General features: G+C 67.5%; 52 protein-coding genes and 1 tRNA gene (1 of these 53 running past the window's edge). 22 read left to right on the top strand and 31 right to left on the bottom strand.

What is annotated here, in order from left to right; genetic code table 11:
• The 4 genes from NS1_RS33515 to NS1_RS33500 form a co-directional block, all read left to right on the top strand.
• Window positions 1-247 carry the 3' portion of a rhodanese-like domain-containing protein gene (locus NS1_RS33515; protein ID WP_082843813.1) on the top strand. Its footprint begins 113 nt before the window's first position, so only the last 247 of its 360 coding nucleotides appear in the window; the start codon falls outside the window, past its left edge; it ends in the stop codon at window positions 245-247.
• A gap of 20 nt (window positions 248-267) precedes the next feature.
• Entirely contained in the window at window positions 268-1332 is a 1065-nt protein-coding gene (locus NS1_RS33510) for a DUF4328 domain-containing protein (RefSeq protein ID WP_062991026.1), read from the top strand.
• On the top strand, window positions 1329-2096 hold the full coding sequence (locus tag NS1_RS33505) for a glycerophosphodiester phosphodiesterase (protein WP_062991024.1): 768 nt from the start codon (window positions 1329-1331) through the stop codon (window positions 2094-2096). The genes NS1_RS33510 and NS1_RS33505 overlap by 4 nt, the downstream gene beginning before the upstream one ends.
• Window positions 2097-2172: 76 nt before the next feature.
• Window positions 2173-3093 (top strand): DUF5926 family protein, encoded by a 921-nt coding sequence (locus NS1_RS33500; RefSeq protein ID WP_062991022.1) that lies wholly within the window; start codon window positions 2173-2175, stop codon window positions 3091-3093.
• A 239-nt stretch (window positions 3094-3332) separates the two neighbouring features.
• Here the strand turns inward: NS1_RS33500 and NS1_RS33495 are convergent, their stop codons facing one another.
• The 5 genes from NS1_RS33495 to NS1_RS33475 form a co-directional block, all read right to left on the bottom strand.
• Window positions 3333-3881, bottom strand: coding sequence for a ferritin (locus NS1_RS33495; protein WP_062991020.1), 549 nt, complete (start codon window positions 3879-3881; stop codon window positions 3333-3335).
• An 83-nt stretch (window positions 3882-3964) separates the two neighbouring features.
• Complete coding sequence (locus tag NS1_RS33490) at window positions 3965-4495, bottom strand: ferritin (protein ID WP_056822458.1); 531 nt, start codon at window positions 4493-4495, stop codon at window positions 3965-3967.
• Window positions 4496-4504: 9 nt separating this feature from the next.
• A complete protein-coding gene (locus NS1_RS41235) occupies window positions 4505-5917 on the bottom strand; it encodes an LCP family protein (protein ID WP_174562706.1) in 1413 nt (470 codons plus the stop codon).
• A gap of 146 nt (window positions 5918-6063) precedes the next feature.
• Window positions 6064-6840 (bottom strand): CPBP family intramembrane glutamic endopeptidase, encoded by a 777-nt coding sequence (locus NS1_RS33480; RefSeq protein ID WP_062991018.1) that lies wholly within the window; start codon window positions 6838-6840, stop codon window positions 6064-6066.
• An 85-nt stretch (window positions 6841-6925) separates the two neighbouring features.
• Window positions 6926-7687, bottom strand: coding sequence for a DUF2470 domain-containing protein (locus tag NS1_RS33475; protein ID WP_062991016.1), 762 nt, complete (start codon window positions 7685-7687; stop codon window positions 6926-6928).
• Between the two features lie 101 nt (window positions 7688-7788).
• On the opposite strand from NS1_RS33475, the gene NS1_RS33470 reads away from it, so the two are divergent.
• The 3 genes from NS1_RS33470 to NS1_RS33460 all read left to right on the top strand — a co-directional run bounded on the left by NS1_RS33470 (window position 7789) and on the right by NS1_RS33460 (window position 9880).
• Window positions 7789-8211: a hypothetical protein gene (locus NS1_RS33470; RefSeq protein ID WP_062991014.1), complete on the top strand. Its 423-nt coding sequence runs from the start codon at window positions 7789-7791 to the stop codon at window positions 8209-8211.
• A gap of 89 nt (window positions 8212-8300) precedes the next feature.
• Window positions 8301-9215 carry a prephenate dehydratase gene (gene pheA, locus NS1_RS33465; RefSeq protein WP_062991012.1) on the top strand — a complete coding sequence of 305 codons (915 nt, stop codon included), beginning with the start codon at window positions 8301-8303 and terminating at the stop codon, window positions 9213-9215.
• Complete coding sequence (locus NS1_RS33460; protein WP_062991010.1) at window positions 9212-9880, top strand: histidine phosphatase family protein; 669 nt, start codon at window positions 9212-9214, stop codon at window positions 9878-9880. The genes pheA and NS1_RS33460 overlap by 4 nt, the downstream gene beginning before the upstream one ends.
• Before the next feature lie 79 nt (window positions 9881-9959).
• Here the strand turns inward: NS1_RS33460 and NS1_RS33455 are convergent, their stop codons facing one another.
• The 6 genes from NS1_RS33455 to NS1_RS33430 form a co-directional block, all read right to left on the bottom strand.
• Complete coding sequence (locus NS1_RS33455; protein WP_062991008.1) at window positions 9960-10796, bottom strand: ESX secretion-associated protein EspG; 837 nt, start codon at window positions 10794-10796, stop codon at window positions 9960-9962.
• Complete coding sequence (locus NS1_RS33450; RefSeq protein ID WP_062991006.1) at window positions 10793-11917, bottom strand: PPE domain-containing protein; 1125 nt, start codon at window positions 11915-11917, stop codon at window positions 10793-10795. The genes NS1_RS33455 and NS1_RS33450 overlap by 4 nt, the downstream gene beginning before the upstream one ends.
• A 46-nt stretch (window positions 11918-11963) precedes the next feature.
• Complete coding sequence (locus NS1_RS33445; RefSeq protein ID WP_062991004.1) at window positions 11964-12275, bottom strand: PE family protein; 312 nt, start codon at window positions 12273-12275, stop codon at window positions 11964-11966.
• Between the two features lie 109 nt (window positions 12276-12384).
• Window positions 12385-12723, bottom strand: a complete 339-nt coding sequence (locus tag NS1_RS33440) for a metallopeptidase family protein (protein ID WP_131816868.1) — start codon at window positions 12721-12723, stop codon at window positions 12385-12387.
• 14 nt (window positions 12724-12737) lie between these two features.
• Window positions 12738-13805, bottom strand: coding sequence for a septum formation family protein (locus NS1_RS33435; protein WP_062991002.1), 1068 nt, complete (start codon window positions 13803-13805; stop codon window positions 12738-12740).
• 36 nt (window positions 13806-13841) lie between these two features.
• Window positions 13842-15524, bottom strand: a complete 1683-nt coding sequence (locus NS1_RS33430; protein ID WP_062991000.1) for an aldehyde dehydrogenase family protein — start codon at window positions 15522-15524, stop codon at window positions 13842-13844.
• Window positions 15525-15579: 55 nt separating this feature from the next.
• Here NS1_RS33430 and serS point away from each other — a divergent pair, with 55 nt between their 5' ends.
• From serS to NS1_RS33385, 9 genes are all read left to right on the top strand, one after another.
• Window positions 15580-16836, top strand: coding sequence for a serine--tRNA ligase (serS, locus tag NS1_RS33425; protein ID WP_062990998.1), 1257 nt, complete (start codon window positions 15580-15582; stop codon window positions 16834-16836).
• Between the two features lie 297 nt (window positions 16837-17133).
• A complete protein-coding gene (locus NS1_RS33420) occupies window positions 17134-18744 on the top strand; it encodes a putative bifunctional diguanylate cyclase/phosphodiesterase (RefSeq protein ID WP_255284789.1) in 1611 nt (536 codons plus the stop codon).
• A gap of 88 nt (window positions 18745-18832) precedes the next feature.
• Complete coding sequence (locus NS1_RS33415) at window positions 18833-20212, top strand: MFS transporter (RefSeq protein WP_084504719.1); 1380 nt, start codon at window positions 18833-18835, stop codon at window positions 20210-20212.
• Between the two features lie 43 nt (window positions 20213-20255).
• Window positions 20256-21176, top strand: a complete 921-nt coding sequence (locus NS1_RS33410) for a DMT family transporter (RefSeq protein ID WP_062990996.1) — start codon at window positions 20256-20258, stop codon at window positions 21174-21176.
• Between the two features lie 95 nt (window positions 21177-21271).
• Entirely contained in the window at window positions 21272-23167 is a 1896-nt protein-coding gene (locus NS1_RS33405) for a serine/threonine-protein kinase (protein ID WP_062990994.1), read from the top strand.
• A gap of 84 nt (window positions 23168-23251) precedes the next feature.
• Complete coding sequence (locus NS1_RS33400) at window positions 23252-24412, top strand: DUF7373 family lipoprotein (protein WP_157125526.1); 1161 nt, start codon at window positions 23252-23254, stop codon at window positions 24410-24412.
• Window positions 24413-24429: 17 nt separating this feature from the next.
• The gene (locus NS1_RS33395; protein ID WP_157125525.1) at window positions 24430-26295 is read left to right on the top strand and encodes a serine/threonine-protein kinase; all 1866 of its coding nucleotides are present in this window, start codon (window positions 24430-24432) and stop codon (window positions 26293-26295) included.
• Window positions 26292-28208 carry a protein kinase domain-containing protein gene (locus NS1_RS33390; protein WP_062990988.1) on the top strand — a complete coding sequence of 639 codons (1917 nt, stop codon included), beginning with the start codon at window positions 26292-26294 and terminating at the stop codon, window positions 28206-28208. Before NS1_RS33395 ends, NS1_RS33390 begins: the two co-directional genes overlap by 4 nt.
• Window positions 28209-28265: 57 nt before the next feature.
• Window positions 28266-29315, top strand: coding sequence for a Gfo/Idh/MocA family protein (locus tag NS1_RS33385; protein ID WP_062990986.1), 1050 nt, complete (start codon window positions 28266-28268; stop codon window positions 29313-29315).
• Window positions 29316-29328: 13 nt separating this feature from the next.
• On the opposite strand, the gene NS1_RS33380 is transcribed toward NS1_RS33385, so the two are convergent.
• From NS1_RS33380 to NS1_RS33370, 3 genes are all read right to left on the bottom strand, one after another.
• Entirely contained in the window at window positions 29329-30705 is a 1377-nt protein-coding gene (locus NS1_RS33380; RefSeq protein WP_062990984.1) for an FAD-binding oxidoreductase, read from the bottom strand.
• A 74-nt stretch (window positions 30706-30779) separates the two neighbouring features.
• Window positions 30780-32315: a Rieske 2Fe-2S domain-containing protein gene (locus tag NS1_RS33375; RefSeq protein WP_062990982.1), complete on the bottom strand. Its 1536-nt coding sequence runs from the start codon at window positions 32313-32315 to the stop codon at window positions 30780-30782.
• Between the two features lie 101 nt (window positions 32316-32416).
• A complete protein-coding gene (locus NS1_RS33370; protein WP_062990980.1) occupies window positions 32417-33307 on the bottom strand; it encodes a hypothetical protein in 891 nt (296 codons plus the stop codon).
• A 198-nt stretch (window positions 33308-33505) separates the two neighbouring features.
• Between NS1_RS33370 and NS1_RS33365 the strand changes: the two genes are divergently transcribed.
• A complete protein-coding gene (locus tag NS1_RS33365; protein WP_062991044.1) occupies window positions 33506-34267 on the top strand; it encodes a lysophospholipid acyltransferase family protein in 762 nt (253 codons plus the stop codon).
• 32 nt (window positions 34268-34299) lie between these two features.
• On the top strand, window positions 34300-34821 hold the full coding sequence (locus tag NS1_RS33360; protein ID WP_062990978.1) for an OsmC family protein: 522 nt from the start codon (window positions 34300-34302) through the stop codon (window positions 34819-34821).
• Window positions 34822-34832: 11 nt separating this feature from the next.
• Here the strand turns inward: NS1_RS33360 and NS1_RS33355 are convergent, their stop codons facing one another.
• A complete protein-coding gene (locus NS1_RS33355) occupies window positions 34833-35624 on the bottom strand; it encodes an AraC family transcriptional regulator (RefSeq protein WP_062990976.1) in 792 nt (263 codons plus the stop codon).
• Between the two features lie 85 nt (window positions 35625-35709).
• Between NS1_RS33355 and NS1_RS33350 the strand changes: the two genes are divergently transcribed.
• Window positions 35710-36582, top strand: a complete 873-nt coding sequence (locus NS1_RS33350; RefSeq protein ID WP_062990974.1) for an NAD(P)H-binding protein — start codon at window positions 35710-35712, stop codon at window positions 36580-36582.
• Between the two features lie 18 nt (window positions 36583-36600).
• Here NS1_RS33350 and NS1_RS33345 read toward each other — a convergent pair whose 3' ends face one another.
• On the bottom strand, window positions 36601-37023 hold the full coding sequence (locus NS1_RS33345) for a hypothetical protein (RefSeq protein ID WP_062990972.1): 423 nt from the start codon (window positions 37021-37023) through the stop codon (window positions 36601-36603).
• Between the two features lie 86 nt (window positions 37024-37109).
• Window positions 37110-37487, bottom strand: a complete 378-nt coding sequence (locus NS1_RS33340) for a hypothetical protein (protein WP_131816867.1) — start codon at window positions 37485-37487, stop codon at window positions 37110-37112.
• A 207-nt stretch (window positions 37488-37694) separates the two neighbouring features.
• On the opposite strand from NS1_RS33340, the gene NS1_RS33335 reads away from it, so the two are divergent.
• Window positions 37695-37766: transfer RNA gene (locus NS1_RS33335), tRNA-Gly, on the top strand.
• A 34-nt stretch (window positions 37767-37800) separates the two neighbouring features.
• On the opposite strand, the gene NS1_RS33330 is transcribed toward NS1_RS33335, so the two are convergent.
• Window positions 37801-39231 (bottom strand): lipase maturation factor family protein, encoded by a 1431-nt coding sequence (locus tag NS1_RS33330; RefSeq protein WP_062990968.1) that lies wholly within the window; start codon window positions 39229-39231, stop codon window positions 37801-37803.
• Window positions 39232-39303: 72 nt separating this feature from the next.
• Complete coding sequence (locus NS1_RS33325; RefSeq protein WP_084504717.1) at window positions 39304-39933, bottom strand: histone deacetylase; 630 nt, start codon at window positions 39931-39933, stop codon at window positions 39304-39306.
• A gap of 258 nt (window positions 39934-40191) precedes the next feature.
• On the opposite strand from NS1_RS33325, the gene NS1_RS42295 reads away from it, so the two are divergent.
• Window positions 40192-40314, top strand: coding sequence for a DUF6636 domain-containing protein (locus tag NS1_RS42295; protein ID WP_307620348.1), 123 nt, complete (start codon window positions 40192-40194; stop codon window positions 40312-40314).
• Between the two features lie 60 nt (window positions 40315-40374).
• Here the strand turns inward: NS1_RS42295 and NS1_RS33320 are convergent, their stop codons facing one another.
• From NS1_RS33320 to NS1_RS33270, 11 genes are all read right to left on the bottom strand, one after another.
• Window positions 40375-42630, bottom strand: coding sequence for a heavy metal translocating P-type ATPase (locus NS1_RS33320; protein WP_062990964.1), 2256 nt, complete (start codon window positions 42628-42630; stop codon window positions 40375-40377).
• Window positions 42631-42692: 62 nt separating this feature from the next.
• Window positions 42693-43631, bottom strand: a complete 939-nt coding sequence (locus NS1_RS33315) for a DUF8832 domain-containing protein (protein WP_062990962.1) — start codon at window positions 43629-43631, stop codon at window positions 42693-42695.
• Between the two features lie 68 nt (window positions 43632-43699).
• Window positions 43700-45115 (bottom strand): MFS transporter, encoded by a 1416-nt coding sequence (locus NS1_RS33310; protein WP_062990961.1) that lies wholly within the window; start codon window positions 45113-45115, stop codon window positions 43700-43702.
• Window positions 45116-45253: 138 nt separating this feature from the next.
• Complete coding sequence (locus NS1_RS33305) at window positions 45254-45880, bottom strand: sterol desaturase family protein (RefSeq protein ID WP_056822786.1); 627 nt, start codon at window positions 45878-45880, stop codon at window positions 45254-45256.
• Window positions 45881-46008: 128 nt separating this feature from the next.
• Entirely contained in the window at window positions 46009-46746 is a 738-nt protein-coding gene (locus tag NS1_RS33300) for a FadR/GntR family transcriptional regulator (RefSeq protein ID WP_062990960.1), read from the bottom strand.
• Window positions 46747-46837: 91 nt separating this feature from the next.
• Complete coding sequence (locus NS1_RS33295; RefSeq protein WP_062990958.1) at window positions 46838-47479, bottom strand: hypothetical protein; 642 nt, start codon at window positions 47477-47479, stop codon at window positions 46838-46840.
• The gene (locus tag NS1_RS33290) at window positions 47476-49167 is read right to left on the bottom strand and encodes an ABC transporter family substrate-binding protein (protein ID WP_062990957.1); all 1692 of its coding nucleotides are present in this window, start codon (window positions 49165-49167) and stop codon (window positions 47476-47478) included. Before NS1_RS33290 ends, NS1_RS33295 begins: the two co-directional genes overlap by 4 nt.
• Window positions 49164-50840, bottom strand: coding sequence for an ABC transporter family substrate-binding protein (locus tag NS1_RS33285; protein WP_062990956.1), 1677 nt, complete (start codon window positions 50838-50840; stop codon window positions 49164-49166). Before NS1_RS33285 ends, NS1_RS33290 begins: the two co-directional genes overlap by 4 nt.
• A 34-nt stretch (window positions 50841-50874) precedes the next feature.
• A complete protein-coding gene (locus tag NS1_RS33280; protein WP_062990955.1) occupies window positions 50875-52719 on the bottom strand; it encodes an ABC transporter ATP-binding protein in 1845 nt (614 codons plus the stop codon).
• Window positions 52716-53684 carry an ABC transporter permease subunit gene (locus NS1_RS33275; RefSeq protein ID WP_062990954.1) on the bottom strand — a complete coding sequence of 323 codons (969 nt, stop codon included), beginning with the start codon at window positions 53682-53684 and terminating at the stop codon, window positions 52716-52718. Before NS1_RS33275 ends, NS1_RS33280 begins: the two co-directional genes overlap by 4 nt.
• Entirely contained in the window at window positions 53681-54658 is a 978-nt protein-coding gene (locus NS1_RS33270; RefSeq protein WP_056822359.1) for an ABC transporter permease, read from the bottom strand. Before NS1_RS33270 ends, NS1_RS33275 begins: the two co-directional genes overlap by 4 nt.
• An 86-nt stretch (window positions 54659-54744) precedes the next feature.
• Between NS1_RS33270 and NS1_RS33265 the strand changes: the two genes are divergently transcribed.
• Window positions 54745-55572, top strand: coding sequence for a Cof-type HAD-IIB family hydrolase (locus NS1_RS33265; RefSeq protein WP_056822356.1), 828 nt, complete (start codon window positions 54745-54747; stop codon window positions 55570-55572).
• A gap of 74 nt (window positions 55573-55646) precedes the next feature.
• On the opposite strand, the gene NS1_RS33260 is transcribed toward NS1_RS33265, so the two are convergent.
• A partial coding sequence (locus NS1_RS33260; protein WP_062990953.1) for an N-acetylmuramoyl-L-alanine amidase occupies window positions 55647-57512 on the bottom strand: 1866 nt, incomplete at its 5' end.

Raw genomic sequence — 57512 nt, 5'->3', positions numbered from 1 at the left:
GAACCTCGGCCACGCGCCGGGCGCGGTCCACATCCCGATGGCCGACGTGCCTGCCCGCCTCGACGAGCTCGATATCGACGCCGAGCTCTACGTCGTGTGCAGACAGGGTGGCCGGTCCATCGAGGTCGTCCGGTATCTCGCCCATATCGGGTACGAAGCGGTCAATGTCGCGGGGGGCATGGTGGCCTGGCAGCAGACCAGCCGCCCGGTGGTCGCCGACGGCGACCACGAAGCCAAGATCTACTAGTCCGGAAGCGGGGTGCGCGGGTGAGTTCGGTGGTGCAACCATGTGCACGCTGTGGTGCGCGGTGGGCCGTGCAGGGCGCGCCGATGCACTGGTGCCCGCGCTGCCGAGGGGTGCTGCTCTCGCCCGGCAGGGTCGACGCACCGGCCACCCAGCGCAACTACCGCTGGGTCGCGCGCCGACCCGATCACCGCACCCGCAAGGCGGGCGCGACCACCTCGGCCCCGCTCGGGCCGACCCCGCGCTACACCGAGACCCCGCGCTGGGGCCTGCTCGATCCGCCGCCGTCGGCGGCCCGCCCGTCCGAGCGCCCCCTGCGCGGCCTCGCCGTCCACCGCGATCGGCTGCTGGTCACGACCGCGCTCGCGTTCCTGCTCGCCGGCCTCGCCGAATACGGCCGCTACCTGATCCTGTTGCAGAACCGCGCCCGGCTCATCCCCAGCTGGCTGCTGTCGATCTCCGACGCGACGGTGCTGGTGTTCGGCGTCATCGCGCCCCTCTGCGCGCTGGTGACGGCCGTGTCGCTGGTCGCCTGGCTGATCGAAGCGCGCACGATCGTGTTCACCGCCTACGGCAAGCGTGACCCGCGCAAACGGTGGTCGCTGATCGCGGGATGCCTGGTGCCGGGGGTCAATCTGATCTGGCCTGGCGTGTTTCTCACCGAACTGCTCGGCTCCGACCCCGATCCGCGTTCGTGGCGGGCGGTGCGGATCTGGTGGGCCGCTTGGGCATTCAGCGGGCTGCTGTTGATCGCGGCGACGCTGTGGCGCGACGCGTCGACCCTGCAGGCCGAGGCCGACGGTGTCTCCTTCACCGGTTTCACCGACCTGTGCGCGGCCGGGTTCGCGGTCCTGACGTTGTGGATGGTGCGCACATTGGAGGGCCGTGACCTGCGTGGGGAGGTCAGGTCGGCGCACCGTTGGGTGATGGCGGCCGATCCCGCCGAGGTCGTCATCGCGCCGGTCGAGCCGGGCGCTGTCGCGGCGCGCGATGACGCGGCGCGCGATGACGTCGGGCACGATGAGGCCGAACGCGCGGATTCCGTCCGGACAGGCGAGAATACGCAGGAGGAGGTCGTGGCCAAGTGAGCCAGAGCAATCGCCCACCCTTCGTGGTGGCGCATCGTGGTGCGTCGGCGGCACGACCCGAGCACACCCTCGCCGCGTACGAACTAGCGCTGCAGGAGGGCGCCGACGGTGTCGAATGCGACGTCCGGCTCACCCGCGACGGCCACCTGGTCTGCGTGCACGACCGCACCGTCGACCGCACCGCCGATGCCACCGGCCTGGTCAGTGAACTGACGCTGGACGAGTTGCGCGACATGAACTTCGGCACCGACGAAGAGCCGCAGGGCGTGCTCGCGCTGAGCGATCTGATCGGCCTCGTCCTCGACTGGCGCACCCGTCCGACGAAACTGTTCATCGAGACCAAGCACCCGGTGCGCTACGGCGCCCTGGTGGAGAACAAGGTGCTCGCCGAACTCCAGCGTTTCGGCATCGCCACGCCCGCGTCGGCCGATCACTCCCGCGCGGTGGTGATGTCGTTCGCGGCGACCGCGGTCTGGCGGATCCGCCGTGCCGCACCGCTGTTGCCGACGGTGCTGCTCGGCGAATCGTCGCGGTTCCTCGGCGGGGGCGCGGCCACCACGGTCGGCGCGACCGCGGTCGGCCCTTCGGTGAAGACGCTGCGCGAGCATCCCGAACTCGTCGACAAGGCCGCCGCGGCGGGCCGGGCCACCTACTGCTGGACCGTGGACGAGCCCGAAGACGTGACGTTGTGCGCCGACCTCGGCGTCAGCTGGGTCGCGACCAACCACCCGGGCCGCACGAAGGCGCTACTGGCCGGAGTCTGATCGCCCGCACCGGACACGGCGGGCGTGGGCAGGGGGCGCGGTAAGCGAACTCGCCGCTCGGCCATAAACTCCACGCGTGGGTAAAAGCAAGCGGAACAGTCCGAAGCCCGACAGTAATCGGGCTCAGCGTCTCGCGCAGCGGCGTGCGGCGCAGGAGCAGGCATCCGCGGCCGTGACACGGCCGTTCGAGGGTCTTGCCGCCGAATGTGATCTGGTGGCGCTGCGGGAGTTCGTGCCGTCGGCGACCGCGACCTTGAAGCTCGCGCCCGGTGTGGCCGCGCAGCGTGAGGTCACCCTGGCGACGGTGCTGCCCGGCGCGGTGGCCGCGCTGGTGCGCGCCGGTGACGAGCCGGTCGGCTTCGTCGGCACGCAGATGCAGTTCCGGGGCGAAGACCCGTCGGCCGATATCGCGGCGGCGATCCTGTGGACCCAGTCGGCCGAGCCCGGCGAGTCGCTGAACTCCGCCGACGCCGTCGACGGTGGTCCGCGCCTTGCCGATGTCATCGATCCCGGTGCCGACCTCGAGCTCACCGTGCACCAGGACTTCGACTGGTGGGTGCCCGAGGGCGTCACCCCGGATCCGCAGGTAGCGGCGACTATCGAGCAGGCCAAGCAGGCCATCATGCCGTCGGCGCGCCTCGACCTCGGCCCGGATTCCGTCGGCGCGGCCTGGTGGGTCGACGCGGGCGAGAAGGCGCATGTGCGCTGGGTGCGTCCCGAGGACGAAGACGCGCTGATGCTGGCCCTGGCTCGCGTGCACGCCACCGGTGGCCTGCACCTCGGCGAGGGTTCGCGCTTCGCCGGTTCGTTCCGTACACACGGCCTGCTGGTGCCGGTGTTCGACCTCGATCCCGAGCGGCACCCGGCCGAATGGGAAGCTCCGGCGCGGGGATTCGGTGCTCGCCTGGCCGAAGCGCTGGCGTCCGACGCGCCCATGACCAGCGAAGAACGTCGTTCGCGCGATGGTCTGCGTTCGCGTCAGGTCACCCTGCGCTGAACTTAATGAAACATGCCTCTTTCACAGATTCGGTCCGCTAGGTTCACGACTGAACCGGACAATCGGTGATGAGGAAAGTAAGAGGCATCGTGGAATTTCTCGGATCTATCGCTGGACTCGCGCAGATCTTGATCGGCACCGTGCTGGCCAACACCGGCTCGGGTGGCTCCGGCTCCGGCTGGTAAACGCGCACAAAGGATTCGGCTCGCTGCCCGCGAGCCGAATCCTGTGCGTCAGAGCTAGACGCTGCCGCCCGCGACCGACGGTGCCCCGGCGGTATCCTTCGGGGTGCTCAGCTCACGCCACATGAACTCCTCCAGGTCGAACAGGTTCGACCCGGCGCGATCGGCGATGTTGAGCAGCGTGGTCATGTGCGCCACTTCTTCGACCTGTTCCTTCAGGAACCACTGCATGAACTGCTCGCCGAGGTAGTCGCCCTCTTCACGGGCGGTGCTCGCCAGCTGCACGATCTGATCGGTGACCGTCTTCTCCTGGGTCAACGCCAGTTCGATCGGCTCACGGGCGGACTCGAACTTCGACTTCGCCGCGTCGATGCCCGAGATCTCTACGGAGATGTCGCGGTCCACGAAGTACTGCACGATCATCATCGCGTGATTTCGTTCTTCCACGGACTGGGCGTAGAAGCGCTTGGCCAGCTGCGGCAGGTCGTGGTTGTCGAACCACACAGCGATCGCGATGTACTGGTGCTCGGCATTGAACTCATGCCGGATTTGATCTTGGAGCAGAGTGTGGAACTTGCTTCGCGGGGCTTCCGGATGAATCGACATGGCCGCCACATTAATGCTGGTCATCAGGGGTTGTCATCCAAGTGCAGCCTTATTGAGGGCAGTATTCCCTAACCAAGTATTTCCTAAGTCGCGCCTGCCATTCGGGGTGCGGTGGTATCGATTCGCACCGTCCCGCGCAGTTCACGGCGGATGAATTCCTCGACATCGAACAGGTTGTCCTGCCGGTCGAGCACGGTCAACAGCGTGGTCATCGCGGCGACATCGTCGACCTGCGCGCCCAGGAACCACTGCATGAATTGTTCGCCCAGGAAATCGTTGTTGTCGCGCGCGGCCGCGGCGAGAGCGCTGACCTGCGCGGTGGTGACCCGTTCGCGGTCGAGCAGAAAGGCGATCGTGGCGCGCGGGGAATCGAATTCCGAGCGGACCTCGTCGAGCCCGCCGATCGCGATCGGCACATCGCGGTCGAGCAGGTACTGCACCATGCGCATCGCGTGCCCGTGATTCGACGTCGAACGCGCGTAGGTTTGCCCGGCCAGCTCGGGTAAATCCTGCGCGTCGAAATAGACGGCGGCGGCCAGATACTGGTGCGCCGCGGTCAGACCGGCTCTGACCTGGTCACGGAGGAGTTCGGTGAACGACAGGTTCTCGGGCATACCACGACGTTACCGCGTCAGCAGCTCCTCTGGGATCTGCTGATCGGTGGCGAGCGCCTCGAAGAAATCAGAGGCCTTGGTCTTGTCCCAGAGCAACACGTTGCCCACGTCGGTGTCGTCGAATCCGCCGATCGGAACGCTGGTGGTCACGGTGTCGCCGCGCATCGCCCAGCCGAGTGCAGCCAGGTTCCAGATGTGGTCGCCGTCGTCGACCTTCAGTGAACCGGCGACCCCGGTTGCCATGGGCCACAACGAGAACGGATTCGCGAGAGTGCCCATGCTCGTGGCCTTCTTCAACAGCGCCGCCATGAACATGCGCTGATGGTTCATCCGGTCGACATCGGCGTTCGGGGTGGCCCTGGTGCGAACGAAACCGAGTGCTTGCGGGCCCGACAGTTCCTGGCAGCCCGCGGGCAGGTCGAGCCCGGCCAGCGGGTCGACGATCGGTTCGTCCAGGCACATCTCGAGCCCACCCAACGCGTCGACGACACTGGCGAAACCGCCGAAGCCGATCTGCGCGTAGTGGTCGATCCGCACGCCCGTCGCTTCCTCCACCGTTTGGACCAGCAGCGACGCGCCGCCGATCGCGAACGACGCGTTCAGCTTGTCCTTGCCGTGGCCGGGGATGTTCACGTAGGAGTCGCGCGGGAGGCTGACCATGGTGGTCGGGCCGGAGGACGCGATGTGCACCATCATGATCGTGTCGGTGCGTTCGGGTCCGGTGTCGCCGCCGGTCGCGAGTTCCTGCTCCTGCTCGGTGGAGAGGTCACCACGGCCGTCGGAGCCGACCAGCAGCCAGTTGGTGCCGGGGGTATTGCCCACACGGTCGCTGTAGGAGGGCAGCGCGGTGATGCGGGCAAGTGAGTTGTCCAGGTGCACGACCGCGGCGATCAGGCCGGCGATCAACAGCACGACGATCACCATCAGCCACCGGAACGGATGACGCTTGCGCCTGCGTCTGGGCGGCTGCGGCTGCCTGCCGCCGGTGACCGGCGGGGGAGTACGCCGGGGCGGGAGGGCGTCGTGGTGGGGCACCGGCCGCTGGGTCGGTGCGTGTCTGACCTGCTCACGAGGCGGTCGCGGCGGCGGTGGTGGTGGCTGACGCGGCTTCTCGCGCTCGTAGGGCAGCTGCGAATAGGCCAGCGGCTGGTCACCGGAGTTGCCGCGGTGCATCACCTGGGTGGGTTCGATGTGTGACGCGCCGCGTCGAGGCGCCGGGTTGTAGCGAACCGTCGGACCGTCCTCGGGCTGCGGGCGCCGGTCGTCGCCGGGCGGGCGGGCGTAGCGCGGATCCGGGGGCATCGCGCGACCCTGCGGCGGCAGGGGACGACCTTGTGGGGGCACCGCGGGACCGCCGGGGCGGCCGGACGTCGGCGGCACCCGGCGCCTACGGGGGTCCTCGCGGGGATCGTCGCCGTTCATCACCGTCAAACTCTACTGATCGTGGGGAGCGCGAGTCGGTTTCCGCGCGCTCGGTTACTACTGGGATACCCCGCGCGAGGGCCACTGTTAGCGCGAAACGCGGTGATGTGGTGAAACTCGCCGCGACACGCCGTTCACATCAGTGATCATGGCAGCCAGCCGACCCGCCCGCGCAGCACGTTGTAGCCGAGATAGGCGACAGCGTCGATCGTCGCGTGGGCCAGGATCAAGGGCCACAGGCGGTTGGTCCGCTGCCAGTATCGGCCGAAGATCAGGCCCATCACGATATTGCCCAGCCCGCCGCCGATCCCCTGATACAGGTGATAGCTGCCGCGCAGCAGCGCCGACGCGGCCAGCGACGAGTTCTCCGTCCAGCCGAGCCTGCGCAGCCGGGTGATCAGATAGCCCACCACCACCACTTCCTCGGCGACGGAATTCGCACAGGCCGACAAGATCAGGACCGGTAGCCGCCACCAGTGTTCCGACAGCGAACTCGGCACGATGGTGACGCTCACCCCCATCGTGTGCGCGACCAGATACAGCGCGAGCCCCGGCAGCCCGATCACCGCGGCGAGCACGAGACCTGCCACGATGTCGCCACGCCGGATCCGGGCCAACCCGATCATCCGTGGCCCGATCCCGCTGCGCCACAACAGGTACAGCGCCAACGCCGCCCACGCCATCAGCCGGGTCACCCCGACGAGCTGGAACAGCAGATCGAGGAACGAATTGTTCGACCGCGACGCGTTCAACGCCACGGTCCGCCCACCGACCCCACCCGGCGACAGCGCCGAATCCAGCAGGGAAAGAGCGGCACTGATCCCACTCAACCCGAAGGTCACGAGCAGAACGATCGTGATCTCGACTCGCAGCCCGAACCTGTCCCGCTCGCTCAGCTGGGTATCCGGAGGATCGACGCGCATGCCGCGCAGTGTAAGCAGCGAACGCGGCGGAATCGGCTCGCGGCGGGCGCCGCGACACGAAGTGAGACGCAGCTCGCGGGTGAGTTCAGATGCGGCGCAGGCCGTTCAGGAACGGGCAGCCGGCCAGGACGCGGACCGCGCGGCTCAGCGATTCGATGTCGTCGGCGGGGGTGGGGAAGGGCAGCCGGACGTCGTGGTCGCCGTCGTTGCTCTCGACTCGCAGGGTCAGGCCGTAGCGGTCGATGGCGAGGGGGTGCACGAGGCCGCCACGCAGCCGGGTCGGCAGGTGGCGGGCCAGCTGGGCCACCACGTCGGCGTGATCCTCGGACATGTGTTGCAGCCAGGCGCTTTCCAGCTCGCAGAACGGGTCGGCGGTGGCGGCGCGCAGGTCGGCGTGGTCGACGGATTCCGCGCCCGCGGTGTCGGCCAGTACCGCCGAGTTCACCACGATCCGCAGCAGTGTGACGCCGTGGCCGACGTCGAGCAGGCCCGGATGCGGGAAGTCCTTGGCGATTTCGACGGCGAGCGCGCGCTGCGCCTGCTCTGGCACCTGTCGCACCCAGCCGCGCAACCACACCAGCGCCCTGACCGGCTCACGCAGCGGCAGGGGCGCGTGATCGGTGAGTTCGAGGACCGCGGAGGTCTCGTTGGCCGTGGCGGCCAGCGCGGCCGCGAGTGAGGACCCTGGCACCGCGATCACCGCGTCGCCGCACCGGCGCAGGTGGTGCAGCGTGGTGGGGACCGGGTCGATCCCGGGGAGCGCGAGCACCGCTGTCTCGGCGTGAGCGCACGCACTTCGCACCCGCTCGGCGGTGGTCGGCGCGAGGATCGTGGTGGGGCTCGACATGACAACCTCCGCGAACGTTTGATTAGGTAAACCTAAGCTAAGTTACAAACGCCCGCCACGCAAGAGGACACCCCGATGAATCGAGCCGATACGGTGGACGGATGACGCACGACGACCACGGCGACGACCATTCCGCCCCCGCCGCCCCCGTCCTGCTGAGCCTGTCGGCCCCCGCCCGTCGCAGCCTCGCGGCCGACCTGGTCCGCCCCGACGGCAGTTCCCCCGCCCCGGTCGACGTCGACATCCCCGACCCCGACCTCACCGCCTTCCTGGCCGGCATCGCCCACGCCGACCACGGCTTCACCGCCCGCACCATCAGCGGCCCCCGCGCCCTCGCCGTGGTCGCCGGCACCGTCGCGGCGCTCTGCGGCGAAGACATCCCCACCGCCCTCACCACCCCCGACCTCGCCTTCCTGAAGTCACTGAAGCCCGCCGCGATCGAGGCCACCCGCACCGTCCTGCTGGCCATCGAGACCCCTGACGAACAGGCGATCACCGACGCGCTGCGCGTACTGGACAACTGACCCCGCCGTCCGCCACGCGTTAGCTGCCGCACCATATGCCCGACCTTCGAGTCCGAAAACCAGTCGGCGCCAGCCGCTAAAGTTGCAGTGTGCCGCGTATTGCGTATTTCGGACCGTCCGGGACCTTCACCGAGATGGCTCTGGCGAAGTTCGAGAACTCGGGGGCCTTCGACGGGCCGGTCGAGCGAGTCGCCGCGCCCAGCCAAGGGGCAGCGCTCGACCTGATCCGGGCCGGACAGGTCGACGGCGCGGTGGTGCCGATCGAGAGTTCGGTGGAGGGCTCGATCCCGGCGACCCTTGATTCCCTGGCCATCGGACCGCGTTTGCAGATCATGGCGGAGACCGAGCTCGAGGTGACCTTCACGATCTTGGCGCGCCCCGGAACCGCGCTGGCCGACGTGCGCACCCTGGCCGCCTATCCAGTGGCGGCGGCGCAGGTCAGGGAATGGGTGGCGCGGAACATGCCCGATGCGCGCCCGTTCACCTCGGCATCCAACGCGGCTGCCGCCGAAGACGTGGCGGCCGGAACCGCCGACGCCGCGATTTCGACCGCACTGGCGGGTGAACGACTCGGCCTGGTAACCCTGGCGAGCGGCGTGGCCGATCACGACCAGGCCATCACCCGCTTCGTCCTGGTCACTCACCCGGGCCTCGCACCGGGAGCCACCGGAGCCGACCGGACCTCCGTGGTGCTCGAACTGCCCAACGAGCCCGGTTCGCTGATGCGCGCGTTCGCCGAATTCGCCACGCGTGGAGTAGATCTCACCCGCATCGAATCGCGCCCGACCCGCACCGGCATGGGCACCTACCGGTTCTATCTCGACTGTGTCGGACATATCGATGACCCGGCGGTAGCGGAAACACTGAAAGCCCTGCACCGCACCGCCCAGGTCCGCTTCCTCGGATCTTGGCCTGCGACAGCGGCAGTCGGCACACCGCCGCCGTCGGACGAACCGGCCGCAGAATGGTTGACGCAATTGCGAAAGGGGGTCGCGGACCTATGACTACCCGCGCGAAACTGATTCTGGTGCGCCACGGCGAGACCGAGGGCAATGTCGCGAAGATTCTCGACACCGCCGTTCCTGGCCTGCCGCTGACCGAACGTGGTGTGGCGCAAGCGAAAGCGTTCGGCGCCGGACTCGAGCGAGCGCCCCAGGTGCTGGTGTCGTCGGACGCGTTACGTGCCCGCCAGACCGCAAGCCACATCGAAGAGGCCACCGGCACACCGGCATACGTCCTCGACGGCCTGTACGAGGTGCAGGTGGGCGAGTTGCACGGCCGCTCCGACCGGGAAGCGCACGAAATCTTCCAGCAGATCTATCGCGGCTGGCACCTCGGCGAACTCGACGCCAGAGCCCCCGGTGGCGAATCCGGCCACGAAGTGCTGGCCCGCATCCTGCCCGTCCTCGAGGGCCTGCGCGCGGAGTTCCTGACCGACGACGCCGACGGTGACGTGGTGGTGGTGAACCACGGTGCCGCCATGCGCCTGATCGGTAAGGCGCTGGCCGGGGTGGCGCCGCCGTTCACGACGAACAACCACCTCGACAACACCGAGACCATCGAACTACTCCCCACCGAAGACGGCGGCTGGGAATGCCTGCGGTGGGGTAAGTTCACCCCACCGTTCACCATTCAAGCCGACCCGTCAGCCGACGACCCCATGGGTTGAACGCTCCGGCTGCGCCTACGGTTTACGGCTGAGTTGTGGGGGCGTTTGGTGGGAATGGTGTGGGTGGGGTGGGGTGGGCTTACGCCGGGTTACTGGCTGCCGCGGTAGGGAATTCGGTGCGGACCGGGAGGGACTCGATGAGGTCGGCTACCGCGGTGCGTAGGCGGGCGTTGGTGCCGCTGGCGATGGACGACCACTTCACGCCGTCGTCGGCGACGCTGGCGGTGATGATGAATCTGCCTGCGCGCGTGTTGAAGACGGCGATGTGGTTGTCCTGGATGTCGCGGGTGCCGTCACCGTAGGCCACGCCGACGATCTCGGCGTAGGAGTGGATCTCCACCAGCGCCGAAGCCAGTACCTGGGCATCGGTGGTCGGATTGCCCACCGCGAGCAGGCGCCGCGTGGTGGCGGCCGCGTCTCCGGTGTCGCCGAAGATCGGCGCCAATTGTTCGGTGGGAGCGTTCATTCCGTACAGCTCGAGCGCTTCGACCGGTCCGAGCGCCTGCAGCACCGCGCCGGGCAGATCGAGGCCGGCGTCGTCGATGACGTAGGACTCCGGCCCGCGCAGGGCGACGACCGCACGGTCGTCGCCCTGCGCCAGGCAGAATCGGTTGACCTGGCCCGCCACCACCCACCGCAGCGCGATGATCCACTGCGGCCGGTAGAGCACCCGTAGCCGTTCGGCGAGCTCGGGTGCCACCACCTGGCCGAACAGCAGCTCGCGTTCGGCCAGGGCGGACTGTGCCACGTTCATGGCGGCGTCGTGCGCGGTGACGTTGTCATAGCGGCCCATGGCGTCGAGCACCACGGGCATCTCGTCGAACTCCAGTTTCTCCAGGAGGAACTGCATGTCGTCGAGCGAGAGCACGACGGCGCCGAGCAGCGAACCTCCGCTGCCCGTGCCGAGAACCGTCACTTGGCCGATCCGGTGAGGTCGGCGCCGATCACACCTTCGGCCGCGTAGCGACCATCGGTGAACTCGTCGGAGCGCACGTAGTCGACGCCATCGTGCTCGTCGTCCTCCTCGCCCTTCTGCCGGTTGCCCATCAGCGGGTTGCCGCCGCTGCCGGTGTTGCGCACGGGTGCGCTCTCGACCCGGTTGACGATCGATTCCGACACCGGCGCGCTAGCGGACGCGCTCGCGGCGGGCGCACCCCAGCCCTCCGGCAGCTTCAGCGAGCCCGCGCTGACGCCACCGAGACCGGCCGACGTGGTGGCCATGCCCCCACCGACCGCGGCACCGGCGGCAGCGACACCCGCCATGGCAGGAGCGACGGCGGCGCTCGCGGGCGCGGTGGCCGTGGCCGCCGAGATCGCGGAAGCGCCGATGTTGCCGGCCGTGCTGACGCCGCTGGTGAGCACGCCGCCCGCGGTGTTGGCCGCCTGGGTGGCCGCGCTGACCACACCGGGGTTGGAAACGAAGGCCTGCGCGGCGGCGACCGCGGTCTGCAGCGGATCGCCACCACCGAAGTCGCCCTCACCGGCGGAGCCCGCACCGCTCGCGATGGCGGGCGGCATGGTGAACTCGCTGGGCACGGCGACGGTGGCCGAGGTGGCGGCCTCGTAGGTCTCCATCACCAACGCGGCGCGGATGTCCATGGCGTTGCGCGCGACCTCGGCGACCTCGAAGGCGCCGGAGACGACACCGGGCGGGTTGGCCGAGGCGGCCACCGCGCCGTTGGTGGCGATGATCTCGGGCAGGCTCGGCATCGCGATCGACGCGACGGTGTAGGCGGTGGCGTTGGCCGCGCACTTGGCGCTGATCGCCGCGGCCGCGATGCCCTGCTGGCTGGCCCAGCCCGCGAACGGGGCCAGCCGGGCGAGCACGGCGATACCGTTGACGCCCTGGAGGCCGACACCGACCTCCGCGATCACGCGCGTGATCGTGAAGGCGGCGTCGCCCCACGCGGCGGCCAGCCCGCCCCACGAGGTGGCCGCGGCGCTGATCGGGATCGCGTGTGCGCCCGTATTGAGGGTTGTCGAGTTCACTTCGGCCATACGAGGCAGCCAGAACACCCCGGTGATCCCTGCGGTCATGCTTGTTTCTCCCCTGAGTAAATGATCGTCGACAGGATCGGTGCGACTACACCTGGATGGCGTTGATCGTCGCCGCGCGGACCACGTCTTCCCCGATATGAGTGGTCAGCTGCGAGCGCAAGGTCGCGGCCGCGTGATGCAGCTCGAGGATCGCCTGGGCGACCGAACCGTCGTGCTTGCCCGCCGCGGTGTTGAAGTGGCTCGCCGCGAGCAGCGACACCTCTTCGGCGCCCGAGGGCAGCACGTGCGTGGTCGGGCCGGCGAGCCCGGCCGCGATGGCGAGGCGCTCGGCGAGCAGATCCAACTCCGCGGACGCGGCGAGGACGATTTCAGGTGCAACGAGAACGTGTCCAACCATGACCCGACTCCTTCTGGTGGCGGCTATCGGGAACCACGAGAATTCCCCCTACGAGTACTAGGACGCGAGAGCGGGTCATTCGGTTCCATCGATTCCCCACCCAGTTTCGCTAACCCCATCCCAGCTCATGCAACCGGTCGTCGTCAATCCCGAAATGGTGTGCTATTTCATGGATCACGGTGATCGTGACTTCTTCGACCACCTCGTCGTCGGTGTTGCAGATGTCGAGAATAGCTTCTCGATAGATCGTGATGGTATCCGGCAACGATCCGGCGTAATAGCTGTCGCGCTCGGTGAGGGCGACCCCGTGGTACAGCCCCAGCAGCGACGGTTCCTCGTCGTTTCGGGGCTCCACCAGCACCACAACATTGTCTATGGCACTGGACAGCTCGGCCGGGATCTGGTCGAGGGCATCGCTCACCAACTCCTCGAAACGCCACTCCGGCATCCGCTCGGACAACGTCACCTCGGCTGGGGCTGCGGTGGCAGTGGCGCGGCGCCCGGCAGCGGGGCCGGAGTGGAGCGTCCGGTGTTCGGCGGGGGCACCGGGGCCTGGCCGTCGATCAGGATCTCGCCGCGAGCAGAGCCGACGATGGGCGCGAAACCCTCACGGTCGGCGCCTTTTCCGAGCCAGCAGTCCAGTTTGTGGCTGCCCGCGAGCCAACTGGCAGGCTCCAGATAGTCGAAGAACAGGGTCAGCGTCTTGTTGCGGATGGCGTCGGGGCTGCCGAGGTAGTCGCCGGAGAGCCGATTGCATTCGGCCTCGACGAACTTGTCCTGATCGGCTTCCGACGGCGGTCCGCCGGTGAAGGCGGTGGACAGGTCGACGGTGCCGACGATCTCCACCGAGTGCGGTTGGGCGCAGTCGATCGGGTCGGTCGGCAGGTTCTGATTGATGCCGAGGCAGGTACCGGTGGCATGGATCTTGGACTGATCGCTGTCGGCCAGGCTGCCGGTGGTGGCCGGGCTCGTGGCGGTGGCGGCGACTTGGACGCCACAGCGCAGGGTCCGGTCGCCGTGTTGCCAACCGGCCGGGCTCGGCGACATCACATTCACCATGAACTTGCCGCGCGGATCGAATCGCCCGCCCAGATACTTCTGGACAGCGGTCACGCAGTGCTCGTCCCGCAATTCGGTCATGCGCAGTGAATCGGGGTGACGGGTGCCGTCGGCGAACTCACGCCCGGGATAGGCGCTGAGGTCGATGACGCCCGCCACTTCGAACAGGTGCTTGTCGCCGCAGCCGACCTTCACCAGATCGCTCCGGTCGGGTCTCGACCAGGTCAGACAGTCGCCCTGCGCCGCGTTGCTGAACTCTTTGTCGCGTACGACCGGTTCGGCACCTGGCTGGTGCGCTTCCACCTTGTCGGTGTCGAAGCCTGTCACGGTCATGGTGACCATGGCCGCGATCACCGCCCCGAGGGCGCCTATCAGCAGCCCCCAACGCAGTTTCGTCGCGGACAGGTGCAGGGCGCCGCCGCGACTGGGCGCGGCGGGTCCCTCGGCTGGGTTGCTCTGCTTCTTCGACATCGTCGACGAGTGTATTTGTCGTGGCGGGCCGCCGGGTCAGCCCCGCAGAGCTGACACGAAGATGCCCGGTATGCGGCGCAGTTTGCCGTCGCCGTAGAAATCGGTCAGTTTGCGTCCGGTGGCGGTGCCGGTCTTGTTCGAGACGAACCACGGCGGCTTCGGGGTGAGGGCGAATTCGCCGCGCAGAATCGAGCGCGGAGCGGGGCGGAAGGGGCCGCGGACCACGGTGCGCTCGACGTCGTCGAGGAGGAAGGCGTTGTGTACGACGCCGATGCCGCTCTGGATGTCGTCGAGGGTGTGGCCGGGGTAGGCGCCCCAGCTGGCGCGCGGGGTCAGAAACGCGAGACCGGTCCAGGCGTTGAGGGCGACGGTGCCGTAACGCAGGTTCTCGATCGCGGTGTCGAGTTCCGTGCCGAGCGTGGCGATCGTCGCGGGGTCGGCGATGATGTTGGCGCCCAGGGTGCCCATCAGCTCGTCATTGGCGAAATCGACCGCGTTGCTGAGGAATTCGGCCCCGGTGCCGGGCAGTTCGACCACGCCGAGAACGGGCGAGAAGTACTCGGTGCGCAGCAGGGGAGTGTCGTCGGCGGGCAGGTTCTCGACCAGCAGGCGGCCGTTGGCGCGGGCGGCGTCGGGGTAGGACTCGAGTGCGCCCGCCACGCGGGTGTCGCTGCCCGGGTAGTAGGCGGTGCGCGCGGGAGCGTTGTCGATCGCGGCGCGCAGTTCGGTGAGGAACTGTTCCTTGAGCGGCCAGTCCGCGGCGAGCACCACGGTCTGCGCGGCGACACAGTTGTAGCCGCCGTTGTGCAGGCGCTGGGTGGCCACGTGCTCGGCCTGGAACTTCAGATCGGCGGCGGCCCAGTCGCCGGGAATCACGATGCACGGCGCGACACCGCCGAGTTCGCTGGTGATGGGCTTGTCCAGGATGGGCTCGCCGGTCTTGTCGGCGCCCGGCCCCCACACGATCGCGTCGTGAGTCGGCGCGCCGCCGGTCATGTGCACGTGCGCGACCAGCGGATGGTTCACCAGGTAGCCGCCTTCGGGGGCCCCGCCGGTGAGGATGCGCACCACGCCGAGCTCGATGAACGGTGCGAAGATCGCCTGGAACACCGGCAGCAGCGGATCGGTGATCGGGTTGAGCTTGAGCGCGACGACGCGGTTGTTGGCGTAGAGCTCGTAGAGGGTGTCCAGCGGTGCGATCGACATGATGTTGCCCGCGCCGAGCACCGCGCCGACACCGTTGGTCTTCGCGGGATCGCGCTGGGCAAGGCCCGCCTTGCGACGGGCGGTCGCGGCGTCTACACCGGGCTTCAGCCACACATCGGCGCTGAATCCGCTCAGCAGCAACTTGTCGTAGATGCCGTGGGGCAGTGCGGGCACGGCTACCCGGCCGCCGGGGGCGGTGACGAGTTCGACACCGTCGAGCGGGCTCGTGCCCTTCTCGAGAGCGGCCATCGACTCACTCAGCGCCTGCGCGCCGGCGAGCATCGTCATCGGGCCCGACATCCACTCCTCGCCGAGCAGCGGGCTGTCGGCGTCGAGTTTCTTGATGGTGCGGGCGGCGGCGACCCAGGCCTCGGCGTCGCGGGCGGTGAGCGCGTGCAGTTCGTCGAGCAGTTCGCGGCGGCGGCGCAGGTCCGTCGCGGCCCAGGTCTTTTCCCCTTGGGTGAGATCGGCGAGCGCGGTATCGATGACGGCGGTGTCGAAAGAGGTACTCACACCGCAACTATGCCCCTGTGCTGCCCGATTGGCACTTCAACTAGGCTGTTTCCTCATGATCGACCTCCGATTCCTGCGCGAGAACCCGGAAGCTGTCCGTGCCTCGCAGCGGACCCGCGGTGAGGACCCCGCGCTCGTCGACGCCCTGCTCGAAGCCGACGCCGCGCGTCGGGCCGCCGTGGCCACCGCCGACAACCTGCGCGCCGAGCACAAGGCCATGGGCAAGGTGATCGGCAAGGCGAGCAAAGAGGAGCGCCCCGCGCTGCTCGCCGCCGCCACCGACATGTCCGCCAAGGTCAAAGAGGCCGAACTCGCCGAGGGCGCCGCCGACGCCGAACTCGACGCCGCGCAGCGCGCCATCTCCAATGTCGTCCAGGACGGCGCACCCGCGGGCGGCGAGGACGACTATGTCGTGCTCGAAACCATCGGCACCCCACCGGTTTTCGACTTCGAGCCCAAGGATCACCTCGAGCTCGGCGAGTCGCTGCACATCATCGACATGGAGCGCGGCGCGAAGGTGTCGGGCTCGCGGTTCTATTTCCTCACCGGCTACGGCGCCTTGCTGCAGATGGGCCTGTTGCAGCTGGCCGCGCAGAAGGCCGTCGCCAACGGCTTCACCATGATGATCCCGCCGGTGCTCGTGCGCCCGGAGATCATGGCCGGTACCGGATTCCTCGGCCAGCATTCGGCCGAGGTCTACCACCTCGAAGAAGACGACCTCTACCTCGTCGGTACCTCGGAGGTGCCGCTGGCCGGGTACCACTCGGGGGAGATCCTCGACCTCAGCGCGGGCCCGAAGCGGTACGCGGGTTGGTCGTCGTGCTTCCGCCGCGAGGCCGGTAGCTACGGCAAGGACACCCGCGGCATCATCCGCGTGCACCAGTTCGACAAGGTCGAGATGTTCGTCTACACCACCCCTGAGCAGGCCGATGCCGAGCATCAGCGGCTGCTGGCCTGGGAGCGCGAGATGCTGGCCGCCATCGAGGTGCCCTACCGGGTGATCGACGTGGCAGGTGGCGATCTGGGTAGCTCCGCGGCGCGCAAGTTCGACTGCGAGGCCTGGGTGCCCACTCAGCAGACCTACCGCGAACTCACCTCCACCTCGAACTGCACCACCTTCCAGGCGCGCAGGCTCTCGGTGCGCTACCGCGACGAGAATGGCAAGCCTCAGGTGGCGGCCACGTTGAACGGCACGCTGGCCACCACACGCTGGATCGTGGCGATCCTGGAGAACCACCAGCAGGCCGACGGTTCGGTGCGCGTGCCTGCGGCATTGGTCCCGTTCGTAGGCACCGAGGTGCTGAAGCCGTAAGATGCTCATTGTTTGCTGACGTGCATTTGGCGGATGTGGCAAACACCCTGACCCATCAACATCTAGGCTGGTGCTCGTGCGAGGAATCGGGGCGCGCGGCGATACCCGAACCCGGGTGCGGGCGGCATCGGCGTTGGCGACGGCAAAGGTCATGGCCAGGACAACGGGGGCGTTCTACGTTCTCGGTGGTGTCCTCGGCCTGATGATCACTGCCGTCGCACCGGGCGACGACGGTAATCGCGCTGTTGTCGGTACCGCGGCGGCCATCTCGGTCCTGCTCGGGCTCACGATGCTCGCGTGGGGCCCCGGATGCCGCACGGCCTGCATCACGTCTACCTCGCCACCGCGACCGTGCTCGTCGCGATCGCGGTCTACGACTTCCCCAATCTGGTCGGCGCCATCACCCTGGCTTCGTTCTTCGTGTTCGTGGCCTGCGACGCGGCGCTGTTCTTCGCCTGGACCCAGGCCGCCGCGCACATCGGTTTCGCGATGGTGCTGTGTCTGCTGGTGTTGCCCGCGCGCGGGTTGCCGTGGTGGTCCGGGCTGATCCCCGCCGGTGTCACCTTCGGCGCGGGCGTGGTGGTCGGCATCCTCACCAGGATGGCGTCGGAAGCCGACATCGACGTGCTCACCGGTCTGCTCAACCGGCGCGGCTTCGAGAAGCAGCTCAACCCGGCGATCGATGCGGCCAGCCGCGGCGGTCAGGGCATGGCCCTCGTGCTGGTCGACCTCGACCGATTCCAGAAGATCAACGACCACCTCGGCCATCGCGCGGGCGACGCCGTCCTGCAGCGGGTCGCCGACACCTGGCTCGACCTGCTCGCGCCCGGTCAGGTGCTGGCCCGTTTCGGCGGCGACGTGTTCGCGCTGCTGTTGCCGGGGACCACCGAGCAGGCCGCGATCCTGCTCACCGAACAACTGCGTGCCGCGGTCACCATGGGCTGTTCGGCCGGTGTCACCTCCTGGCAGCCGGGCGAGTCCGGTTCGCTGCTGGTCAGCCGCGCCGATGTCGGCCTGTATCGGGCCAAGCAGGCGGGCCGCAACCGCACGGTGCTCGAATCGTCGCGTCAGCTTCCGCTGGCGGTGGAACTGCGCGAGGCCATCGATCGCGGTGCGCTCGACGTGCACTACCAGCCGATCGTCAGCCTGACCGAGGACGGCGGCCAGGCGGTCGGCGTCGAGGCGCTGCTGCGCTGGTCGTCGAGCGCGCAACCCGAGGTCACCACCGAGGGCCTGATCCGCGTCGCCGAGGAATACGACCTCATCTCCGATCTCGACGAGCTGGTCCTTCGCCGCGCCTGCGCCGACGCCGCCCGCCTCCAGGAGAGCTTCGCCTCGCTGAACCTGACCCTGAACGTGAATGTCTCCGGCCTCGAGCTGGCCGAGACCGAATACGCCGAGCGGGTCGCGACGATCCTGTCCGATACCGGCTGGCCCGCCGACCAGCTCGTCCTCGAGGTCACCGAGAGCGAACTGGCCGCCGAATCCCAGACCGCGATCACCAACCTGCACACCCTGCGCGACCGTGGCGTGCGCATCGCCATCGACGATTTCGGCACCGGGTACTCCTCGCTGAGCCGCCTTGCCACCATCCCGAGCGACATCCTCAAGGTCGACCAGTCCTTCGTCGCCGCCATCCGCTCCGATTCCCCCGCCCCGCCGCTGCTCAGCGTGATCGCCGCCCTGAGTAAATCCCTCGACCTGCAGGTCATCGCCGAGGGTGTGGAAACCGAGTACCAGGCCGCCGTTCTCACCGAACTCGGCTTCGCCCTCGCCCAGGGCTACCACTACAGCGACTCGCATCCGGTCTCCGAACTCATCAACGACCTCAACGACGGCCGCCCCCTGGTCGGCACCACCGACGACGATGATTCCCTCGCCGCCAACGGCTGGATCCCGCTCGGATAATCGCTTGACCCGGCCGGTCGCGACGCGAACGATAGAACCCATGCGGATGCTCTTCTACGGCTGTTGACCTTCCCCGCTCCGGCACGCGGTGGCCTGGTTGAGGCGTGATCCGACCGGTGTCCGCGACCTCACGGTGCGCGCGGTCCTGTTCAAGGGCACGCGTGACCTGCTACCGATCTATGCCCTCTACGGCGTGCTCTTCGCCGATCACGGACTGAGTACCGCACAGATCTCGCTGTTGCTGGCGATCTGGTCGGTGACCGCGTTCCTGCTCGAGGTGCCCTCGGGCGCGTGGGCCGACACGGTGTCGCGCCGCCGATTGCTCGTCCTGAGCTGCGTGTTGCAGGCCGCGTGTTTCGCCCTCTGGATGCTGGCGCCGTCGTTCGTCGGCTTCGCGCTCGGCTTCCTCGTCTGGGGTATCGCGGGCGCACTGGAATCGGGGACCTTCGAGGCATTGGTCTACGACGATCTGGTCGCGCGTGGCGAACCGTCCGCCTACGCCCGAATCATGGGCTGGGCGCGCGGTGCGCAGGAGAGCACCGTGCTCGTGGCGATCCTCGCCGCCGCACCGCTGTTCGCTCTCGGCGGCTATGAGCTGGTCGGCTGGGTCAGCGTCGGCGTCGGTCTGCTGCACACGCTGACCGCGCTGGCGCTGCCCAGCGCGCCCGTCGCCATCTCCGCGACCGCCGTCGATGATCTCGACGACGAGCCAGCACCAGGACCGGTCGGCCCGCACGTCAAACCGGGAGCGGCGTCAGCTGGTGCACCACCGTCGAATTCGCACGGATCCACCTCGTCGCGCTATCTCGCCATGCTCGAAACCGGCCTCTCCGAAGCACTTCACGTTCGCAGGGTCCGCCGAGGTGTGCTGCTCGGCGCACTCCTGTACGGCGTCACCGCCTTCGACGAATACTTCGGCCTACTCGCGGTCTCCGGTGGCGCTTCGACCAGCACCTCGGCATTACTGGTCGGCGTCACCGTCGCGGGTTCGCTGATAGGTTCGTTGTCGGCTGGTCGCACCGAGGTCGTGTCGAATCGAACGTTGGCCATCGCGCTGTTCGTCGCCGGAATCCTGTTCGTCGCGGGCGCGTTGGCGGTCGGAGCGGCGCGGGGCCCCGCGCTGGTCTGGGTGGGATTCGTCGGTATCGGCATCGCCTACGGCATCGACTTCAATGCCGAGGTCATCGCGGGTGCTCGGCTCCAGGATGCGATCGAAGGCCCGGCCAGGGCCACCGTCACCTCGGTCTCCGGGCTGCTCTCCGAGATCGTCGCGCTCGGTGTATTCGCGTTCGTCGCGCTCGCGACCCAGTGGCTCGCGATGTCGACGACTATCGCGCTGCTCGGGTTGGTCATCTTGGTCGCCGCCGCGTTGACGCCTACCTGGCTGCCGCCGCGTCACGTCGCCGCGCGTGATAGGACTGAGAACGCAACCCCGGATCAAGAGGGAGAACGTGAGGCCGACCGCTAGCCGTCATGACCCCGGACGACCCGCCGGAGTCGGGAGTAGGCGGATGAGCCTCGGGCTGATATTCGGGTTCGGTATCGGGGCGGGTGTCGCGGTGCAGGGGCGGATCAACGGGGCGCTGGGCGCGCGGCTGGCCGATGGGATCGCGGCGGCCACCATCAGCTTCGGCACCGGCCTCCTCGCTCTGCTGATCGCTTTCGCGTTCAGCCCGGCGTTGCGGGCGGGTGTCACCAAGGTGCGTACCGCGGTGTCGGAGGGCGGATTGCCGCTGTGGCAGTTGCTCGGCGGATTGTGTGGCGCGTTCTTCGTGGCTGCTCAAGGCCTCACCATCGCCGCGATCGGCGTCACCGCGTTCACCGTCGCGGTGGTCGCGGGTCAACTCCTGAGCAGCCTCGTCGTCGACCGACTCGGCCTCGCCCCGAACGGTCGAACACCGATCACCCCATGGCGTGTATTCGCGGCCGCCCTCGGCATCACCGGGGTCGTGCTCTCGGCCGGCGGCGGTTCCGCCCCGACCACCGTCGTCACCGGTGTCCCCGACCTCCCCGCCCTGCTCATCGTCCTTCCCGCCCTCGCGGGTATCGGCCTGGCCTGGCAACAAGCGGTCAACGGCCGAGTAGGCGCCACCGGCGGCCCTTTCACCGCCGCCCTGATCAACTTCGCAGTCGGCCTGACCGCCCTACTCCTGCTCGACCTCTACATCCTGTCCACCACCGGCCTGCCCACCGAATTCCCCACCGACCTCTGGCTCTACACCGGCGGCCTGATCGGCGTCGCGTTCATCGCGCTGGCCGCGGTCACGGTGGGCATGATCGGAGTCCTGCTGCTCGGTCTCACCTCGGTGGCTGGCCAGCTCGTCGCCGCGATGGTTCTCGACGCGGCTGACGGAAGACTGTCGCCAACCACCGTCGTGAGCTGTGTGATCGTGCTGGGTGCGGTGGTAGTGGCGAGCCGGAGCAGTCGCTGACCCAGACGCCGAAATGCTAGGTTTCAGGCGAAATGCGGCCGGGTGATTCGGCCGGTCTGCCGATGCGGCGGACAGGGAGTTGGGGGAGTACCGAATTGATCGATCCGCTGTCGACGAGTGAATCGCCGATGATCGGGCGCTACCGGGTGCACGGTGTGCTCGGTGCCGGCGGGATGGGTCGGGTGGTGCTGGCGACGGGGCCCGACGGTCGATTCGTCGCCATCAAACAGATTCATTCGCATCTACTCGACGATCGTGAATTCCGGGCCAGGTTCGAACGTGAGGTCGCCATCTCCGCCCGAGTGTCGGGGGCGTTCACCGCCGCGGTGGTCGACTTCGATACGGCAAGCGAAACACCGTGGCTCGCTTCGGTGTTCATCGCAGGTGTGCCTCTGGACAAAGCGGTGCGAGAGCTCGGCCCCCTGCCGGTCCCGGCGCTGCGCACGCTGGCCTCCGGAATGGCCTCCGCACTCCACTCGATCCACAGCGCGGGCCTGGTGCATCGAGATCTCAAGCCCGCCAACGTAATTCAGGCCGCCGACGGACCGCGCGTGATCGACTTCGGCATCGCGCAGGCGGTCGGTACCGGGGCGCAGCTCACCGAAGTGGGTGCCGTGGTCGGCTCGCCCGCGTACATGTCACCGGAACAGGCGAACAGCGAACCGATCACCTCCGCGAGCGATGTCTTCTCGCTCGGCTCGCTGCTGTGCATGGCCGCGACCGGAACGGCACCGTTCGCGGCGTCCTCCGCTCCCTACACCTTGTTCAATATCGTCCACAGCGAGCCGCAACTCGACCAGGTCCCCGCGCCGCTGCGCGACCTGATCGCGGGATGTCTACGCAAGGACCCGAGGGCCAGGCCGACACCCGCTCAGATCCTGGACTACCTGGGGGTCCTGCCCGTTCAATCGCAGCCGTGGCCTGCGCCTGTCCATGCCGAAATCGCGGACCAGACACGGAAACTGGTCGCGCTGACCTCGGACCCCGAGGCGACGCAGATCATTTCGGCACACACGCCGATCGCACCGCCGCCCGTCGAGGTTCCTGCCGAGAAGCGCCGAACCGCACTCCGGCTGGGAATCGTCGCAGCGACCGCAGTCGTGATCGCAGGAGCGATCACAGCGGTTGTCTTGCGCGGCAACGGGACTGCGACAAAACCTCAGGAGACGCCACAGGCGATACCGACCGCGACTCTTCCCGGCCTCGACAAGCTGCGTGGCACCGATGCGTGCACCTGGCTGCCACAGGCTCTCGGAGAGAGACTGCCCACCGAGGTCGCCGAGAAGGCATCGCCGGATGTCTCGGCCTGGCGCTGGCAGGCGACGTCGAGTTGGGGATGTGACGGCAGCTCGGGTGGCGCGCGCATGGCCGTCGAGATCGGTGCCGCGCTGAACGGATTCGAATCCGGCAAGCAGGTGGTCAACGGTTACGCGATTGCCCGCCGCGCCGACGACTGCGTGTTCGCCATCGAGGGCGGCGAGCAAGCCGCGCGTTGGGGAATCATCGTCGACACCTTCTCGCGCGGCGAATGCCGCCTCGCCGACCATGTCCTCGAGCGGCTCACCGCCTCGCTCGGCGAATTGCGTCCCGAATCCGCCGCGCAGAAATCGCTGTCATCGGTAGACCCCTGTGCCCTGGTAGACAATTCGGCCTTCGCCGCCCTCGGCTCCGTCGTGGCGAAGTCCGCGCACTCCTGCGAGTGGTCGGGTGACTCCACCGTGCGGATCACCTTGTCGCAGCCACGGCGACCAGCGACCTCGATGGAGGAGAAGGTGATCGATATCGGTGACGGTGTGCTGGTCGACAATCTCGACAGCGTGATGCTGGGGCCGAACGAATGCCGTCGGGTGTATCAGTTCCGCAAGGTCGGCGAGACCTTTCGCGAGGATGTCGAAGTGTCCGTCAGCAATCCGAACCAGCGCGAAGGGCAACTCTGCGCGATCGCAGATCCGCTCGTGAAGCAGGCGGTCGGCCGGTTGCCCGCGCGGTAGCGGCGCCGAACTCGCGGGTGATAGTTTCACGGCAGAGTTCGGGAGGGGCCTGGCGTTCGACGCTGCGGTCGGAGGGGAATGTTCGTGCGTAATCGGTTGTGTTGGCTGGCGCCGTTGTTATCGCTCACCCTGCTCACCGCGGCATGCGGTGACAACGCCGCACCCGATCACGGTGACTATGCCCTCGAACCGGTGGCGGGCGACTACGACGACGCGCCGAACACGGTGCGCGGAACGCTGGTGGAATCCGTGCGCATCGGCGAGCGGTTACTGCTCGCCGACCGCGTCGACCCGGAATTGACCGAGGGCGACGGTGACGGGCTGATCGTCGGGGTAGGCGGTGTCGACAGAATGCTCTCGGGCGTACAGCGGAGCGCGCTCGGGCCGTTCGACGTGCTGGCCGGCTACGGCGCGATCGCGAGCAACGGCCAGTCGGACAACGAATCGAAGCACAAGCTGCTGTCGATCGCGATCCTGTCCCTACCCGACGAGGCCCAAGCGATGGCGGCCGCGCAGGCGATGGCTGCCGCGGATTTCGCCGCGAACACAGAGAACGCTCCCTTGCCTCTTCCGGAATATCCTGCCGCACTGTCACATTGGCGACCCGGTGTGCCGACGGTCGGGAGCTGGCTGGTGTGGAAGAACCTGGTGATCAGGTTGTACGCCAAGATCATCGAGCCCAGCCCGGAACTGCTGACCGATCTGCTCACGCGGACTTACCGCGCACAGCTGGCCGAGCTCGGCACCTTCGTTCCGACGCCCGCCGCCGACGTGCCGAAGCTGAAACTCGACAGCGACAAGTTGCTCACCCATGTGGTGAAGACCGGCGACTACTGGCCCGACAAGTGGGATTTCATGGTCTACGGGCCTCGTTCCTATGCCCTGTTGCGTGACGATCCGTCGGTCAATCTGCGTGAGTTCGAACAGAGCTCGATCGACGCGATCGCGGTGTCGTACAACAAGTTCCTGTACCGCGCGCGGGACGGCGAAGCCGCGAAGACCTACGCCGACACCGAGGAAAGACATTCGCTGGCAGCTGATTACACACCGATGACGGGTCCGCCGGGACTCTCGGGTGTTTCCTGCTACCGCGCGGCGAGGCCGGACAACAGGTCGGTTGCCGCCCGGCGGTTCTCCTGCCTGGTGCGCCACAACGAGTTCGTGGTCCGCCTCTACAGCAACCAGGAGACCGATATTCGACAGCAGGCGGTCGCGCAGCACGCGCTACTGAGCGGGTCGTGGTGAACACGGGAGGCGCGGCGATGAAACCGCTGAATTCGCAGGATCCCGAACAGCTGGGCCGCTATCGCCTGCTCGCCGTGATCGGCCGGGGTGGCATGGGACAGGTGCTGCTCGGCCAGGGCCAGGACGGCCGGTTGGTCGCGGTGAAGCAGATCCACCGCCAGTTCACCGGCAATCCGGAGTTCCGTGCCAGGTTCCGGCGGGAGGTGTTGGCCTCACAACAGGTCACCGGCGCTTACACCGCGGGCGTGGTCGACCACGACGCGGAGTCCGAAACACCATGGCTGGCTTCGGAATACATCGCGGGTCCCGGCTTGCAGGACATGATCGGCGAGTTCGGCCGCCTCAACCTGAACGGGCTGAAACTCCTGGCCACCGGTTTGGCCATGGCGCTGCTCGAGATCCACCGCACCGGCCTGGTGCATCGCGACCTCAAGCCGAGCAACATCCTGCTCACCAACGACGGTCCACGCGTGATCGACTTCGGCATCGCCAGGGCGCTCGAGGACGACGTCAACCTCACCGCCACCGGCGCGGTGATCGGCTCGCCCGCGTACATGTCACCCGAACAGGCCGAATGCCGGCCGCTCACACCGGCTTCCGATGTTTTCGCCGTCGGTGCGGTCCTCGCGATGGCGGCCACCGGCGCGAGCCCGTTCGACGCGGCCTCCACCCCGCAGGTCCTCTACAACGTGCTCTACAACTCTCCGGATACCACCGGAATTCCGGAGCAGATCCGCGCGCTGGTCGATGCCTGCCTCGCCAAGGACCCGTCGGCGCGACCGACCCCCGACCAGTTGCTCGACGCGGCGAGCCGGATCGACGCCGAACCCGTCTGGCCGGTCAGGATCCGCAGACGCATCGCCGACTGCCAGGCCGAGGCGGGTCGCTGGGCTGACGGAACCGCTGCTGCCGCAGCGTCGATCGCGCCTGAACAGCCGAAGCCGAAGTGGTCGCGACTGGTTCCCGTCGCTGCGGCGGTGTCGGCACTGGTGTTGTCCGCTATCGCATTCTGGGGCGTCGGCGTCGAGGGCAACGCGGTGGCGATGGACGATCCGCCCCTGGCACTGACCGACGACGAATCCCGCCGGCTCGACATCTGCGCGCTGCTGGATCCGTCGGTGCTCGGTGAACTTGGAACGGCGACAAGTGAAGTAGTCCCGAACGCCTTCGGCGGCTGCACTGTCGGGTATCGCGATCAGGCCGGTCGCACGATGTCTTTCGGCCTGGATACCAGCGAGAGTGTCGCCGATGTGCGTGACGACAAACAGCCGATGGGTAGCACCATCAATTGGATGCCGGTGTTCGGACGTCACAAGGAGTCCGCCTCCTGTGACCGGATGGTGGTGACGCAGAGCGGTTTGCCGATGGTGCTGAAGATGAGTGCGAGCACCTTTCCGCCCGCGGGGGACCTCTGCCCGGAGTCCGAACGCGCACTCGCGGCGGTGGTCCGGCGGCTGTCGGTCAATCCGCCGCTGCGGACCCACCCGCAGGGCTCGCTGCTGTCGCTCGACCTGTGCTCGCTGATCGACCTCACGGCAACTCGTTCGTCGCTCGGTGACCTCGTGCGCTCATCGACTCCCCACGGCTGCGCGATGACCGGTGCCAACGGCCTTTTCACAGTCGACGTCACCGAGACCATCCGGCCGGACAATGTCACGAGCCGAAAGGCCCGGCCGACACGCACGATCGGGGAGCACACGGTCTATCTCGACGGCAGCGGTCCCACATACTGCACTTTTGTCCTCATGGTGATGCCGACCAAGGACGATCAGGCCGAGCAACTGCGGGCCTCGTACTACCCGAACACCCCGCAGGCCGACGGTAACTGCGAGACCGTCGCCGATTTGTTCGAACCCGTACTCGAGAAGTTGCCCCCATCATGACGATCCATCCGCCCGGTCCCAGCGATCCACCCACCATCGGCCGCTACCGGGTGCTCGGCACACTCGAGTCCGCGGCCGGATTCCGGTCCGTGCTCGCCACCGGCCCCGATGACTCTTTGGTCGTCGTGCGACAGGCGCTACCGGAACTTCTCGACGAGCCCGAGTTCCGGATCAGGATGCGGCACAGCGCGATTGCCGCGATGCGTGTGTCCGGATCCGCCAACACCACGGTGATCGACGTCGACGCCGATGCTGAGAAGCCTTGGTTGGCATCGGCATTCGTTCCAGGCGTGCGCCTCGACACCGCTGTAGCCGAACACGGGCCACTGCCTGTGCCTGCCGTTCGCGCCCTGGCCGCCGCCCTGGCCTCGGCGTTGCGGACCGTGCATGCCGCAGGCCTCGTGCATCAGCGCATCCGTGCCGACACGGTGCTGCTGGCTCGGGACAGTGGCCGTCTCGGTGAAGTCGGTATCACCCCGGCCGCCGGAACCGCCACCGCGACGGCCATGGGCACGCCGGACTTCCTGTCACCGGAACAATCGCTCGGGTATGAGCTGACGCCGGCTTCGGACGTGTTCTCCCTCGGTTCTGTCCTCGCTTTCGCGGCCTCCGGCGTCGCACCGTTCGCCGCACCATCGGTGCCGTACACGCTGTTCAACATCGCCCAGCGCGAACCCGATCTGAGCCGGGTGCCAGAGCCGCTGTTCGAGATGCTGGCCGCGTGTCTGCGCAAGGATCCGGCAGCCCGCCCCACTCCAGGGCAAATCCTCGCCTACCTCGGCGCCCAGCCGAGCGGTCCGCCACCATGGCCTGCCCCCGTTCTCGATGACATCGGGCGCCAGCAGCACGAGATCTCGGCGCTGCTCGCCGCACTGCCTGCGATTTCCGCACCGGAACCCATACCTGGACGGCCTTTTTCGGTGGTCATGGTCGAATCAGGTCGTGCGAGCGTCGAATACGGCAGGCGTGTACTGGAATCCGGGCGTCTTCGTTGGAGCGCGGCGAGTCCGAGAGCCCGGAGTGGCCTGGCAGGTGGACTGGCAGCACTGCTCGTGGCGCTCGTCGGGATCACCTACATCGCGACACGCGAAGAAAGTGAGCCGGGACCGGTGGCCGGGCTGACCCTGGCGCAGTTGCGGCAGATCGATGCCTGCCCCTGGCTGACCTCGGCCCTCGGCGACTCGGTGCCGGTCGCGCCGACACCACTGGCCGCGGATACCTGGGAGCTGAGTCCGTCCCCGAGCTGGGGGTGTACCGCCAGTTCCAACCGCTACGCCTTCTACCTGCATCTGGGGAAGGAGGACGAATACCTGACACCCAATAAGACGGTGGTAGAGGGGGTTCCGATCATCGATGGCAGCGCGGCATCTTGTACGCGGGCCATCGCGAGCCCAGGCGCCGAGCACGAATCCGGCATTGTCATCGTCCTCAGCAATCCGTCCGGGGTGAAGGAATGCGCGGGTCTCGACTACATCGCGGCCAACCTCGCCCGTTCATTGACGACCGCGCCGCGCGCCGAGGGCAGGGAGTCCTCGCTGGCCCTGCTGGAACCGTGCGCGCTGCTCGACCGCGACGCCGTCGCCGAGAAGATCGGTGTCCTGCCACCCGAGCCCACGATCGCCGACGCGCACACCTGCCAGTGGGACGCGCGCGTGCGAGTCACCCTGGAGCTTGTCAGCACCAGTACGAGCACTACGGGCAAGGATCTGGAGATCGTCACGGTCGACGGGGTCCAGATGCATCTCGGCAAGGGCGGTTCGAAGGCCATCTGCTCCCGCGCGTTCCTGATGCCGGATGCCGGCAAGGAGACCATCGAGGTCTCGGTACACGGAAACGAGGAAATCCGCGACGAGATGTGCGCGATCGCCTCGTCCCTCCTACGACAGGCGGTCGGGAAACTGCCCGAGCGCTGAGTCAGGCCCGGCTACGGTGAATACTGCGATTTCGCAGACCACCACGAAAGGGCAGCCATGGACCAGCTCGGAGTAGCGGTAGTCGGATACGGCTTGGCCGGGTCGGTGTTCCACGCGCCGCTCATCGCCGCCGATCCGCGAATGCGGGTAGCTGCCGTAGTGACCTCCTCGGAGGAGCGGGCCGCACAGGCGCGGGCCGAGCATCCGGGGGTGCGGGTGTGGAAGTCGGCGCAGGAGATGTTCGTCGAGGACGAGGACGTCGATCTCGCGGTGATCGCCACGCCGAATCGCTCGCACGCGCCGCTGGCGTTGCAGGCGCTGGCCGCCGGGTTGCCGGTGGTGGTGGACAAGCCGTTCGCGGTGACCGCGGCCGATGCCGAGGAAGTGGTCGACGCTGCGGCGCGGGCCGATCTGCCGCTGAGTGTTTTCCAGAATCGTCGCTGGGACAACGATTTTCTGACCGTGCGTGCGCTGATGGATGCCGGTGAATTGGGTGAGGTCCGGCGGTTCGAGTCCAGGTTCGAACGGTGGCGGCCGGTTCCCAAGGGTGGTTGGCGCGAAGTCGGCGATGCCGAGGACGGCGCGGGCATCCTGTTCGATCTCGGCAGTCACCTGGTCGACCAGGCGCTGACGCTGTTCGGCCCGGTGGTCGAGGTCTACGCCGAGCTCGATCGCCGCCGCCCTGACGTCAAAGCCGATGACGACGCCTTCATCGCCCTCACCCATGCCAACGGCACCCGGTCGCAATTGTGGATGAGCGCCGTTGCGCCGCAACTGGGCCCGCGACTGCGCGTGCTCGGATCCGCCAACGGCTACACCGTGTCCGGCCTCGACCCCCAGGAAGACGAACTGCGCGCAGGCCGCCGCCCGGGCGACGGAAAGCCCTGGGGCACAGTCGCATCCGAAAAGTGGGGCACCTTCGGCGCGGGCGAGGATCTTCGCCCGATCCCCACTCTCCCCGGCGACTACCCCGCCTTCTACGCGGGAATGGCCGCCGCGCTGCTCGACGGAGCTCCGGTCCCGGTCGACCCCCGCGACGCCGTGGAAACCCTGCGCATCCTCGAATACGCCCGCCACGTAGCGGAACCCGCCGATCTCACTTCGTGAAGGTATCCGGCGACTACTGCGCCGGGGCGATGTTCTGGTTCAGGTGGAACAGATTGGTCGGGTCGTAGGTCTTCTTGACGCCGGCCAGACGATCGAAGTGGGGGCCGTAGTTGGCGCGGACGCGGCCCTGGTCGTCGGAGGCCATGAAGTTGATGTAGCCGCCGTCGGCGGTGTGGGGCTCGAGCGCGGAGTGGTAGTCGCGCACCCACTTGATGTTGGCTTCGTTGTCGGCCGGATCCGGCCACATACCGGCGATCACGGGGGCGAAATTCGCGGTGCGGTACGCGAACGCGGTGTCGTCCACCGCGACATCCTGCACGGCGCCGTCGATCGGGTAGAGGTGCATGGTGGACTGCACGGCGGGCACGCGAGGGCCGAACTCGAGGTGGGCGGCGAGGGCGCCGTCGGTGAGTTCGGGTTGGAACGCCGCCTTCCAGTAGTGCTGCAGGCCAGGGGGCAACAGCCCGTCGAAGGCGCTGTTGAGGGCCGGGTAGGGCATCCGGCCGACGTGCTCGGCCACCGGTGTCGCGACCGCCCGCAAGTCCGCGAGCAGTGCTTCGGCGTCTTCGTCGGCGCCGTTGAAGCAGGACACCAGGAGTACGAACGGCTCGCCGACGCGTTCCGGGGGGATGAACGGCAGCGGCGGCGCGATCTGAAAGCCGGGAAAGGCGCCCATCGCGCGTGGTGCCGCGGCGATCCAGTCGCGGTAGGTCCGCAACAGTTCTTCGGCGACGTCGAGCTCGAAGAACATGGGTCCGCCGTAGATCGTGTCCACCGGATGCAGGTCGAACTCCATTTCGGTGACCACACCGAAGTTACCGCCGCCGCCACGCAGCGCCCAGTTCAGATCGGGGTGCTCGGTCGCGTTCGCGGTCACGAAGGATCCGTCGGCCAGCACCACATCGGCGGACCGGAGGTTGTCGATGGACAGACCGTAGGCACGGGCGAGATAGCCGATGCCGCCGCCGAGGGTCAGGCCGGTGACGCCGGTGGTCGAGATGATGCCGCCGGTGGTGGCAAGCCCGAAGGAGTGCGCGGCATGGTCGAAGTCGCCCCAGTCGCAGCCGCCCTGTACGCGGGCCGTCCGCCGTTCGGGATCGATGCGGATGCCCTTCATGGCGCTCAGATCCAAGACGATGCCGTCGTCGACGGTGCCGAACCCCGGGACACTGTGGGCGCCGGCGCGGATGGCGAGGTCGAGTCCGCTTTCGCGGGCGGCGTCGACGGTGGTCCGCACGTCGGCGACGTCGACCGCGCGGACGATCGCGAGGGGTCGGCGGTCGATCATCGCGTTGTACACCGAGCGCGCCTGGTCGTAGCCGGGTGAGTCCGCGGTGATCACCTCACCGCGGATCGCTTCGAGCAAGGTCGATACTCGTGTGCCGGTCATCGTCGCTCCCTGGTCGGGTAGAGAATGAGCCGAACAAACTCAAACTACCTCGGACGCCGTCCCCGGTTCAAGGTTCAGAGCTTGCGCGAGCGCAGCTCGTGACCCTTCGATGTCTTGCAGCGTCCCGACTCCAGATCCCATTGCCAGCCGTGCAGGTTGCAGGTGAGGTTGTTGCCTTCCACCACACCGAATTTGGAGAGGTCGGCCTTGAGGTGGGGGCAGCGGCGCTGGACTTCCCAGCCGTCGAGTTCGGTGACGGCGGAGTCGTCGTGCGCCTCGGAGAACCAGCCGTCGGCGTAGGCGATCCGCTCGTCGGTGAGGCACTTGAAGAAGGTGTAGAGGAACTCGTTGTAGCCGCCGATGCGCCACGCCTGGAAGCGGGTGGACAGGAAGATCGTGTTCACCCAGTCCGGCTCGTTGTCGCGCAGCACGGTGCGCACCAGTTCCGGGGCGATGCGGAAGCCGTAGCGGTAGCGGCCCTCGCCTTCCAGCGGCGCGCGCACGGTGCGATGCGGGAAGTCCAGAACGATGGTCTCCTCGCCGATCACCAGGCCGACGGGGTAGCCGATGCCGTCGCTGATCAGCGCGCTCTGCTTCATGATCGGTTCGAACAGCTCGCGCAGCGGCTCGAGCAGCGAACCCTCGCCGGTCTCCCACGTCGCCTTCTCCGCGGCCAGCACCGGCGCGAAACGCTGTGCCATCTCCTCGATGTAGGCGGCCTTGTCGCCGTAGATCCGATCCGGGTCGAACGGGTGCGCGAGGTCGAGTTCCTTGCCACGCACATCGGCGACCGAACCGGGGATCATCAGGATCCCGCCGGGGTTGCCGTGGATGCTCATCTGATCGAGGAACACGATCTGATCGGGGAAGATGTTGCCCTCGTCGCCGCGATCGTCGTTGAGATAGCGCAGCTCGGAGTCGAGGAACACCGGCGGACCGGCCGACGGCACCACCCAGGTCGCGCCGACCTGCTCGATGTATGAGCGCGCGCGATCCATCCCGCGCTGACGCTTCTGCTTGCCGAAGTTGGCCTTGGTCCGAGCCGGGATGTCGTACACCGCCGGGTACCAGATCGCACCCGAGTACTGCAGCAGGTGGATGTCGATGTCGCCGAACGCGTCGTGGATGACGTCCATATCCACCGGACGGGCGTCGTTCATGTTGAAACAGGTGGTCTCACCGTCGGAGATGAGAATGCCGGAGTCGCCGATCGGGCCGTCGGCGGGCGCGCGCAACGCCACGATCATGATGTCGACGGAGCCCTTCGGCCCGGTGATCGTGTGCTTGACCGAGTCCTCGGTCTCGAAGAACTTGGTGAATCCCAGCGCCTCGAGCTCACGGCGCAGGTCGAGCACCGGGTAGTCGGGCAGCAGAATCGTCGCGTCCTTGTTCACGTACTTCGCCAGGTGCGCGGCGTCGAAGTGGTCGCGGTGCAGGTGCGAGACGTAGAGATAGTCGACATCGCCGAGGGACTCCCAGTCGAGCTGAGAGTTGTCCGGGAACGGGAACCACGACGCGAAGTACGCGGGGTTGACCCAGGGATCGCACAGGATCGTCCCGGCCTCGGTTCGGATATGGAAGCCGGCATGTCCGACACTGGTGATCTGCACGAGCTGTTTCCTCCTACCAGGATCTGATTCGCCGGATCAATGGCGAGCTACCGCCTCAGGCCCCCTGATTGCTTCGGCGTACCAGCCAACCAGGGTAGTGGCTAAATCGTTACGTCACCGATGCAATAGCCCTCAGCGGTCGCGACAACGGTGAAAGTGCGTGTCCGCGTGCCTCCGGGAGAGGTGGTCACAGGGACGTGAACTGCCAGGTAGTCGCCACGAACCTGGTCGGATCGTAGCTCCTCGCCGGTGAAGGAGGTGACATTGCCTACTTTGCCCGAGTCGCCTGCCAAGGGGGCTGCTGTGGGGTTGCCGGTGCCCTCGGGATCCCAATTGGCGGGAGAGGCCTTGCAGGTCAGTGGATGATCTGCTTCGATGTCGGCCGCGTCGAGTGGTTTGCCGGTGGCGCGAGCGAGGTAACGGCGAACGGTGTGGCGCGCGTCCGCGTCGTCGTAACCGGGCTCGACGCCCGCCGCGGACACCCTGCCGCAGGCATAGCCGGACGCGACGGACTCACGGTCGACGGTGACGGTGGTGGTTCGGTTACGCCAGGTCACGGTGTCGGCGGTCGCGGCGCCCGGCGCGGCGAGCGCGGCCAGCACCGACTGCGGGTCGGCGTACATCTCGGCGACGGTAGCCGGGGGAATGGTCCAGCAGTTGTCCTGGAGCTCCTTCACCGTGCCGTTTTGTAGGTCGGCCGCCCAGCGGCGCACAGCGGTGACGGCATCGGCATGGCCCGCCACGGTGCCGACCTGCGGTGCATCGGCGGGGAGTGGACTGTTCGGCGCCGGTTCGCCGGGTGCGATGGCCTGGGTCGCCGTGGTCGTCGGCGCGGCTGACGTGGTGGACGCCGTAGTGGTCGCCTCGACCGGATCTCCCGGGATACCCGACACCGAGTCGCAGCCGGTGACCAGGGCCGCGACGGCGAGTCCGGCGACCAGCGCGTAGGCGCGGCGAGTCGTAGCGATCGGGGTCGACTGAGCGCGTTCCACTTCGACGTTCCTCAATTCCTAGGCCGTGGCACCCGTGCGATGCGGGCGGTGACTGTCGGGGCGAGCGGACTCGCCGGGTGTAGACCGGTGTGCGCGAAGCGGATTGGCTGCGCGAGCGAACGCCGCGATTCTACGGTGATCGGGCCCACCGAACGCACCCCTGCCGACGGGGAGATCTACGACTACGCTTGGGTAATTGTGGAACCCCTCTACTTCTCGATCATCGGCGTGGCCCGAACACTGTTCTTCCTCGAAGGTCTGAAGTTCACCGTCAAGGGAGCGGAGAACATCCCCGCTACCGGCGGCGCCGTGCTGGCGGTCAACCACACCGGCTACATGGACTTCACCTATGCGGGTCTGCCCGTGCGCACCCCGCGTCGCTACATCAGGTTCATGGCCAAGCAGGAGGTGTTCGACAACAGCATCTCCGGCCCGATCATGCGCACCCTCAAGCACATTCCGGTCGACCGCACCGCGGGCGCCGACTCCTACCAGTCGGCGGTGCAGTACCTGCGCGACGGTGAGCTCGTCGGCGTCTACCCCGAGGCCACGATCAGCCGTAGCTTCGAGATCAAGGAATTCAAGTCCGGCGCGGCCCGGATGGCGATAGAAGCCGAGGTGCCGATCATCCCGATCACCATCTGGGGCGCTCAGCGCGTGTGGACCAAGGGCTTCCCGAAGCGTCTCGGCCGCACCAACACCCCCATCTCGATCGCCGTCGGCGCCCCCATCCAGCCCTACGAACCCGCCGCCGATCTCACCGCGCAGCTCCGCTCCACCATGCAGCAAATGCTCGCCGACCTGCAGGAATCCTACGAACACGAGCCCGGCGCCTACTGGGTCCCGAAACGGCTCGGCGGCAGTGCCCCGACCCTCGAAGAGGCAACCGCGCTCGACGACGCCGAAGCGGCCGAACGTTTCGCCCGCAAGGCCGAGAAAACGCAGGAGAACGAAGGCTGACGTTCGCCCTCACGCGGGCATACGCTCGATAGATGACCACCGCGGCGGAGTTGAGGGCCCTGCAAGCTCCGGTGAAACAGCGCTACCGGGAAGACCCGGCCGCCGCGGTCACCGCGCTGCAGGGTGCGGGCTCGTTCACCGACCCCGGCATCACCTGCACGGTGCGGACCTTCGCGGGCCCGGTCCGCGCGGGCCTGCACCGCGCCACCGGCGGTGACGGTACCGATGCCTGCTCGGGCGACATGCTGCTCGAAGCGGTGGCGGCCTGCGCCGGGGTGACGTGCCGCAGCGTCGCCACCGCGATGGGCCTGCCGCTCACCGGGGCCGATGTCGAGGCGACAGGCTCGTTCGACGCCACCGGCACCCTCGGCATCGATCGCACCGCTGAAGTCGGGGTTTCGCCGATCGCCGTGACGATCACCGTCACCACCTCGGAAGCGGTCGACGACACTGCTCTGGCCAAGCTCGCCGAACTCACCGAGCGCTACTGCGTGGTCGGCCAGAGCCTGCGGCATCCGCCGACGATCCGCGTGGTGTGCACTCCCGCGCCGTGATCGCGAACCACTCAGCGTGGCATCTGGCAGCGGGTCGGTGTGGGGAGCTTGCCGCGCAGGTAGGCGGCGGGCGGGACACCCATCAGGGTGCGGAAGTCGGCGGTGAGGTGGGATTGGTCGTAGTAGCCGGTGTCGATGGCCAGGTGCGACCACGGGGTGTTGCCCGCGAAGGCGAGCACGCGGTGCAGGCGTTGGATGCGGGCGAAATGCTTGGGGGACAGGCCGATTCCCGATGTGAACAGGTTGCGCAGCTGGCGTTCGCTGACGGCCAGCTGGGCGGTGAGTTCGGCAAGTGCGGGGGCATTGTCGGCGGCGAGCGCGGAGATCGCCTCGCGTAGCACGATCCGGTGCGCGCGTTCGGTAGGTGATTCCGAGACATGCTGCGGCAGTCGATCTTCCAGGTAGCTGATCGCCTGCTCGGTCGGCAGCTCGGTCAGTTCCGGCGCGAAACCACCCAGCGGACCGGGCAATTCGTCGAGGCGAAGGACGCGGTCGGTGAGTTCGGTGGCGGCGACGCCGAGGAGCTGACGTGTGACACCCGGTTCCAACCGCAGCCGCACGCAACCGGCCGGCTCATCGGGTCGCGAGTAGGACGCCTTCGTCTGCGCGCCGACGACGAATGCCCTACTGCGGCCGGATTGTTCGGTGCGCAGCACCACTGTGGTCGTCGCCGCGGGAGGATGCGTGAACGGCTGAGCGAGATCGTCGAACACCGGCGTGCTGGTGAGTTCGGTGAGCCAGGGGCGCAACGATTCCGGTGTCGTCACGGGGGTTTCGATGTGCGCCGGGGTCAGATACTCCACCTGATCGACTGTAGGCGTCGCCGGCCGCGATGTCCGTGCGGATTTCTCCTATATTCGCAGGTAGCCCGGCGTCCATGCTCATCCCATGATCCTGATCACCGGTGCGACAGGCACCATCGGAAGCGACATCGTTCGACAGTTGGTAGCCGAGGGCGTCGCCGTCCGGGCGGCGACCCGCGACCCGAAGCGGACCGAGTTCCCCGCCCGGGTCGAGGTGGTTCGGGTCGATTACCGCGACCCGACAACGTTCGGGCCCGCCATGCGGGGCATCGAGGCCGCGTTTCTCGTCGGGATCCCCGGCCCGGACGACACCGGCACCGATGCCGCATTGGTGGCTGCCGCGCGCGAGGCCGGTGTGCGGCGCGTGGTGAAGCTGTCCGCCGTCGGCACCGGCGATCCACGGTTGGGCGTGCCGGGCTCCTGGCATGTGCCGGGGGAGCAGGCCGTGCGCGACTCGGGTCTGGAGTGGACGATCCTGCGCCCCAACACTTTCGCCTCGAATACGTTCAGCTGGATCGAACCGCTCAGCAACGGTCACCCCGTCCCGAACCTCACCGGCGAGGGCAGACAGGCCGTGGTCGACCCGCGCGATGTCTCGGCCGTCGCCGCAGCGGCGCTGCGCTCCAACGACCACCACGGCCGCACCTACACCCTGACCGGCCCCACCCTGCACACCGGCCGCGACCAGGCCGCCGTCCTCGCCCAGATCATCGACCGCCCGATCGCCGTCACCGATATCGCCGAAGCCGACGCCCGCGCCTTCATGGTCGACGCCGGCCTTCCGCCCGCCTTCGTCGACGGCGCACTGACCGGCCAAGCCTTCATCCGCGGCGGCCACAACGAACTGATCACCGACGACGTCGAACGCGTCCTCGGCCGCCCACCCCGCAGCTACGCCACCTGGGCCGCCGACCACCGCACCGCCTTCGTCGACCGCGCCGTGACAACCCCCCGCTGACCAGGCGGACCCGTCGGCTCAGTTCATCGTCAGCACCCACGACCCGTTGCAACCCCTGCGGGCGTTCATATTGCCGTCGTAGACCCAGTTGAACCTGATCGGCGGGTTCGTGCGCACATTCCAATTACCCGACGGCGAGGTCACCAGCTTGCCGTTGCGTGTCAGCACACCGACCTGGTCGTGGTCGAACTGCCACTTTCCCCCGCTGGTCGGGTAGTTCAACCGCACCGTCACCCGCCCACCCGTGTGGTTCTGCACCACCAGACACGACCCCGGTTCGGTCCGGCTGACCGCGTACTCCCCGAAACCATCGTCCTCCACGTTCTCCCCACTGTCGGTGTACTCCACCGGGTCGGTGAAATCGGCCCGCGCGGGCCCGGCTCCCAACACGGCCACCGCCGTCACCGCAACGCCCGCCGCGATCATCCCCAGAGCCTTCATGGTGTTCCTCCCACGATTCCCGCAGCGATTGCTGCCTGTTGAAAAGCCTTTCCCCGCACCGATGTCCTGCGCAGAACGGGCATCGGTCAACTCGCGGTGAAGATCCACGACCCGTTGCAGCTCCCGCCGCGCGTGGCACCGGTGTCGAAGACCCAGGAGGCCTGCACAGGTGGGTACACACGCAGCTGCCAGTGGCCGCTCGGCGAGGTCACCGGGGAGTCGCCCCAGTCGAGCCAAGTGAGCTGTTCGGGGTCGATCTCCCAGTGGCTGTACCCGGTGGGGTAGTCCATCCGGACGGTGAGGGTGTCGCCGATGTGGTTCTGCACGATCAGGCACGACTGCGGGTAGTCGGTTGCCGCGTAGTTGTCGGTGCCGACGAAGTCATCAGCCTGTGCCGAGCCCGCGCCGACGACTGATAGCGCCACAGCCACGAGGGGCGTGGCGAGTAGTGCGGAGACTTTCATGGTGATCCTCCCGTTGTTGTGAAAACCCTCCCGCACAATGTCTTTCGATTGCTTGGCGCGCGCTTAACGAGCCTCGTCGGCACCCGATCTCACAGCTACCCGAGCCGGGTGCGTGAGCCCGGATTTCGTAGTTCGGGAGTTTCGCGCTAGAGTTCCTTTTCGCACGACGAAGTCACCGGCGGTCGCCGGATCGGCTTCGGAAGGCACGCGGATGTGGCGCAGTGGTAGCGCATCACCTTGCCAAGGTGAGGGTCGCGAGTTCGAATCTCGTCATCCGCTCAACGAAAAGCCCGGCCATCGTGCCGGGCTTTTCTTATTGTCGGCGCCGTTCGAGGCGCTCGCGATTCAGTGGCGGCAGGAACTCGCCGATCAGTGTTCGGCGCCACCAGATCCGCTCGCGGAACAGTTCGGCGGGCGTACTGAAGTGGTACTCGTACAGCCGGGCGCGCAGGTAGCGCGGCGGTGCGTCGGGGAAGGGGCAGTGCCGCAGCAGGCGCAGGGTGTCGGGGTCGTTGTCGAGCAGCCGGATGACCAGCGGCAGCGCCCACGAGCGCGCATAGGAGGGGGACAGCGCGGCGAACCACATCAGCCAGTCCAGTCGCAGGTGATACGGCGCCCACTGGCGCGGGCGAGACCGCAGGGCACCCGGTTTGCCCTTGAACTCGTATTCGCGCCACACCGTGTCCGGCTCCAGATGGGTGGCGTCGGTGCCCTCCAGCACGATCTCGTGACGCACCCGGGTGATGCTGCCGAACGCGCCATAGGTGTTGACCAGGTGCAACGGTTCGAAAGAGGCATTCATCGCCTGCCGCGCGGACAACAGGTTGCGCACCGGCCAGAAACTCAGCACGACGACCATCGCGACGAAAGCGAGGACAGCGCCGAGGAACCATCGGGGCGGCTCGGCCACCGCCGGCGCGTCCGGCAGCGCCGGGTACGCGCTGACAGCGGTCGTCGCCAGGAGCAGGGTCACCCAGTTCAGCCAGGCGAAATTGCCCGAGATCACCAGCCACGACTGCGTGACGATGATGATGCCCGCCGCGACGCTCGCCACCGGCTGCGGCGCGAACAGCCCGAAGGGCACGATCAGCTGGGCGACATGATTGGCCGCCACCTCCACCCGGTGCAGCGGCCGGGGCAGATGGTGGAAGAACCAGCTCAGCGGGCCGGGCATCGGCTGGGTCTCGTGGTGGTAGTACAGGCAGGTCAGGTCACGCCAGCACCGATCGCCGCGCATCTTGATCAGTCCGGCCCCGAACTCCACCCGGAACAGCAGCCAGCGCGCGGCCAACAGCACCAGCAGCGGAGGCGCTACGGTGTCGTTACCGAGGAAGATCGCCAGAAAACCCGCCTCGAGCAGCAGCGTTTCCCAGCCGAACGAGTACCAGGCCTGCCCGACATTGACGATCGACAGATACAGCGCCCACAGCGCGAACCACAGTGCCATCGACGCCCACAGCGGCACCAGATCCGCGACTCCTGCCGCGATGGCCACCGCCAGCACCGCTCCCGACCAGGCCAGGACGGCATAGAACCGGTCGGAGTAGTGCAGGTGGAACAGGCTCGGTGACCGGCGGAACGGGGTCCGAGCCAGGTAGCGCGGCACGGGCAGCATCCCCCGCTCGCCGAGCAGCGCGCGGAATTGCAGCGCGGCGCCGAGGAACGCGAGCGCGTAGACCACCGCCAGGCCACGCTGGAAGATCAGCCTGCCCTGCCAGTACTCGGGCGCCGTGAACCACTCCATGCACTAGCTCCCGCACGGTCGGCCTCCCCGGTTCGATTGTCCTCTTGATGCCCGCTCGGCGGAATGCCCTCGTCAGTCGCTGAGCAGGACCCGCACATCGTCATCGCGCCACCGCCCGACGACCCCCGGGCACACCCGCAGATACTCGACGATGCGATCGGTGTCCCAACCGTGTGACTCGCGCAGGCCCGCGCCGATCATGGCGAGGTATCGGGCCGATGGTCGTTGCGGTGCAACAGTTTCCGGATCCCATGGCGCGGTGAAGGTAAGAATGGGCACACCGTCCCTCGTGCCCGCGTGAAGTACGGTCTCGTAGCGACCCGGCCCGAGACGCACCGCGCCGTCGGCGAGCACCCGGGCCAGGTCGAAATCGGCGCCGGGTTCGCGGTACATCTCCTGAGCTTGAAGATCGGCGAACTGATCGACCGTGAGCAGATACCCTCGGGCAGCGGTCGGCCGATCCGCAGTGGGCCGGTCGGCGAAAAAGGCGACGCCCCCGGTCCAGACCGGGCTCTGCCAGGCGAAATACAGGCTGCCGCGCAGCGTGAGGGTGGTGACGGCCGCGGGTGGAGTGGGATCGCGGAACCCCGGATAGGTGTGCGTGGTCTCCGGTGGCGTGCCGCCGCAGCGGTAGAAGTCGAAGCGCGCGGCATGCATATTGGAGCCGTACGCGGCGTACCAGACGTGCTGAGCTGTGGTCACGGGCTCACCTCGGTGGGTCAAGGTTCCATGAGCGAAGGAAACGAATTCGCTCCCGCTCTCGATTCTTCCTTCGATAGGTCACCGAGGACATCGAGGGGGAGATTCATGAGATCAGTCATCGTGGTGGCCGCGCTGGTCAGCGCGACAACTTCTACTTCCAGTCGCCCACCGGAAACATCCTGTGCGGCTTCGTCGAGGAGGGCACGCTCGGCGTCGGTTGCCAGCTGGCCGATACGCGTGTGATCCCACCCGAACTCCCTGAATTACGGCGACACCATCATCGTCCGCGGCGCCGCCTGCACCTCCACCGAACAGGGCGTCCGCTGCGATGTCGGCGGTCACGGCTTCTTCATCTCGGCCGACCGGCAATACCTGTTCTGATCTAGGCGAACAGGCAGCGGCGATCTCTGTTATCCACAGAGATCGCCGCTGGTCTTTGCCCTACTGTGCGGTCGACTTGAACCGGCGCAGACGCAGGCTGTTGCTCACCACGAAGACCGAGCTGAACGCCATGGCGGCGCCGGCCAGCATCGGGTTGAGCAGGCCGGCCATGGCCAGCGGGATAGCGGCCACGTTGTAGGCGAAGGCCCAGAACAGGTTGCCCTTGATCGTGGCGAGGGTGCGCCGCGACAGGCGGATCGCGTCGGCGGCGGCGCGGAGGTCGCCGCGGACGAGGGTGAGGTCGCTGGCCTCGATGGCGACATCGGCGCCGGTGCCCATCGACAGGCCGAGGTCGGCCTGGGCCAGGGCGGCCGCGTCGTTGACGCCGTCACCGACCATGGCGACGACCTTGCCTTCAGCCTGCAGCCGCTTGACGGTGTTCACCTTGTCCTGCGGCAGTACCTCGGCGATGACCTCGTCGATGCCGACTTCGTCGCCGATGGTGCGGGCCGCGCGGGCATTGTCGCCGGTGAGCAGGATCGGCGTCAGACCGAGCTCGCGGAACTGGGCGATGGCCTGCGCCGAGGTCGGTTTCACCGCGTCGGCGACAACGAGCACGCCGCGCGCCTTGCCGTCCCAGCCGATGGCCACCGCGGTCTTGCCCGCCGATTCCGCTTGCGCCAGCGCGGTTTCCAGCTTCTCGTCGAGCGGCTGCGACCAGTCGGCCAGCAGTCGCGCCCGGCCGACGATCACCGCGTGCCCGTCGACCACGCCCTGCACGCCGAGCCCTTCGGCATTGGCGAAGCCCTCCACCGGCAGCAACGTGCCGAACTCTTCCCGCGCACCCTTGGCGATCGCCTGGGCGATCGGGTGCTCCGACGAATCCTCCAGCGCACCAGCGAGTTCGAGTACCTTGCTGCCCAGTTCGCCGTCGGCGGGGATCACGTCGAGCAGGGTCATCTTGCCGGTGGTGACGGTGCCGGTCTTGTCCAGCACGATGGTGTCGACCTTGCGGGTCGATTCCAGCACCTCGGGTCCCTTGATCAGGATGCCGAGCTGCGCGCCGCGTCCGGTGCCCACCATCAGCGCGGTCGGCGTGGCCAGGCCGAGGGCGCAGGGGCAGGCGATGATCAGTACCGCCACGCCCGCGGTGAAGGCGGCGGCGATGGAACCGCCGGTGCCGAGCCAGAATCCGAGGGTGGCGACGGCGAGCGCGATGACGATCGGAACGAAGATGCCGGAGATCTTGTCGGCCAGCCGCTGTGCCTGCGCCTTGCCGGTCTGCGCGTCCTCGACGAGCTGTGCCATCTGGGCGAGCTGGGTGTCGGCGCCGATCCTGGTGGCGCGCACTACGAGTCGGCCGCCGACGTTCACGGTGGCGCCGGTGACGCCATCGTCGACGCCGACCTCCACCGGCACCGACTCACCGGTCAGCATGGACGCGTCGACCGCCGACGTGCCCTCGGTGATCACACCGTCGGTGGCGATCTTCTCGCCCGGACGCACGATGAACTCGTCGCCGACGGCCAGCTGCTCCACCGGAATTCGCGTCTCGACTCCGCCGCGAAGAACCGCGACGTCCTTCGCTCCGAGCTCTAGCAAGGCCCGCAGCGCCGCGCCCGCCCGTCGCTTCGACCGCGCCTCGAAATACCGCCCGGCCAGGATGAACGTGGTCACGCCCGCCGCTGCTTCGAGGTAGATACTGCCGGTGCCGTCCATCCGCGCGATGGTGAGTTCGAACGGGTGCTTCATCCCCGGCGTGCCCGCCGTGCCCCAGAACAGCGCGTACAGCGACCAGCCGAACGCGGCGAGTGTGCCCATCGACACCAGCGTGTCCATGGTGGCGGTGCCGTGCTTCAGGTTGGTCCACGCGGCCTTGTGGAAGGGGAGCGCGCCCCAGATCACGACCGGCGCGGCCAGCGTCAGCGACAGCCACTGCCAGTTGGTGAACTGCAACGCCGGGATCATCGCCATCGCGATCACCGGGACGGTGAGCAGCGCCGACACGATCAGCCGGGTGCGCAGGGAGGCCGTCGGGTCCGCTTCGGCAACGGGCGTCGCGTCGGTCTCGGGCTTCTTCGGCGCGGGGAGCGCCGCGGTGTAGCCGGCCTGCTCGACGGTGGCGATCAGCTCCTCGGGGGAAACGTCACCGGTGAAGTCGACGCGCGCCTTCTCGGTCGCGTAGTTGACCGTGGCGGTGACCCCGTCGAGCTTGTTGAGCTTCTTCTCGATCCGGTTCGCGCAGGAAGCGCAGGTCATGCCACCGATCACCAGTTCTACCTGGCCGGTGCCCGGTGGGTGCGTCACGGTGGTCATGGGGTGCTCCTTCGTTCCTGATAGCAATTCTCGCTGAGAGGTCGCGGGTGAAACAGGTGGGGTCAGTGGCCGTGGCCGGGTGTGGCGTGGTCGGCGGGTGCGCTGGTCGGGGCGGGGTTGCTCGCACCGGCGGCGTTCGGCGTGGCGACCCGCACCGTGAACTCGGCGGTGCGCACCACGCCCTGGTGCTGGAAGTCGAGGAACAGGCGGTAATCGCCCGCGCTCGGCGCGTTCACCACGAAGTCGATGCCCGGCCCGGCGGGGGTGACTCCGTCGCCGGGTGCGCCTTCGGGGTGAACGTGCAGGTAGGCGAGGTCGGCGGCCCGGAGCGCCACCAGGTGGCCGTAGGCGCCGAGATAGGGCTGGAGGTCGGTGACCGGGGTGCCGTTGCGGCTGACCGAGAGCGTCACCTCCGACGCCGTACCCGGCGTGACCGCACCGTTCAGCGCGACCGTGTACTCGCCGACCTGCGCGGTGGCGGCCGGGGCGGGGAGTGCCTGCACGTCGTAATTGCCTGCCACGCGCAGATCGGCGCCGAGCGTCAGGTTCGACCCGCCCTCTGGGGTGAAATCGGCGTAGACCCGGTAGTCACCGCCCCGACTGAGGTTCAGCGGAACAGTCCAGGTCCCGGCCGGATCGAGGACGGGGTGTACGTGCTGGAAGCCCGCCATGTCGCGCCGGACCACGATCAGGTGCAGGTCCTTGTCGTGGCTGTTCACGTACTTCGTGACCGGTACGCCGTTCGCGTCGAGGATGCGAAAACTTGTCGGCGACTGCGGTGCGGTGGTGGTGTCGGGCTTGTCCAAGGCGAGCGTGTAGCCCTGATCGGTGGCGAGCAGTCCGCCCGGCAGATCGGCAGACGGCGCCGCCGCGGTCGCGTGCTCGCCGTGCCCGGCCGGTTCGGAAGGTTCCGGACCGACCAGGGCGCCGACGGCCAGAGCGATCCCGAAGACCGCCGCGAGGCCGAGGGCGAATCCGGCGAACTTGCCTGTTGCGTTCATCGGGATGCTCCGTATCCGTTCAGTCTGCGAGTCGGTTGACTTTTACCATACCCCCCTAGGGTATTTTGTCAAACGGTCGCGTCGGCCTTGTCCGCGGCCGGGGTCCGCATGGTCGCCGCGGTGACGCCCGCGCCTGCCAGGGCGAGCACGCCCGCCCCGAGGAAGGCCGCGGAATAGCCGTCGGTCAGCGCCGACGTGTCGCCGAGCTCGCTCGCGCCGAACGCCGCGGCCACCGCCGTCATGGCGGCCAGGCCGAGCGCCGAACCCACCTGGTAGCTGACGTTGACGATGCCCGAGGCCAGTCCGCCTTCCTCGGGACGCGCCGCCGAGATGGCGGTGCCGAGCGAGGGAATGAAGGCCAGCGACATACCCCCCGCGGCTATCAGCGAGGCGGGCAGCACGTCGACCCAGAAATTGCCGGTCGGCCGCACCAGCGACATCACCGCGAGGCCGAGGCCGAGCACGATCAGGCCGGTGACGATCATCGGCTTCGCGCCGAAACGCTGCATCGCCTTCGGCGCGAGAACCACCATGCCGAGCATGATCAGCGTGGTCATCGGCAGCAGTGCCGCACCCGACGGGAACGCGCTGTAACCGAGTACCTGCTGTAGGTACAGGTTGAGGAAGAACCACATCGGTACCCACGCGGCGGCCAGCGCGAACTGGGCGAAGTTGGCGGCGGCCAGGTTCGGTGCGCGGAAGATGCTCAGCCGCATGAGCGGTTCACCGCGCCGGGACTGGATCACGACGAAGCCGGCCAGCAGCGCGGCGGCCAGCGCCAGCACGCCCCATGTCTCACCCGAAGCCCAACCGACCTCCGGTGCTTGCACGATCGCATATACGGCGGCAGCCAAACCGGCTGTCACAGTGACGGATCCAGCGATATCGAGAGATCCCTTACGCGCCGGGGCAGCGGGCATCAGCAGCGGCACAGCGATCAGCGCGATCACCGCGATCGGAATATTGATGTAGAAAACCCAAGGCCAGCTGATGTATTCGGTGATCACGCCACCGAGAAACACCCCCGCGGTACCACCGGCGGGCGCGGCCGCGCCATACACCGCGAGGGCCTTGGTGAGCTCCTGCGGCGAGCCGCCGAACAGCATCATCAGCAGCGTGAGCGCCGACGGTGCGATCAGCGCCGCGCCACCGCCTTGAATCGCCCGACCCGCCAACTCGACGCCGACATTGCCCGCGGCACCGGCGACGACGGAGCCGACGCCGAGCACCACCCAGCCCGCGGCGAACACCCGGCGAGCGCCGAGCAGGTCGGAGAGCCTGCCGCCGAGCAGCAGTAGACCGCCGAACGCGACCACGTAGGCGTTGAACACCCAGGTCAGATTGCCCGGCGTGAACCCGAGTTCGGCCTGCATCTTGGGCAGTGCGATCCCGATGATCGAGGTGTCCATGATGACCATGAACTGCGCGGCGGCGATCACCGCCAGCGCCCACCACTTCCGGGTGGATTGCGATTGCGTAGTCACGACTTTCGTCCTTTCGAGCGGAATGCTTCTCGTGCTCGGTACCATACCCCCCTAGGGTATTAACCTGTCAAGCAAAAACCCGGCTCGCGTAGTGATGCGAGCCGGGTCTGAGTGCTGTCCCGAGGTGGTGCCTCGGACCTAGTCGGCGTGGAGGTTGCGCGCCGTGGGGGAGGTCGGTGTCGTGGCCGGGTCGGGGGCCGTGCCGAGGAGGCGGTCGGCGGTGCCGGAGGTGGTCACGGTGAACCAGTAGTGCTCGTTCTTGTAGTGGTGGTGGCGGTGGTTGCGCCATATTGCACGGTACAGAGCATGTTTCGGCTTGTAGTCGGTGTGGATCAGGTAGTGCGTCCACTCGTAGAGCAGGCCGAGGGTGGTGATGGTGAGCAGGAAGGTGAGGCCGAGGCCGGTGCGGGGGAAGGCGAGGAGGGCGATCGCGACCAAGGCGACGATCGTGATCAGCAGCGACTTCGGCGGGATGAAGATCAGCGGGATGTCGCGCGGGTCGACGTGGTGCTCGCGGTGTTTGCGGGCCAGTTCGCTGTCGATGGTCAGCGGGCCGAGATGTCTTGGGCGCCAGTGCAACACGGTGACATGGATGACCCATTCGATCACCGGGAACGCGGCCAGGATCAGCACGGGGACAAGAGCGTCGGTGAGCTGCCAGTCGCCGATGGCGACGCGGGTGGTCACCGCGACCACGAAGACCGCGGCGATCATCCAGGGTGACGGATGCCGGAGGAATTCGCGGGCAGCCTCGCTCAGGGGCATGCTGCGCCGGATCGCACGCGGCGAGCCGCGGTCGGGAGTTCGGCGGCGTTCGGTCGCACGGGTTTCGTCGGCGATGTCGTGCGACGTCGTTGTCGGACGGTGCTCGGTCATATCATTCCTCGGGTAATTCACGCCACGTCGAGGGCATGGATCAGGGCGGTGGTCGCCGGCTCGAGCAGTGCTCGGGCGGAATCGGCGGCCCGTTCCGGCTCGCCCGCGGCGATCGCGGCGGCCAGGTCTCGATAGGCGTCGGCATTGCCCACCTCGGCGGACATGATCGGCGCCAGCGCGGCCAAGGCGGGTTCGTAGGCGGCGCGCAGCATGGAATACATCAGCCGGAAGGCGATCGAATCGGCCAGATCGAGGATGTGGTCCCAGAATTCGAGGGCGATCAGCTGCTGGGTGAGGGGATCGGATTCGGCGACAAGGGAATCGACGGATTCGCGCAGCACCGCCAATTCGCCCCCGACCCGCGGATCGGTCGCACCTCGCGATCGAACCCGCGCGGCGGCGAGCTCGGCGATCTTCGGCCCGTTGTGCAGCCGCGCCTCGAGAATGCTGCGCGCGACCGCGGGATCGATGGAATTCCCGCGAAGCAGCAGTCGCGGCAGCACCTCCAGCCCAGCGCTGCGCCGATAGTCGAGCACAGTCGTCGCCTCGCCTTGCCGAACGGCAACCAGCCCGGCCGCGGCCAGCCGCTGCAACGCCTCCCGCACCGCGGGCCGCGAAACCCCCAACGCCTCGGCCAACTGCCGCTCGCTCGGCAATGTGCTCCCCGCCGCCAACTCCCCACCCAGCACTTCGGCGGCGATCTGCTCGAACACATCACCGGAAACCGAGCGCTTCACCACGGGAGTCCATGCCATACCCCGATAATGCGCCTTCGATGGTAAGAGGTCAAGTGGTCAGACCAGTTGCAGCCACTGAGGTGAGTATCGGCCGAGTAGAACCCCCAGGTCAGCTGGGGTCGGAGCCTCGGATGGCGGAGAGCCAGGTGAAGGCAGCGGCGGCGATCGTGGTGGTGGCGACGAAAGCGCCGAGCCCGCCGCTCATGACGTAGACCCAGAGCAGGCCGACCAGGGGAGCGCCGATCGCGGGCTGGAGATCGAGGATCAAACGGCGGGCGACCCCGAAAGCGGGTGGATCGGTGGGGCGAGTGGGGTTGTCGACGAGCTTGCCCGTCGGCTCGGTGGTGCGAACGCGGCCCGACGGGTAGAAGCGAGTGTTCCCCTGGCGGATGGATCGGCCGAGCAGTTCTAGTTCGGTCGGAGTGAGCACCGACAATGCCGGCTCATAGAAGACCGGCTGCCACACCAGACGATCACCACTGCCGATCTCCAGCCACGACCGGCTGACCAGTCGATATTGCTGCCGAACCCGTTTACCACGCACCGTTCCCATCGCAACCGACCCCGTGGGAAACACACCGAAGGCAAGCCCCAATTGATAAGCGGTGTAGGCGAGTACGGCGAGAGCGACCACGGCGAGCGCACTCAGCTGATCGATATCCGCGAACGGCACCCACGCGGCGATGACCGCGAGGGTGCCGCTCGTGACGAGCAGCGGATAGGTGAGTGCGCGCGCCGGGCCGGAACTCACTTCAGGAAGCCGACCTTGGTGTAATCGGCCGAAGCGAGGCCGAACGCGCCGAAGTTCGCCAGATTCTCGCGGGTCGCCACGGCTCCGGCGGACTGCACGAGCGGCAGCGAGAACCCTTCTTCGAAGATCATTCGATCGGCCTTGTTGGCCAATTCGATCGCCTTCTGTGGATCGAGTTCCGCGATGGTCTCCTTGATGAGCGCGTTGAGCTCAGGGGAACCGATGCTGCCGTAATTGCTCAGCTTGTTCGCCGGATCGTAGTAGTAGATCTGGGGGAGCGCACCGAGTGGGAAAATGCTCTTCATCCACGCGAATTGGGCGATATCGAAGTTGCCGGGATCGATGATGTCAGTGAAAAAGGCTGTACCCGGATAGGTTTCGATGAGCAGCTTCACCCCGATCTCCGCCAGGTTCTGCTGTGTGATCGTGGCGACCTGGACCTGTACATCGTTCTGGGCCATCACATCGCGGATCACCAGCTGACGGCCGTCCTTTTCGCGGACGTCACCGTTGAGCTTCCAGCCCAGTTCGTCGAGCATGCGGGCGGCCGCGGCCGGGTCGAAGGACACCGACTCGGCGTTGTCCTGGAAACCGGTCTGGCCGACCAGGTACAGGTGGTTGTTCAGCGGCTTCGGGTCGGTGACCAGACCGTTCTGAATGGCGGTGGCGATCGCCTGCCGATTGATGCCCTTGGAGATCGCGATGCGCAGTTTCGGATCCGCGAGCAGGGCACCGGGTGCGCCGTTGAAGGTCGTGTGCATGAACCGATTGGCCGGGGCTCGGCGAACCTGGATGCCGGGTGTATTCGTCGCGGTCTTGATCTCGTCGATGGTGCTCAACGGATCGACGGCGTCGAGTTCGTTGTTCTGCAGCGCGCTGAGTTGGGCGGCGCTGTCGAGGATGCTGTAGGTGACATTGGTGAGTTTGGGAGTGTCACCCCACCATTTCGGGTTGCGGCTGAGCACGATCCGCTGCTGGGCGCGGTCGATGGAGGTGATCATGAACGGACCCGCCGACAGCGGCATATCGTTGCGATAGAAGTCGTCGAAGGCTTGCGGTGTGGCAGTGGCCTGCTGGGGAAGCAGGGGGTTGAACAGCCCCTTCCACTCCGCGTAGTGCTCGGCGAAGGTCACGATCGCCTGCCTGTCGTCGACGCCGCGCTCGACCTTCTCGACGCTGCTGTATGCCTGGGTCGCCGACACCTTGAAAGCCGGGTCACGACCGCTCAGTGCGCCGACTTGGGAACGCAGGTCGTTCCAGGTGATCGGGGAGCCGTCGGACCACACTGCTTTCGGGTTGATCGTGTATTCGATCGTTTGCGGGTTGGTGTCGATGAGCTCGACGGAGGTGAAGTAGTTGGTATCGGTGGTGAGATTTCCGGCGGCGTCGGCGGTGATAGTTCCCGGAGTGGTCCAGCCGGTCACCTCGCTCACATAGCCATCTGAATCGACATGGCTGCTGTTGAACGTCGCCGGGAAGCCGGGAATGGCCAGCCGAAGATTGCCGCCGTCCTGCACGGCATCGCGTTCCTGCGGATTGATGTCATTGACCGAGCCGATTGTGCTCGAACCCGATTGCACGTCCGTACCGGACCCACAACCGCCGAGTACCAACGTCAAGGCGAAAACAGGTACGGCGATGCGGAGACCGGCCCGGCGTAAACGCCTGGCATGAGTAGCAGTGGTCATTTCGTGAATCCGATCTTCGTGTAGTCGTAGGTTGCCAATCCAGGGGAGCCGATGTTGGCGAGGGTGGTGCGGGCGCCGAAGCTGCCGTCGGACTGCATCAGGGGCAGGGAGTGGCCTTCTTCGAATACCTTGCGGTCGACCTGGTTCGCGAGGTCGATGGACTTCTGTGGGTCCAGTTCGGTGAGGGTTTGTTCGATGAGAGCGTTGAGTTCGGGGGAGCCGATGCGGCCGTAGTTGGCTTGAAGGTCGGTGGGGTCGTAGTAGTAGATCTGGCGGATGCTGCTCAGCGGGAAGGGGTCGCCCTCGTAGACGTACTGGGCGGCGTCGAAGTCGCCGGGCTGGATGACATCGGTGAACAGACCGGCGGCGGGCTTGGTGTCGATGTTCAGCTGCACGCCGATGGCGGCCAGGTTCTGCTGGATGATCTGGGCGATCTGGACCCAGGTGGGGTCGTTGTACATGACGTCGCGGATGACCAGTTTGCGGCCGTCCTTCTCGCGTACCTCGCCGTTGAGTTTCCAGCCGAGGTCGTCGAGTTGCTTTGCCGCGGCGGCGGGGTCGAAGCCGAGACTGTTGTCCTGGTACCCCTTTTGGCCCTGGAGGAAGACATGGTTGTTCAACGGCTTCGGGTTCTCGACCAGCCCGTTCTGCATCGCGTTGACGATCCCCTGACGGTCGATGGCCTTCGAGATGGCCACGCGGACGCCTTCTTCGGCCAGGATCGAGCCGGGTGCGCCGTTGAACGTGATGTGGCGCCAGCGATTACCGGGAGCACGACGTACCACCAGTCCCTCGGTGCCACGCACCGTCTTCACATCGTCGAGGGTGGTCAGGCGAATGAGGTCGAGTTCGTTGTTCTGCAACGCCTGGACCCACGATGTGGCGTCGAGCACGCTGTAGGTGATGGTGTCGAGCACGGGCTTGTCGCCCCACCACTTCGGGTTGCGACCCAGGGTGATTCGACCCTGAGCGCGGTCGGTGGCGCTGACGACGAACGGCCCGGCGGTGAGCGTGATCGCATCGGTGAGGCTGGTGTTGAAGGCCTCCGGCGTGCCGGTCACCGACTTCGGGTAGAGGGCGGAGTTGCCGGAGAACTGACCGCGCCAGTCGGCGTAGGGCTTGCTGAAGGTGAGGACGGCCTGTTGGTCGTCGACACCTCGCTCCACCTTGTCGACGAATTCGAAACCGTTGGTGATCGCGATCAGATAGCTCTTGTCCCGGCCGCTCAGCGCGTGCGCTTGCGAGGCGAGGTCTTCCCAGGTGATCGGCGAACCGTCCGACCAGACGGCTTTCGGATTGATCGAATACGTCACCTGCATCGGATCGGAGCCGGTCAGCTGGATATCGGTGAAGAAGTCGGTGTCGATGCTGAGCTGGCCCGCCGCGTCGATCTCGTAGGACCGCGGCAGCATCGCGCGCACGATGTAGCCGATCTCGCCGTTGTTGCCGTCATTGGAGAGGATGTTCCAGTTGGCGGGGTAGCCGGTGGTGGCCAGGCGCAGGTTGCCGCCCTCGCGGAGTTGGTCGCGTGGGGTGGGGTTCACGTCGCTGGTGGTGCCGATCGCATCGCTGAGACCGGTGGCCGATTCATCGGCGCCGCCACACCCCGCCACGATCATCCCGGCCGCCACTACCACTGCGGCACAGCGCAATCGGGCTCCACGTGCGTGCATGCGTCGGGTTCTCATGGCACCTCCTGCTCGGGTCCTACCCGCTGACGACGGGTTCCGGTACGGCCGCGATGAGCGAGCGCGTGTATTCGTGCTGAGGATCGGCGAAAATCTGCTCGGCCGGGCCGGATTCGACGATCTTGCCCTGCAACATCACCGCGATGTCGTGGGCGAGATTGCGCACCACCGAGAGGTCGTGGGAGACGAACAGGTAGGACAGGCCGTGCTCGGCCTGCAGGTCGCGCAGCAGGTTGAGCACGCCCGCCTGGATCGAGACGTCCAGAGACGAGACGGGTTCGTCGAGTATCAGCAACTGGGTGTCCAGGGCCAGCGCGCGGGCGATGCTGACGCGCTGTTTCTGGCCGCCGGAGAAGTCCGATGGGTAGCGATCGGCGTGTTCGGGACGTAATCCCACCTGCCGCAACAACTCCGGCACCCGGCGATTGACCTCTTCGCGCGACCGGCCATCGATGCGCAGCGGTTCGGCGAGGACGTCGAAGATCGGCAGGCGGGGGTCGAGGGAGGAGCTGGGGTCCTGGAAGACGATCTGCATCTTGCGGCGGATCTCGCGGGTGCGCGCCTTGGTGAGGGTGGCGACGTCGTTGCCGAGCACCTCGATGCTGCCCGACTGCGGTCGCGCGAGGTCCATGATCTGCGACAGGGTCGTCGACTTGCCCGAACCGGATTCGCCGACCAGCGCGAGGGTGCGGCCCGCGCGGACCGAGAAGCTGATGCCGTCCACCGCGCGGACCTCGCCGGTGCGGCGGCGCAGCAGCACGCCGGAGGTGAGGGGGAAGGTCTTCACCAGGTCGGTGACGCGCAGGACCACCTCGTCGTCGGTGCGGTCGGGGTGGGCCGGGGTCGGGATCTCCTCGCGGTAGGCCTCGAAGAGCTGGTGGCTGCCGACCTCGGCCGTGCGGATGCAGGCCACCGAGTGGCCGGGGCTCACCTTCTCCAGCGGGGGCTCGGCGGCGACGCAGTCGCTGATCGCGACCGGGCAGCGCGGCGCGAACGAGCAGCCGGGCGGCAGGGCGTGCATGGCGGGCGGAGCGCCGAGGATGGGGATCAGCGGGGTGCGCGGCGGGCCGTCCATGCGCGGGATGGAGCCGAGCAGGCCGACGGTGTACGGCATGCGCGGCGCCGCGAAAAGCTCTGCGACCGGCGCGGTTTCGACGACCTTGCCCGCGTACATCACCGCGACCCGGTCGGCGACGGTGGCCGCGATGCCCATGTCGTGGGTGATCATGATGACGCCCGCGCCGGTGATATCGCGCGCCTCGCGCAGCAGGGTGAGGATCTGCGCCTGCACCGTCACGTCGAGCGCGGTGGTCGGTTCGTCGCAGATGATCAGGGCGGGATCGTTGGCGATGGCCATGGCGATCACCACGCGCTGGCGCATGCCGCCGGAGAACTCGTGCGGGAACGCCCTGGAACGAGCCCTCGCGTCGGTGATGCCGACGAGTTCGAGCAGCTCGACCGCCCGCTCGCCCGCTTCCTTGCGGCTCATCTTCCCGTGCGCGAGCAGGGCTTCCGCGATCTGATCACCGACGCGATACACCGGGGTCAGCGCGGAGAGCGGATCTTGGAAGACCATGCTGATCGAGGAACCGCGCAGCTTCGACATCTGCTTGTCGCCGAGGCCGAGTAGTTCGCGGCCGCGCAGGCGCACCGATCCCTGCACCCGTGCCTGGTCGGGCAGCAGGCCGATCACCGCGAGCGAGGACACCGACTTGCCCGAACCGGACTCGCCGACGATGGCGAGTACCTCGCCGTCGGCGACGGTGTAGTTCACCCCGCGCACGGCCTCGACGCGGCCTTCTTCGCCGGGGAACGAGACCCTCAGATCGGTGACCTCGAGCAGGGGTGCGGTCGACGCGGTCATCGCTTCTCGGCTTTCTGCAACTCCACCTGCGCCTCGGTCTTGTACTCGGCGACCTCCTTGCGAGCCTTGCGCGCGCCACGGGCGCCGGGGTCGAAGGCGTCACGAAGACCGTCGCCGACCAGGTTGGCGCTCAACACGATCGTGATCAGCAGGCCACCGGCGAACAGGAACAACCACGGGTAGGTGAGCGCCGATTTGGTGCCGGACGCGATCAGCGAACCCAACGACACATCCGGCGGCTGCACACCGAAACCGAGGAAGCTCAAACCGGTTTCGGCGCTGATCGCCGCGCCGACCGCGAGGGTGGTGTCGATGATCAGGATCGAGGCGATGTTCGGGATGATGTGACTGAGAATCACGGTGCGGGTCGGTGCGCCCATATACCGTGCGGCACGGACGAATTCGCGATCACGCAGGCTCATTGTGAGGCCGCGGATGATGCGCGCGGCGATCATCCAGCCGAACACGCTCAGCAGCACGATCAGGATCGCGATCGAGCCCGAACCCTTGGTGCGTGGCGCGAACAGCGCGATGATGATGAAACTGGGGACCACCAGCAACAGATCGACGAACCACATGATCGCGCGGTCGGGCCAGCCGCCGAGCAGTCCGGCCACCGCGCCCGCCGTCGCGGCGATGACGCTGGAGCAGATCGCCACGCAGAAACCGATGATCAGGGACTTCTGCAGTCCTCGCATGGTCTGGGCGAGCACATCCTGACCGATCTGGGTGGTGCCGAACGGGTGCTCGAGGCTCGGCGGCTTCAGCAGCGCCTTGTAGTCCATCTGCTGGTAGTCCCACGGCAGCAGCGGCGGCAGCACGAAACTGGCCACGAACATCAGCACCAGGATCACCGCACCGACCACGGCGGGCTTGTTGCGCAGGAAGCGTCGCCACACCAGTTTGCGGCGACCGGCCGCGGCGATCTCGGGCGCGCCGACGGCGATGAGTTCGGTTTCGGTCATGAGACACGCACCCTCGGATCGAGCAGGGCAAGGACGACATCGGAGAGCAACCCCGACACCAGCACCACCAGGCCGGCGAACGCTGTCACCGTCACCACCACATAGAGGTCCTGGGAGTTGATCGAATCGATCAGCCATTCGCCGACACCGTGCCAGCCGAAGATCTTCTCGACGAAGGTGGCGCCGGTGATCAGGGCGCCGAGACTGTAGGCGAACAGCGTCGCCATCGGGATCAGCGCGGTGCGCAGGCCGTGTTTATAGAGCGCGTGATTGCGGGTCAGGCCCTTGGCTCTCGCTGTTCGGATGAAATCGCTGCCGAGCACATCGAGCATGGCGTTGCGCTGGTAACGGCTGTAGCCGGCCATGGCGCCGAGCGCCAGCGCCAAGGTGGGCAGCACCAAATGCTGTGCGCGGTCGACCATTTGGTTCCAGAACCCGTTGACCTGCGTGGCAGACGTTTCGCCGGTGTAGAGGAAGATCTGCGTCCCGGTCATCGTATTCACCTGCAGTGCGCCGTATTTCAACAGCGTCGCCAGCAAGAAGATCGGTGTCGAGATGATCAGCAGCGACAGCACGGTCGAGAAATAGTCGCTGAACTTGTACTGCCGGATCGCCCCCGCCGCACCGATCAGCACGCCGAGCACGGTGCCGATGACCGAACCGAGAATCAGCAGCCGCAGACTCACCGCCACCCGTCTGCCCAGTTCCTCGCTCACCGGCTGCCCGGCCAGGGTGGTCCCGAAATCGCCGTGCACGACGCCGCCCAGCCAGGTGAGATAGCGCTGTGGGATCGGCTCGTCGAGATGCAACTGGTCGGCTTTCGCGTCGATCACCGACTGCGGCGGGCGCGGGTTGCGCTGCTCGAGGCTCTCGAGCGGGTTGAATGTGAGTGAGGCGAGGCTGAAAGTCAGAAATGATGCCAGCAGAAGGAGCACAACGTAGTTGAGTGTGCGCCGCACCAAGAAGCCGGTCATCAGTCCCCTCTGGATCGGGTAATCAGGCCCTGATCATAGGGACAGTCCGTCGTCCTCGCGTGGCGACGTGCGGCAGGATAGACGGGATGACGAACCTGCACCCGAAACCGCAGCTGGTGGCCAGCGACGTCGACGGCACATTGATCGACGACTCCGACAAGGTTTCGGCGCGCACCAAGGCCGCCGTCGGAGCGCTCGTCGCCGACGGCGCCACCTTCGTGCTCGCCACCGGCCGCCCGCCCCGCTGGATCGACCCGGTCGTCAGCGAACTCGGGTACGCACCGCTCGCGATCTGCGGAAACGGCGCGGTCATCTACGACAGCGCGACCGATCGGGTGCTGTCCAGTCACACCCTCGACGTCGACACGTTGAGCTGGCTGGCCGAAGTCGCCGAACACGCGCTGCCCGGTTGTGGGCTGGCGACCGAACGGGTCGGGGCCAGCGCCCACGACGCCGTGACCCAGCAGTTCGTCAGCTCGCCGACCTACGAACACGCCTGGCTCAATCCCGACGACACCGTCGTCTCGCACGCCGAGGTCATCGACTCCCCCGCGATCAAGATGCTCATCCGGCTCAGCTCGGCCCGCAGTTCCGAGATGCGCGCCGCCCTCGCCCCGCTCATCGGCGACCGCGCCGAGATCACCTATTCCACCGAGAGCGGGCTGATCGAGTTGGCGGTGCCGAAGGTGACGAAGGCGTCCGGACTGGCCGAGGTGGCCCGACGGATCGGCGTCGAGAATTCGTCGATCGTGGCGTTCGGCGACATGCCCAACGATGTGCCGATGCTGGCGATGGCCGGGCACGGCGTCGCGATGGGCAACGCGCACCCGGAGGCTCGGGCGGCGGCGGACGAGGTGACCGGCAGCAATATCGACGACGGTGTGGCGATGGTGCTCGAGCGCTGGTGGCGATAGCTCCGACGACACAGTAAAACGGCCGGTGCCCCTCGCTCGGAGGGTGCACCGGCCGTTCTTCGCCGTGACCGGGTTCAGCCGGTCGGGGCGGGCTCGGGGGCAGGCGGGTCAGCCGGGGCTTGTTCGACAGGTGCCGGTTCGACCGGGGGAGCCTGCTGTTCGGCGGGTACCGATGGAGCTTCGGTCGGGGCAGGCACGGCAAGTTCGAGCGTGGGGTGGGTCGCCGCCTGCCCTGGCTTCGGCTGTCCGTTCATTTCCTGCTTGTAGGTCTCGTCGTAGGTCTTCCAGAACGTGGTGACGATGCCCGTGAGCTCGTTGAGCACCAGCGAACCGTGCTGGAAATCGGTGCGGAGACCGTTCGGGACCAGGTAGGAGCTGGCGGTCGGCAGACCGAGCACGCCCGAGTCCGCGCCGAGGCTCAGATAGCGGTCGAGAATCGCGCCGACCACCTCGAACACCTCACCGCCCTCGTCCGCGAAGACGAAACCGTTGGCGAACTTCGCGTACTGACGGCCCTGCGCGCCCGCGATCAGGTCCGACTGCGGCGCGCCGAGCGGCCCGTCGACCCCGCCCTTGGCCACCCAGTGCTTGGCGATCGCGTTGTCGCCGGACAGGCCGAGGAACTTGTCGACCATCGCGCCCAGCTCGGCCATGTTCCCCTGCGGGGCACGGGCCTGCTGACTCGGCGGACGATTCGCCGTCGGGGGGGAGGTATAGGTGCCGGAATTGCCCGCCGCGATCCCGCGGATGCGATCCATCAGCGCGTAGGCGGCGTCGCCGGGGCAGTCGGTGTTGCCGACATCGCGGTGGGCGAACACCACCGGCAGGTCGACCGCTTCGTCGTACGCGTACGGGGTGAACTCGGTGCCCTCGGAGTACATCGTGGTCGTGCCCTTGGGGTTGATCCCGGCGAGCTTGGCCCGCCAGCCGATGAACTTGCCGATCGCATTGAGCGACTCGTTGCTCGGGTCCTCGTTCTCGTAGTTGCCCATCAGCGCCACACCGGCGGTGTTCTCGTTGAAACCACCCGCGTGCGCGCCCTGCACCGCGCGGTCGAGGCCACCGTAGCGGCCTTCGAAGATCTGGCCGTACTGGTCGACCAGGGCGTTGTAGCCGATGTCGCACCAGCCGAGCGTTTCGGCGTGATAGGCGTAGATCGCGCGGACGATCCCCGCCGATTCGGAGCGGCTGTAGTCGTTGCGACCGGCCGTGTGGTGCACGGTGATGCCGCCGACGCCGTCGTCGTAGGTGGGTTCCTGGCAGCGGATCGACTCGTCGGCACCCCATTGCGCGCGGGTGATGACCCTCGGCCCGCCACCGGGCAGCGCCGCGGCGACGTCGTTGAGCGCGGCATCGATCGCGGCCCGGCCCGGATTGATCAGGACGGCCTTGAGCGCGGCCTCGGTGAGGTGGGCCGGGTCGTGGTCGGGGCCCGCGGCGGGCTTGCGGGTGACCAGCATCTGCACCGCGGTGGTCTCGCCGACGTAGATCGGTTCGGTGCCGGTCGGTGCGTCGGCGGGGGTCTGATCGGTTGCCCTGGTGTCGACCGGATCGGCGTTGTACCAGGGGCCCCAGTTGCCGTCCAGCTGGCGAGCCCGGAGCTTGGTTGTGGTGTTGACCAGGTCGCGGGCGGTGACGGCGACCATGCTGAACGGCGTGTCCTGGGTGATCTCCTTGACCTGCGCGCCCACCTGGTCGATGACGTCGGAGCCGACCGCGCCGGGGGAGAGGGCGGGGGTGTCGGGGGTGGTGCCGGGTTCGAGATTCTCCGGGTCAGCGATGAACGCGGCTCCGGTGGAGCGGCTTTGGGCTACCGGCGCGCCGGCGGGCGGTGCGGCGGGCGCCGGTGTGGCCGATGTCGGTGCCGGTGGGGCGGGAGCCGCGGGTGCGGCTGGAGGCTCGGGGGCCGGGGCGGGTGCGGCCGGAGCCGCCGGCGCGCC

This window comes from Nocardia salmonicida NBRC 13393 (assembly GCF_001613085.1).
Taxonomy (GTDB): domain Bacteria; phylum Actinomycetota; class Actinomycetes; order Mycobacteriales; family Mycobacteriaceae; genus Nocardia; species Nocardia salmonicida.
This window is presented reverse-complemented; position numbering and strand designations above follow the sequence as displayed.

Excerpts from the sequence above, each read along its gene's own strand:
- NS1_RS33490 (WP_056822458.1), bottom strand. The coding sequence starts at position 4,495 with ATGCCCGAGAACCTGTCGTTCACCGAACTCCTCCGTGACCAGGTCAGA.
- NS1_RS33350 (WP_062990974.1), top strand. The coding sequence starts at position 35,710 with ATGATCCTGATCACCGGTGCGACAGGCACCATCGGAAGCGACATCGTT.
- NS1_RS33435 (WP_062991002.1), bottom strand. The coding sequence starts at position 13,805 with ATGTCGAAGAAGCAGAGCAACCCAGCCGAGGGACCCGCCGCGCCCAGT.
- NS1_RS33300 (WP_062990960.1), bottom strand. The coding sequence starts at position 46,746 with ATGGCATGGACTCCCGTGGTGAAGCGCTCGGTTTCCGGTGATGTGTTC.
- NS1_RS33390 (WP_062990988.1), top strand. The coding sequence starts at position 26,292 with ATGACGATCCATCCGCCCGGTCCCAGCGATCCACCCACCATCGGCCGC.
- NS1_RS33315 (WP_062990962.1), bottom strand. The coding sequence starts at position 43,631 with ATGAACGCAACAGGCAAGTTCGCCGGATTCGCCCTCGGCCTCGCGGCG.
- NS1_RS33385 (WP_062990986.1), top strand. The coding sequence starts at position 28,266 with ATGGACCAGCTCGGAGTAGCGGTAGTCGGATACGGCTTGGCCGGGTCG.
- NS1_RS33285 (WP_062990956.1), bottom strand. The coding sequence starts at position 50,840 with ATGCACGCACGTGGAGCCCGATTGCGCTGTGCCGCAGTGGTAGTGGCG.
- NS1_RS33340 (WP_131816867.1), bottom strand. The coding sequence starts at position 37,487 with ATGAAAGTCTCCGCACTACTCGCCACGCCCCTCGTGGCTGTGGCGCTA.
- NS1_RS33470 (WP_062991014.1), top strand. The coding sequence starts at position 7,789 with ATGACGCACGACGACCACGGCGACGACCATTCCGCCCCCGCCGCCCCC.
- NS1_RS33445 (WP_062991004.1), bottom strand. The coding sequence starts at position 12,275 with ATGGTTGGACACGTTCTCGTTGCACCTGAAATCGTCCTCGCCGCGTCC.
- NS1_RS33460 (WP_062991010.1), top strand. The coding sequence starts at position 9,212 with ATGACTACCCGCGCGAAACTGATTCTGGTGCGCCACGGCGAGACCGAG.
- NS1_RS33330 (WP_062990968.1), bottom strand. The coding sequence starts at position 39,231 with ATGGAGTGGTTCACGGCGCCCGAGTACTGGCAGGGCAGGCTGATCTTC.
- NS1_RS33265 (WP_056822356.1), top strand. The coding sequence starts at position 54,745 with ATGACGAACCTGCACCCGAAACCGCAGCTGGTGGCCAGCGACGTCGAC.
- NS1_RS33360 (WP_062990978.1), top strand. The coding sequence starts at position 34,300 with ATGACCACCGCGGCGGAGTTGAGGGCCCTGCAAGCTCCGGTGAAACAG.
- NS1_RS33480 (WP_062991018.1), bottom strand. The coding sequence starts at position 6,840 with ATGCGCGTCGATCCTCCGGATACCCAGCTGAGCGAGCGGGACAGGTTC.
- NS1_RS33440 (WP_131816868.1), bottom strand. The coding sequence starts at position 12,723 with ATGCCGGAGTGGCGTTTCGAGGAGTTGGTGAGCGATGCCCTCGACCAG.
- NS1_RS33380 (WP_062990984.1), bottom strand. The coding sequence starts at position 30,705 with ATGACCGGCACACGAGTATCGACCTTGCTCGAAGCGATCCGCGGTGAG.
- NS1_RS41235 (WP_174562706.1), bottom strand. The coding sequence starts at position 5,917 with ATGAACGGCGACGATCCCCGCGAGGACCCCCGTAGGCGCCGGGTGCCG.
- NS1_RS33275 (WP_062990954.1), bottom strand. The coding sequence starts at position 53,684 with ATGACCGAAACCGAACTCATCGCCGTCGGCGCGCCCGAGATCGCCGCG.
- NS1_RS33475 (WP_062991016.1), bottom strand. The coding sequence starts at position 7,687 with ATGTCGAGCCCCACCACGATCCTCGCGCCGACCACCGCCGAGCGGGTG.
- NS1_RS33270 (WP_056822359.1), bottom strand. The coding sequence starts at position 54,658 with ATGACCGGCTTCTTGGTGCGGCGCACACTCAACTACGTTGTGCTCCTT.
- NS1_RS33495 (WP_062991020.1), bottom strand. The coding sequence starts at position 3,881 with ATGTCGATTCATCCGGAAGCCCCGCGAAGCAAGTTCCACACTCTGCTC.
- NS1_RS33320 (WP_062990964.1), bottom strand. The coding sequence starts at position 42,630 with ATGACCACCGTGACGCACCCACCGGGCACCGGCCAGGTAGAACTGGTG.
- NS1_RS33345 (WP_062990972.1), bottom strand. The coding sequence starts at position 37,023 with ATGAAGGCTCTGGGGATGATCGCGGCGGGCGTTGCGGTGACGGCGGTG.
- NS1_RS33305 (WP_056822786.1), bottom strand. The coding sequence starts at position 45,880 with ATGCCCCTGAGCGAGGCTGCCCGCGAATTCCTCCGGCATCCGTCACCC.
- serS (WP_062990998.1), top strand. The coding sequence starts at position 15,580 with ATGATCGACCTCCGATTCCTGCGCGAGAACCCGGAAGCTGTCCGTGCC.
- NS1_RS33280 (WP_062990955.1), bottom strand. The coding sequence starts at position 52,719 with ATGACCGCGTCGACCGCACCCCTGCTCGAGGTCACCGATCTGAGGGTC.
- NS1_RS33290 (WP_062990957.1), bottom strand. The coding sequence starts at position 49,167 with ATGACCACTGCTACTCATGCCAGGCGTTTACGCCGGGCCGGTCTCCGC.
- NS1_RS33450 (WP_062991006.1), bottom strand. The coding sequence starts at position 11,917 with ATGACCGCAGGGATCACCGGGGTGTTCTGGCTGCCTCGTATGGCCGAA.
- NS1_RS33395 (WP_157125525.1), top strand. The coding sequence starts at position 24,430 with ATGAAACCGCTGAATTCGCAGGATCCCGAACAGCTGGGCCGCTATCGC.
- NS1_RS33410 (WP_062990996.1), top strand. The coding sequence starts at position 20,256 with ATGAGCCTCGGGCTGATATTCGGGTTCGGTATCGGGGCGGGTGTCGCG.